Here is a 57,671-nt window from a genome sequence, read left to right as displayed (position 1 = left end):
CCAGGGCACGGTCAAGGCCACCCCCGGCTCGGTGAACGTCCCCGTCGTCGCGGCCGGAGCGCACGTACGCCCCTCGGACGTCGTCGTCGCCGACGACGACGGTGTGGTGATCGTCCCCGCCGGGGAACTGGCGGCCGTCGTGGACGCCGCCTACCGGCGCGAGGCCCTGGAGGCGGAGAAGCGGGCGACGCTCGCCGCCGGCACGTTGGGCCTGGACCTCTACGGCCTGCGGGAGCGGCTCACCGCGCTGGGGGTCACCTACGTCGACGAGGACGAGACCCCGTGATCCCCCCGATCACTCCCCCGCGCTGACAGACACCCCTAGGAGAGACACCATGGCAGAGATCGTCGCGGCGGCAGCCGCGGTGCACGCCCCGCAGTTGCTGAGCCGGCCCCCGTACGAGGAGCTCGACAAGCTCGACAGCAGTACGGACGCGCTCAAGGAGTTCGGCCAAGTCCTGGACGAGACGCGGCCGGACGCCGTCCTCGTGATCGGGATCGACCATCTGGAGACGTTCTGGCTCGAAGCGGTACCGACCTTCACCCTCGTCATCTCCGAGGAGTGCGAGGCGACGTACACGCACTTCAGCCGCCGTAAGAAGGTCCACACGGACCTGGCCGTCGACCTGCTCAAGGGGGTGATCGCCCAGGACTTCGATCTGACCTACTCCCAGGACGCGGAGCTGGGCCACGCCTTCCTCACCCCGTTCGAGTACATCCTCGGCGACCGGGACACCCCGGTCATCCCACTGCTCGTCAACAGCTATCTCCCGCCGCTCCCCAGCCCCCGCCGCTGCTACGCGCTGGGCCGGGCGATCGCCAAGTCCCTGGAGTCCAGGCCCGAGAGGATCGCGGTCATCGCGAGCGGCGGCATGTCGCACTTCCCGGGCACCGCCCGCTACACCGCGCCGAACTACGAGTTCGACCGGTGGGTCATCCAGGAGGCGGCGGCCGGACGGTACGAGGAGCTGCTCGACCTGACTCCGGTCAATCTGGACGAGGTCGGCGAGAGCGAACTGCTCACCTGGTTCGTGATGCTGGGGATCATCGGCGACGTGCCCGGGACGCTGCTCTCGTACCAGGAGCTGTCCCACCACGGCCACGGCGTGATCCAGTTCGCCCCGCCCCTCGCCCCCGAGCGGGGCGGACCGGTCGGCGACGGGGCCGTCCCGCGCCACGGCGGACACACCTTCGCCCAGGACGACTACGTCTACTACCGCTTCCCGGAGCCCAGGAGCCTGCCGCTCAACAAGTTCCTGCGCCGGGTCATCACCGACGGCGAGTTCCGCGACGCGTTCGTCGCCGACCGCGACGCCACCATCGACGCCGGCGGCCTCGGCGAGAAGGAGCGGGCCGCGCTGCGCGGCGACGGCTTCGACGATCTCGTCGGGCTCGGCGCGCACCCCCTGCTCGCGCTCTCCGCCTGGCAGGTCGTCAAGAACGAGCTCAGTCGCACCAGTTGAGCAGCGGCCCGGCCGGCACGGCCGACCGGGCACCAGGCACCCCGTACCGACAAGAAACGGAGCACTCCATGGGCCGTCTGCGAAGCCGTGTCCTCGGCGCTGTGGGTGCGGCGACGGCCGCCGTGCTGCTGAGTTCCTGCGGCACCCCGTCCTCGCTCTCCCCGATCGACAACACCGCCGCGTACACGAAGTACAACGCCATGACCGGCGACAGCCGGCACGACGCGCTCGTGGAGGAGGCGAAGAAGGAGGGCAGCCTCGTCGTCTACACGACGAGCGAGAACGTCGCGGCGCAGGTGGCGCCGGCCTTCGAGAAGAAGTACGGCATCAGCGTCTCGGTGTACCGCGCGACGACGGAGGCGCTGCGCCAGCGCATCCTCCAGGAGTCCGACGCGGGCCGTCCCCTCAACGACGTCGTGGAGACCAGCGACATCGAGATGGCGATCCTCAACCAGCGCGAGCTGCTGGGGAAGTACGTCACCGACATCCCCGTCGACGAGCGGGCCCGGCTGCCCTTCATGGTCGGCGCCTACTTCATCGCCACCCTGCCGGTGCACAACACGAGGCTGGTGAAGCCGGCCGACGCCCCGCGCGAGCTGGCCGACTTCACCGAACCCCGGTGGAAGGGGAAGCTCGCGCTGGAGAAGGAGGACGAGAACTGGTACCTGAGCGTGTACCGCTACTACCGCTCGCACGGCATGAGCAAGGCGGACTTCATCACGATGATGAAGAAGATCGCGGCCAACTCCCGCCAGGTGAGCGGCCATCTGACCTCCCACGACCTGCTCAAGTCCGGTGAGTACTCGGTGTTCGTCACCGACTTCCTGCACTACGTCACCGCCCGGGACCCGGGGGCGGTCGACTACAAGCCCGTCGTGGGCCCGGTCAATCTTCAGGTGCTCGGCGCCGTACCGATGCGGGGGGCCGCACACCCCGCCGCGGCCCTCCTCTGGTCGGACTTCTACCTCACCGAGGCGCAGCCGATGCTGCACAACGTGAGCGGCATCCCCACCAACCCCTCGGCCGTCCCCGGCTACCGTCCGCTGCTTCCCGACGATGACCAAGTCCTGGTCGAGGACTGGCGGACCCTCCTCACCAAGGGCGCCGACTGGTCGGCGGCCTACGGGAACCTGCTCGCCGGCAAGGACCCCGTGATCCCGGACGGAGTGTCATGACTCTCACCGAAACACCGCCGGACCGCCTCGCGAGCGCGCCGCCCGGGCCGCCCCGGCGCCGGTTCCCCAGGCCGCGCGTCCCCCGGCCGCGTACGCTCGCCCTCCTGCTCACCGCCGCGGTCGTCGTCTATCTCGTCGCGGCGCCCCTCGCCATCCTGCTCCGGGACGCCTTCGTCAAGGACGGCTCGCTGTCCTTCGGCGGCTTCAGCCGCGCCCTGGGCGAGAGCGGTGTCGGGTCGACCCTGTGGAACACGGTCGTCTTCGCGATCGGCTCCACCCTGCTGGGCATGGCCCTCGGTACGGTCCTGGCCTATCTGTCGACGCGCACCAACGCGCCGCTGCGCCGGCTCGTGTACGTCTCGTCGATCATTCCGCTCATCGTGCCGAGCATCCTCTACGCGCCGTCGTGGGTGTTTCTCTCCAGCCAGGACATCGGGCTCTTCAACGAGATCACCGACGGACTGCTCGGTGTACGGCCGTTCAACGTCTTCAGCATGGAAGGGATGATCTGGGTCCAGGGGCTGCACGTCGCCCCCATCGCCTTCCTCTTCATGGCCTCGGCGTTCCGCGCCATGGACCCGTCGCTGGAGGAGGCCGCGCGGACCTCCGGTGCCACGCGCTGGGAAGTGCTCGGCCGGGTCACGCTCCCGCTGGCCAAACCGGCGCTGGCCGGGGCCGGGCTGATCCTGTTCGTACAGAGCCTGGAGGTGTTCGAGATCCCGGCGCTGCTGGGGCTCCCGGCCAACATCCAGGTCGTCACCAGCCAGATCTACGAGCTGTTCCAGACCTACCCCATCGACTTCCAGGCGGTCGGCGCTCTCGGGGTGCTGCTGCTCGTGGTGGCCAGCGTCGGGGTCTTCCTGGCGGGCCGTACCGGTGGCAGCCTCAAACAGTCGGCGACCGTCTCCGGCAAGGCGTTCCAGCCGCGCCGGGCCGATCTGGGCCGTGCCCGCCCGTACGTCGGGGCGTTCCTGGTCCTGTACTTCGCCGTCGTGGTGGTGCTGCCGCTCGGTGTGCTGCTCTACGCGTCCCTGCTGCCGTACTACCAGACGCCGGGCGCCGACGCCTTCGCCTCGATGAGCTTCGACAACTACACGGAGATCCTGGGCGACCCGTCGGTCCTGATCGCGTTCAAGAACACCGTGCTGGTGACGGTCGGCGCCGCGACGGGCGTGATGATCCTGGCGACGATCACGTCCTGGTTCGTCGTACGCACCCGGATCAGGGGCCGCGGAGTGCTCGACGCCGTCGCCTTCGCTCCGATCATCGTTCCGGGCCTGGTCCTCGGTCTGGCCATCGGCTTCGTCTATCTCCATGTGCGGCTGCCCATCTACGCCACCCTGTGGATCATCCTGATCGCCTATATGACGCGGTTCCTGCCGTACGGCATGCGCTACGCGTCGGCGTCGATGCGCTCGATCTCGCCCGAGCTGGAGGAGTCGGCGTACGTCTCCGGCGCCGGGTGGCTGACGACCGTACGGCGCATCCTGCTGCCCCTCGCGGCGCCCGGCATGATCTCCGGCTTCATCTACGTACTGATCGTGGGCTTCCGGGAGTTGCAGAGCACGATCCTGCTCTACAGCCCCGGCCGGGAGACCGTGTCGGTGCTGGTGTGGGAGGAGTACCAGAACGGCGGTCTGTCGGCGGTCGCCGCGATCGGGGTGCTGCTCGTACTCGTGCTGTGCGTCTTCGTCGGGCTGGCGTTCCTCATCGGGGGCCGGAAGGGGGTGCGCGTGCAGTGAGTTCAGGCGTGACACCCCGACAGCGACCCCGCGCAGAGCGATCCCACCATCAGCGACACCAACTCAGGAGGCAGTCGTGCTGACGATTGCGGGACTCACCAAGAATTTCGGCACCGAGGGCAGCCGCAGACTGCGTGGCCGTGGAGTCACGGTCGGACCGCGGACCCTCGCGCTCAACGGCATCGACCTGGACGTCACCCAGGGGCAGTTCCACACCCTGCTCGGCCCGTCGGGCTGCGGCAAGACGACGCTGCTGAGGTCGATCGCCGGCCTGGAGCGCCCCGACCGGGGCACCATCACGCTCTCCGGCACCACGATGTACTCGTCCGAGAAGGGGATCAACGTCTCCCCGGACCGCCGGGGTCTGGGCATGGTGTTCCAGTCGTACGCGATCTGGCCGCACATGGACGTGTACAAGAACGTCGCCTTCCCGCTGACCGTGCGCCGTGCCGCCGGAGACAAGCTGTCGCGCTCCGAGCAGCGCGTCCGCGTGGAGGAGGCGCTCGCGGCCGTCGGACTCGCGGACTACGCGGGCCGGCAGGCGACCAACCTCTCCGGCGGACAGCAGCAGCGTCTCGCGGTGGCCCGCGCCCTGGTGACCCGGCCCGCGCTGGTGCTGCTGGACGAGCCGCTGTCGAATCTGGACGCGCGACTGCGCGAGTCCATGCGGTTCGAACTCAAGCGGCTGCAACGCGAGACCGGCGTGACCATGGTCTATGTGACGCACGACCAGAGCGAGGCTCTGGCCCTGTCCGACGTGGTGACGGTGATGTCGGCCGGCAACATCGAGCAGAGCGGGCACCCGGAGGACATCTACGACCAGCCGAGCTCGCTCTTCGTCGCCCGGTTCGTGGGCGCGCCCAACCTTGTGTCCGGTGTGGTCGAGCATGTGGCCGGCGGCTTCGGGCGGATCGCGTCCGACGCGGGCAGGATCACGGTCGACAACTGTGCCCTGGCCGCCGGTGGGCGGGTGCGGGTGCTGATGCGCCCGGAGGACTTCACGATCTCCCCGGCGTCGGAGGAGCCGGGCACCAGCACGGGCAACTCCTTCGAGGGCGTCGTCACGGCGACCGCGTTCGAGGGGGAGCGGGTGCGTCATCACGTGAAGGTCGGCGAGCTGACCTTCGAGTGCCACTCGGAGCGCCACCGGGCGCTGCCCGACGGGACGGCCGTCCGGCTGACGGTGCCCTCGGCCCGGGTGCGGCTCGTCCCCGACGACGAGAGGGCGGCCACCGCGGCGGCGGAGGACGAGCCCGCGCTCGCGGCGACGGCCTGAGCGGGTCCGAGGGAGGCAGGAGTACGGGATGGGAACGGGACAGGGGCGGAGCCCCGGAACGAAGGACGGGATGGCGGGGGAAGCGGCGGACGAAGGGACGGCCGGGGCCGAGGTGACGGGCGTGACGGACGCGAATGACGTCACCGACGGCGGTGATGCCGGGGCGACGGAGGCGGACGGGCTCCTGGAGGTCGTCGTACGGCGGCGGACGCCGGTCGCCGACGATGTCGTGGCGCTGGAACTGGCCCGGATCGACGGCGCGCCTCTGCCTCCCTTCACGGCGGGCAGCCATGTCGATCTGCACCTCGGGCCCGGTCTCGTACGCCAGTACTCGCTGTGCGGCGACCCGGCCGACCTGTCCACGTACCGTCTGGGAATCCTGCGCACGGTGGACTCCAAGGGCGGCTCGCTCCGGGTCCACAGCCGGGTGCGGCCGGGGCAGTTCCTGCTGATGAGCCGGCCGAAGAACAACTTCGCGGTCGACAGCTCGGCGCCGCGTTCCGTGCTGTTCGCGGGCGGGATCGGCATCACGCCTCTGCTGGCGATGGCCAGGCAACTGGCGGCGGACGGGGCGGCGTTCGAGGTCCACCACCGGGCGAGGGACCGCGGCCGGTTCGCGTTCGCCGACGAGTTGGCCGCGCTCGCGGGCGCGGACCGGGTGTCCTGGTACGCGGACGACGACCCCGAGACGTCGGCCGCCTTCGACGCCGAGGCGATCGTGCGCGCGGCCGGGGCCGGGGCCCATGTCTACGTCTGCGGGCCACGGGGCTTCATGGACCACGTGGAGGAGGCGGCCCGGCGCGCCGGCCTTCCGGAGGAGGCCGTCCACGAGGAGAACTTCACCAACGAGGTGGACCACTCGGGCACCCCCTTCACGGTGGTCGCCGCCCGCAGCGGGGTGCAGGCGCGCGTCGAGTCGGGCCGCACGATCGCCGACACGCTGCGCGAGCACGGGGTCGCGGTGCGCACGACGTGCGAAACAGGGGTGTGCGGTACATGTCTGACCCGGGTGATCGAGGGCACGCCCGACCACCGGGACGTGTTCCAGTCCCCCGCCCGGCAACGGACGAACCGCGACATCACCCTGTGCTGCAGCCGCTCCCGTACGCCGGTCCTGGTGGTGGACGTCTGAGAGGGGGTGGGCGGCCCGTTTGAGGGTTACGGGACTCCGGCCCGGGTGGTCCCGGGTGAAAGTCTCACTCGGAGGTTCACCGATAGCGTTCATGGCATGGCTACCGACATCGAGACCACCGTTCATGCCGTCGAAGCCGCGGCCGTCATGCGACTGCTCCCGGCCCGGCCCCGGCTGCTCGCTCTGGGCGAGCCCACCCACCGGGAGGAGGACCTGCTCGACCTGCGCAACGACCTCTTCCGGCGGCTCGTCGAGCAGGAGGGCTACCGGACGGTCGCGATCGAGAGCGACTGTCTGAGAGGCCTCGTCGTGGACGACTACGTCACCGAGGGCACGGGCGCCCTCGACGACGTCATGGCGAACGGGTTCAGCCACCCCGACCTCGGACTCTCCAGGTCCGCGGCCAACCGTGAACTGGTGCGCTGGATGCGCGAGTTCAACGAGGGCCGGCCCGCCCCGGACAGGGTCCGCTTCGCCGGCTTCGACGCCCCGCTGGAGATCACCCACGCCGAGAGCCCCCGGCGGTCCCTCACCGCGCTCCACCGCTGTCTCGCCTCCCAGTTGGACGCGGGCCTGCTGCCCTGCACGGAAGCGGCGCTCGACCGTCTGCTCGGCGCGGACGACGGCTGGACCGAGCCCGCCGCGATGAGGGACCCCGCCCGGTCCGTGGGGCGGTCGCCCGAGGCCAGGGAGTTGCGGCTGCTCGCCGACGATCTGGTGGCGCTGCTCGACGAGCGGGCGCCGCAGCTGATCGCGGCGACCTCGCGGGACCGGTGGGACCGGGCCCGCCTGTACGGGCGTACGGCGACGGGTCTGCTGCGGTACCACTTCTGGATGGCCGACACCTCATCGAGCCGTATGACGCGGCTGGTCGGTCTGCGGGACCGGATGATGGCCGCCAACCTCCTCGCCCTCGCCGAACGGGGCCCGGCGCTGGCGCACGCGCACAACAGCCATCTCCAGCGGGACAGGAGCTCGATGCGGATGGGGGGCGCGACGGTCGAGTGGTGGAGTGCGGGCGCGCTGGTGAGCGCCCGGCTGGGCACGGAGTACGCCTTCGTGGCCACGGCTCTGGGCACGATCCGCCACCAGGGGGTGGACACTCCACCGCCGGACACCGTCGAGGGGCTCCTGTACGCGCTGCCGGGGGACCGCCATGTCGTCGACGCCCGCCTACTGGCCACCACCCTGGCCGACGCACCGCCCGCCGCGCGCGTGTCTCCCTACTACGGCTACGCCTCGCTCGACCCGGCCCAACTGGCCGGATACGACGCGATGGTGTTCCTCAAGGACGTCGTACGGAGATGACGCGGCACCGCCCGCCCAGCTAGTCAAGTTTGACTAGTCGAGAGAAGGGACATACCCTGTCGAGCGAGGATCTAGTCAAGCTTGACCAATGAACCACGGGAGACAGTATGCCCCTTCTGCCCGACACCGGATACAGCCCCACGGCCGATGAACTGGCCTCCGTGGAGGCGTGGTTCGCCACGTACGACGCCCGCAGCGCCCGTCGCGAGATCGAGCGGATGGCGGATCTCGCGGTCTTCCCGCTCAACCTCGTCAGCGACGACGCGGCCGGGGAAGGCGCGTCGGCCCAGTGGGACAGGGAGCAGTTCATCGGCACGATGACCCAGGTGATGGGCGAGGCCCAGGACGGCGACATCGCCTTCGAGTCCGTCCGTACACCGGTCTTCCTCACGTCCGCGATGGTCGTCGTCTTCACCGACTCGACGATGACCGCGGGGGGCGAGACCCGGCAGCTGCGCTACGCCGACATCCTGATCAAGCGGGGCGGCGAGTGGGCTTTCCAGACGATGATCCAGGGCGGCTGGGGAGACAACCTCCGCTGACGCGGGGGACGTTGGGGCACGGCACGCGCACCACGTCGCGGCCGCCCGCCGGAGACCGCGTCGATACCGGCGGCCTCCTTCGCCCGCACCACCGACGGCCGCACGGGACCGAGCAGGACGCCGCTCAGCAGGCCGATCGTGCAGGTCGCGCCCGCGGCGGCAGCCAGGGCGACGGTGTCAGCCGGGCTCCGGCTCAGGCTCCGGGTCCGCCTGACGGCGGGAGTGCGTGGCCGCCTTCGTGTGGATGTAGAGCTCCTCGCGGCCCACCGGGGCCTCCCGGACGGGCGGCAGCGGCAGTTCGTACCGGACATGCCGCTGGTGGTCGGCGAGCTGGCGCTGGACGTTGTAGACACTGCCGAACTTCCAGAGCATCCGGGCGAAGTTGGTCTGGCCGTGCATGAGGTTGCGACCGAGCACGCCGAGCGCGCCGAAGGCGGTGCGCAGCCCGAGGTGCTTGCGGTTGATGACCGCCTGCGTACGTACGAGCTCGCGGTAGAACACGTCGAGCGGGAGGGTGGTGGGGACGACGGCGTGCTGGATGTCGAAGAGCCGGTAGTCGCGCGTGGTGAGCTGGCGGGCCTCCGTGTGCCAGATCTCGGTGCCCGGGTACGGCGTCATCACGGTGAGGTGCACGATCTCCGGCACGGCGAGCGCGAAATCGCGGACGACGCGGAACCGTTCCTCGTCCCACGCCGGGTCGACGATGAGGTTGATGGCCACCACGATGCCCATGCCGCGCGCCATCTCGAGCGCCCGGAAGTTGTCGTCGGGGGTGACGCGCTTGCGGTAGAGGTCCAGCCCCTCGGCGTCGATCGCCTCCATGCCCAGGAACATGTACCGCAGCCCGAGCCGCGCCCACCGCTCGAAGACCTCCTTGTTCCGCAGCAGCACGTCGCTGCGGGTCTCCAGGTAGTAGCGCTTACGGATCTTGCGCCGCTCCAGTTCGGCCGCGATGCCGTGGCCGTGTTCGGGCCGGATGAACGCCACGTCGTCGACGATGAAGACGTTCGGTTCCCGGATCGACGCCATCTCCGCCCCGGCGGCCTCCGGCGACGCCTTGCGGTAACTGCGGCCGTAGAACGTCCAGGCCGAGCAGAACGAGCAGTCCCAGGGGCATCCCCGGGTGAACTCGATCGAGGCGCACGGGTCGAGTTCACCGATGAAGTACCGGTTGCGTTTACGCATGAGGTCACGGGCGGGCAGGGGCTCGTCCAGGGTGTCCAGCAGCTTGGGGGCCGGCCCCCGGCCCTCCGCGCAGATGACACCGGGGACGGACTTGAGCCCGCCGTCGCGTGCCGCCTCCAGCAGCAGCGGGGTGGCGGGCTCGCCCTCGCCCCGTACGATCGCGTCGACCGCTCCGTCGGCCTGCGCCAGCACGTGCTCGGCGATGAACGAGATGCTGTGTCCCCCGAAGAAGACGAAGCATGTGGGGAACATCGCCTTGGCCTGGTGCGCGATCTCGATCGCCTCGGGCACATTCGCGAGGTAGTTGAGCGAGATGCCCAGCGCTTCCGGCGCGAACTCGGCCATCTCTCGGTCCAGGAGGGAGCGGGAGAGCACCTGGAGGTCCACGACCCGCACCTCGTGGCCCGCGTTGCGGACCGAGGCCGCCACCCGTTCGAGGCCCAGCGGTTCCAGCCGCAGAAAGATCTCCGAGTACATCAGCGCACTCGGGTGGACGAGCATCACGCGCATCTGACGTTCTCCAGCCCCTGGCTACGAAATGACCACATCCCTGCATTTGATCCCTGTTTGACCGTCAGGTCTCAGCGGCGCGCCGCAGGGTGGTCGCCGAGCGTCGCGGCCCGGCTGTCGCATGCCGGGGCATCGCCGCACACGGCAGCCCGGGGGTCGATGGGGACGCCGTTGGAGCGCAGTACCTCGCGGAGGTCGAGGATCAAGGGGAAGATCTCGTGGTTGAGGTCCCGGCCCTGCTCGTCCCAGGCCCGCTGCTCGGCTTCGACGGCCATGCGGTCCTCGGCGAACACCCGCTCGGTGAAGCGCCTGATGAGCGGCCAGGCCAGGTTGAGGGCGCCGGGAATCCCGGGCTTCTCGATCATGAGCAGGCCGTAGGCGTGACACCTGCGCTGCTCGGCGTCCTCGGGCACATAGGCGACCCAGAGACGGAAGGCCGGACGATCGGCGCCCTCCGGGACCAGGTCGAGGGTCTGGTACGGGTATCCGGTGCGGATGGTCATGACGTCGCTGGAGCCGCCACCGCCGATCCCCTCGTTCGCCAGCAGACCGGCACCGCGGTTGCGTTTGCCGCCGGTGTGGGTGAAGAGATACCGGGCCTTCACCGACCGTGCGTCGGTCTCGTATCCGAGCAGCTCGGGCTGGAGTCTGCCGACCACTCCCCGGTGGAGGAACTGGTGGTTCATGTCGAGCAGGTTCTCGTGCATGAAGGAGTAGTGGCAGCGCACGGTCCGGGAGAAGGTCATGGTCTTGTACTTCGGCGAGCCGAAGGCCGGCAGGTCGGGCAGCGGCGTGGTCACCGCCTTCGCCGGGTCGCCCGGGAAGACGTACACCAGGCCGTACGCCTCGCGCACGGGATATCCGCGCACACCGCGCGGCGGCCGTCCGTCGCCCTTGGACAGATACGGGATCTGCGAGATGCGGCCGTCGCCCCGGTAGGCCCAGGCGTGGTAGCAGCAGCGGAGTTTCTCGCCCTCCACGACGCCCATGCTGAGCGGCACCTGCCGGTGGGCGCACCGGTCCTCGATCGCGTAGACGGTACCGCTGTCCCCCCGGTAGAGCGCGACGCGTTCACCGGCGAACGCCGTCGCCAGGACCTTTCTCCTGCGGACCTTCCTGGACAGCGCGAGCGGGTACCAGAAATCCGGGTTGGCCCCGACGAGGCGAAGGTCGGGTACGGGGGTCGGGCCGCGGTGCACCGAGGGACGACCGTTCCCGGCCCTCTCGGATTCGGTCTCGGTCATACCTCTCCCTCGCACGGGGGCCACCGGCACGGACGGTCACGCGTACGCCGGGCTCCACCTGCCCGCCCTGGGGCGGAGGGGCCCGGCACGCCCCATCCTTGCCGCCCGGGGCCGCCGGGGCCCTGCCCAGCGCGTCCGGTCGGGTGAGCCGCCCCGCACCGGTCCGGTCGGGGCGTCGTGGCCTCCGGCCGCCGGGCGTCGGGCGTCGGGCGTCGGGCGTCGGGCGTCGGGCGTCGGGCGTCGGGCGTCGGGCGTCGGGCGTCGGGCGTCGGGCGTCGGGCGAGGGTCAGATGCCGGATCCGCTCCGGTGGGGTGTCCACCACTCCAGGAGTCCCCAGATCCCGAGCCCGAGCGCGGCCACGGCGACCAGTACGGCGACCCCTGGCCGGCCCGTCCAACGCCTGGTCAGGGCCCAGGCCAGAAGGGGTATCAGGGCGCCGCCGACCGCGATGAGCGGGAGGTCGACGTAGAGCACGCTCAGATCGCGGGCACTGCCCTCGAATCCGCCGGCGACGCTGAGTTCGGCCCGTGGTGCCCATACGAGCGGCGCGGTCGCCGCGCCGAGGGCGGCGAGGAGGCATCCGGCCCCGCCGGTGGTACGTGAAGTGCTGCTCATGTCCCGTCCCGCTGTGTATCCGCGCATGCCAGCGACAGACGCTCCCGGCACGGTGAGTGGTTCCGCCGACCGGGTCACCACCTCGCGCGGCGCGCGCGTCGTCGGAGAACCGGCACGCCGCCGGAAGACCCGGGTGCCGAGAAGAGGCGGCCCGGCCTTCCGTCAACGTACGGTCTCCCCCGTCGCCGGGGGGCTCAGTGGAGCTTGGTCCGGGAGGCGTGCACGGCGCCGTCGCCGGCGAACGTCACCCGTGAACCGTTCCAGCTGACGGCCGGCACGGTCGCGCACCCGCCGTCGCGCGTGACCAGGTCGAGCCGCTTCTTCCAGCCCTTGGTGAGACGCACGGTCTTGCCCGGGAATCCGAGCCCGTTGTCGGCGTTCACCAGGCAGACCTCGCGGGAGTGGCCCTTGCCCCGGCGGACCTGGAGCCGGGAGTCGACCGCCTCGCCGGCCGCCGCGACAATGAGTTCGGGCTGGTTGGTCTGCACCCCGTCGGCGCCCATGGAGCGGGCGAGCTCGAACTGGGCGACCTCCTGGTCCTCCCCCGCGTCGTAGGCGTGCGGCATGACGACGCCGCACGAGTCGTGCGCCGCCACGATGGACTCGGGGGTGTACTCGTCGAGGCGCGACCCGTACACCGTGGCGACCTGACCGATCTCGTACAGCAGGTGGTTCGGCTCCCAGGAGTCCCGGTTGTAGATGGTCCGGGCGCCGGGCTCGGCCCGGAAGACGCGCGGGTCGGCCGAGTTCCAGATCGACTTCTCGATGAGGCCGTATCTGCCGACGAGTTCGGCGAGCCTGCCCTCCTCGGTCACCGAACCCTTGACGTCGAGTTCGACGCCGGCGCCGACCCGCTTCGCCAGGGCGAGGATCTCTTCGAGCGAGGCGATCCGCGCCGGGTCGTACTCGCCGCCCTTCCAGGGCTCGTAGTCCGCGGCGTTGAGCGCGCGGACCTGGTCGTAGGTCAGATCCGTGACGGGGCCGGTGCCGTCGGTCGTCCGGTCGACGGTGGAGTCGTGCAGCGCGACGAAACGGCCGTCCTTCGTCTGCTGGACGTCGACCTCCACGAGGTCCACGCCGTAGGCGAAGGCGTACTCGTAGGACTTCAGGGTGTTCTCGGGCGCCAGCGTGTTGGCCCCGCGGTGGGCCGAGACGATCACGTTGGACGAGCCCTTGTCGGGTGTCCCGGCGTCCAGCCACCGTTCCGGCTCCGGCACCTGGTCGCAGGGCGGCTGTCGCACCAGCGGCTTGAGCGCGGCTATCGCCTGGCGGACCTCCTCGACACGGGGGTCGTCATCGGCGTGTGCCGCCGCCGTGTTGCCCGCGATCAGTCCCGCCGTCACCACGGCGGTGGTGACGAGCGTCCGCGCGGCGCGACGGGTGGTTCGGTACGACATGCCCGGTCCTCTCGACGATCTTGCTGCCGGAGTCGAGTATCTGGGCCGTGGCGGACTCCCGGGTGAATCACTCCTGACGAGTCGGCGGACACGTGTCGGTCATCGGTGTCCCCAAGGTCCGCCGGAGGATCGCGGCGCGCCTCGTCGAGTGCCTCCACCGGGGGCTGTCGGCGGCTCAGGCCACGGGTCGGACCCGGTAGCTCAGGGCCGGGAAGGGGAACGACGCGGTGTGCAGGCTGCCGAGCACGTAGTGGATGTCACCGGGCCCGGCGGGGGTGCCAGTCTCGCAGCCGGGACGGAAGAAGACGTCGATGTCCTGGGCGGAGAGATTGACGGCCGACCGGGCGGACAGCGGCAGTGACGTGCAGACGCCGACGGCTCCGAGGTCGACCGCCGTCTCCTCGCCGGTCTGCTGGGCTCCCGTGAAGAAGGAGGCCTCTACGGTCGGCGCGCTCGCCGCTGCGGAGGGTGTCACGCCCAGCAGGCCGAGCAGAGCACCGGCCGTCACGGCTGCGGCGGTTCCGGAGAGTCGCAGCGTACGAGGGGTCATGGGGTCCGCCTTCGTGGGGAGAGGGGAGGCCGCGCCGGTCGGCGGCCCGGGACCGGGCAATGGTTGCACCTTCAACAAGGCTGAGGGAGTCCGTAACCGGCCAAGGCATCGGCCGGTAACCACTCACCCAAGTCCGCCACACAGCCGCCCTGTTGACCGCCCCGCCGCCCTGAACGGGAGAATCGATCAAGCGGTAATTTAGGTTAGGCTAAGCTAAGGAACGCCCTTGCGGGGTCTCCCGCGGCCTTCTCCCGCACAGGGAGCGGAAGCACCGCCTGACACACGGACACCACTGGAGACGGAGACCATGACCGAACGGGCCACGACGACCATGCCGGAAGGCGTCCAGCTCGTGAACGTCGCGAGCGCGGCCCCGCGCCCGGCCGGCGCCGTGGTCGTCGTCAAGTTCGGCGGCAACGCCATGGTGGACACCGGGCTTCGGCGGTCGTTCGCGAAGGACGTCGTCGAGCTGTGGCACGCGGGGCTGCGCCCGGTCGTCGTGCACGGTGGCGGGCCGCAGATCAGCGCGATGCTCGACCGCCTCGGCCTGGAGACCCGGTTCGAGGCGGGCCTGCGGGTGACCACGCCGGAGACCATGGATGTCGTACGCATGGTGCTGGCCGGCCGGGTCCAGCGGGAGCTGGTCGGCCACATCAACACCTACGGGCCGCCCTTCGCCGTCGGCATGACCGGCGAGGACGCGCACACCATGACGGCCGTACGGCGGTCGGCCCGGGTGGACGGCCGGCCGGTCGACATCGGACTGGTCGGCGATGTCGTGGAGGTGAACCCGGGCATGGTCCACGCCCTCCTGGAGGACGGCCACATCCCGGTGGTCTCTCCGGTGGCACGCGGCGAGGGCGGAGAGGTCTACAACGTCAACGCCGATCTCGCGGCGTCCGCGCTGGCCGTGGCCCTCGGCGCCGAGCGGCTGGTGATGCTCACCGACGTGGAGGGGCTCTACGCGAACTGGCCGCACAGTTCGGAGGTGATCGAGCGCCTGACCGCCGACGCGCTGGACGGGCTGCTGCCGGGACTGGCGGGCGGGATGCTGCCGAAGATGGAGGGCTGCCTGCGGGCCGTACGGGGCGGCGTCCGCAGGGCGCAGGTGCTCGACGGCCGGATGCCGCACGCGGTACTGCGGGGTGTGCTCGACGCGACCAGCCCCGGCACGACCGTGGTCGCCGGTGACCGGCCGGAGCCGGACAGCGGCGCCCTCTGACCGAGCACCCAGGGTAAGCGCCGCCGGCCCCCTGCCCTGTCCGGCCGACGGGACGAGGAACGGGCCGGACGGGCCGGGGAGTTGACCGTCAGGGCCCACGAAGGGCCGGGAGGTCACAGGGCCTTGGTGAAGATCCGCGCGTTACGCCGGGGATCCAGGGACCCGGCCCACGCCACGGGCGCCAGAGGCGCGGTCGTGGGCGCGAAGCCGTACCGGAGGAAGAGACCTCCCCCGCCGGTCGTCGCCGTGTACAGCGCGCCGAGTGACCGTGCGCGCGCCACGGCCAGTACGGAGCGCAGGAGCGCGGCCCCCACTCCGTGCCCCTGCCGCTGTCCGGCCACGCAGAAGTTGTACAGGACGCCCACGGCTCCGCGACCGCCCTCCCCCGGACCCGCCGGGTGCGTACGCAGGCCCACACAGCCGTCGAGCGGGCCTCCGGGCCGGCCCTGCGCCACGAGGAAGTCGAGGGCGTGGGTGGCGTAGAGAGAGGCGGGCCGCTCACGCAACTCCCCCGAGAGCACGAAGGGTTGGGACAATTCCGCGAGTGCGGCGGCGTCCTCCGCGCGGGCCGGGCGTACGGACGGTGTCGGCGCGAGGGCCACGAAGGGCGCGGGCGGCAGCGGGGCGGGCGGCGTAGCCGTGATCAAGGCTTTCCTTCCTCGGTTCCACGATCGGAGGACAGCATGACTCCGTGTCACCCCGACGGACAAACGAAATTAGGTTAGCCTTACCTTACTTACCTGTCGAGTGAAGTGGGGACGGGGCCGGCGCCGTCCTCCTCGTCGCGATTCCGTCGACGTACGTCTCCACCACCTCGATGTCTCCGATACGTGAGGTGTCGACGCGCCGGGGATCGTCCCCCAGCACGACCAGATCCGCGAACTTGCCCGGCGTGAGACTTCCCACGTTCTCCTCCCAGTGGCAGGCGAACGCGCCGGCGGCCGTGTACGCGCGCAGGGCCTCGTCCACGGTGATGCCCTCGTCCGGGCCGATCACCTGGCCGGAATCGGAGGTCCGCTCGACCATGAACTGGACCGCCCGCAGCGGGGATCCGTCCGTGACGGGCCGGTCGGAGCTGCCGACGAGCGGGATGCCGTGGTCCAGGAACGCCCTGCCTCGGTAGAGCCAGGGGGCCCTCTCCGCGCCCATGAGCGCCGCGTAGTCGTCGCCGAAGTGGCGGAGGAAGGTGGGCTGGACGACCGCGCTGAGACCGAGCCGCGCGAAGCGGGGGAGCTGGTCGGGACGGATCAGTCCGGCGTGTTCGACACGGTGCCGGGCGCCGGGGCGCGGCCGTAGCCGCTGGGCCCGTTCCAGGGCGTCCAGGGCGAGTTGGGCCGCACGGTCGCCGATGGCGTGGACGGCGAGCTGCCATCCGGCGAGATGACCGGCCACGATCGTGTCGGCGAGCACGTCCGGGTCGTCCTGCAACTGGCCGCAGTGGTCGAGCCCTTCGTAGGGCCGGTCGAGTGCGGCGGTCCTGGCCATCATCCCGCCGTCGGTGTAGACCTTCAGCGCGCCCACGGAGAGCCGGCCGTCGCCGAACCCCGTGCGAAGCCCGAGGTCGAGCGCCCGGGGAATGCCGTCGGTCTCGTGCCCGGCCTCCCGGCGCAGCCGTTCCGCTGCCACCATGAGCTGCACCCGCAGCGGCAACAGGCCCTGTTCGCGCGCGAGTTGATAGGCGCCCAGCTCGACCGGGCTGTGACCGAAGAGGGCGCCGCCGATACCGGCCTCCGCGCAGGCGGTGATCCCCTCGGCGAGACAGGTCCGGCCCGCCCGCCCGATCGCCTCGGCCAGCTCCCGCTGGGAGTACGGCGGTCTGAGCGCGCGGGCGGCGCCCATGGCACCCTCGGCGAGGAAGCCGTTCTCGTGCGGGAGGCCGGCCGGAAGCCGGCGGAGGACAGCCGAGTTGACGACGCAGCCGTGCCCGGAGTCGTGCAGCAGGAAGACCTTGCGCCCCCGGCTGACGGTGTCCAGTTCGGCGGCGGTCAGATGGCGGCCCAGGGCACGCTGGTCGTAGCCGACGAGGCTCACCCAGCCCCCGGGCGATCCCTCCCTGGCGACCGTCCGGGCCACGACGTCGAGCACCTCGTCGATCCGACTGAGTCCGGCGACGCTCGGAGTGTTCTCCTTGAGCCCGGCCCACGCCAGATGGACATGTGCGTCGATGAACCCGGGGAGCACGGTGGCACCCTGAAGGTCGATCACCTCACGTGCGGGGAGAGAGGTCACGGCCTCGTCCAGGCCCACGATCCGGCCCCGCCAGATACCCAGGTCGTGGGCGACGGGGTGGTCCGGATCCATGGTCAGGAAGCGCGCGTTGGTCAGCCTGGCGCAGAGCATCGGTGGCGTACCGCCCTCCGGGAGGTCAGCCGTCCGTCGATGTCGCGAGGGACCGGGGGCGCAGATCGGTCCAGTTGGTCTCGATGAACTCCATGCAGGTGTCACGGGAGTTCTCGCCCAGGACGATCTCCCATCCTCCGGGCACGTCGGCGAAGGACGGCCAGAGCGAGTGCTGCCCCTCGTCGTTCACCAGGACCAGGAAACGGCCTTCGGGGTCGTCGAAGGGGTTGGTGCTCATGTCGCAGTGCCTCCTAGGGTCCAACAGAAGGGAAGACCAATCTTAGGTTAGGCTCCCCTAATCAAAGGGGAGCCTAACGTCTCCCCCTCCCTCTCACAAGGAGACGTCCATGCGCCTCGCGGCCGACGAGGACCACGCCTTCGCCGCCTTCGGACTGGCAGGCGAACCGGGCGGCGACGAGTTCTGGGCGGCGGCGCGGACTCCCGTGTCCGTGCGCGCGGACGACGGAGGCTGGCTGACCCTGTTCCTGTGGCGCGGATCTCCCGCGAGCGTCGTCTTCGAGAGCTGGTCGGCGCCGGTCCCCCTGCGGCGATGGCGCGAGTCGGACTGCTGGTACGCCGAGGTGCCCATGCCCGCCCGGCTCCGGGTGACCTACCAACTCCTCGTGGGAGAGGACTCGTACGCCGACCCGCTCAACCCGGTCGGCGCGGGCGGTGACCGTTCCCTGGCGGCGACTCCGGACTGCCCTCCCCAGCCGCACTGGCCGGCCGTCGGCCCCGACGCCGTACTCCCCCTCCCCCGCACCAGGTTCCGCTGGAGCGGCGAACGGCTCGGCGGACGGCGCACCGTACGCGTCCACCCGGTCGGCGGCGGTGGACCGGTGGTCCTCCTGCTCGACGGGGACGACTGGCTGTATCTGCATCCGGCGACGGACGCGTTCGACTCGGCCGTCGCCGCCGGCGGGATGCCCCCCGTCACGCTCGTCTTCCTGCCGGCCAAGGACAGGGAGGCCGAGTTCGCGTGCCGTCCCGACCTCTGGGAGGCCGTCCGGGACGAACTGCTGCCGCTGGTCGCGGAGACCGGCGTACCGGCGGACACGGACCGGCTGGTGGTGGCCGGACAGAGCCTCGGCGGGCTGAGCGCGATGTACGCGGCGCTGGAGTTCCCGGACCTGGTCTCCCGTGTCGCCTGCCAGTCGGGGTCGTTCTGGTGGACGCCCGAGGCCATGACCCTCGCGGACCCCCTGGGCGGTCGGCTCGGGGGCACCGTCGCCGAGCGCCTGCGGAAGCGCCCCGACCTGTCCGGTCTGCGCTGCGCGTTCGACGTGGGGGAACACGAGACGGCGATGCTGCCCCACTGCGAGCTGACCGAGACCCTGGCCGAGGAGGCAGGTGCGACCGTACGGGTCTCCCGCTCGCCCTCCGGCCACGACCGGGCGGGCTGGCGGCACGCCCTGGTCCGGGATGTCGCCTGGGCGCTCGGCTGAGCCGTCCCGGGCCGGCGCCCTCAACTCCCGTATTAAATACGGCGGTTCACCTCGCCACGGCCAGGCAGTACGCCTCGTCCGTGGCGAGGAGGTTGCGGTGCGTGTCCTCGGCGGTGATCGCGCCCTCGTCCAGGACGAGGACACGGTCGGCGGCGTCCAGCAGCGCCGGGCTGCTGGTGAGCACCACGGTGGTACGGCCCCTGCGCAGCTTCGCGATGTTGCGCGCGATGAGCTGTTCGGTGACCGCGTCGACCGCCGTCGTCGGGTCGTGCAGGACCAGCACCTCGCTGTCGGCGGCCAGGGCGCGGGCCAGGGACAGCCGTTGCCGCTGCCCCCCGGAGAGATTCGCGCCCCGGTCGCGGACGCCGTAGTCCAGCCCGTCGCGGTGCAGCGCCACCACGTCGGTCAGCATGGACGCCTCGACGGCCTCGGGGACCATCGGGCTCGTGCCCGACGGGTCGATGTTCGTACGGAGCGTGCCCGCGAAGATCTCCGCGTCGTAGGGGTTCACCAGCAGGTGCTCGCGGACCGCCTCGACCGACAGGTCCCCGACGGCCCGCCCGCCGACCCGTACCGTTCCCTCGTACGCGTCCGGGGGGACGGTGACCACGAGGATCGAGGCGAGGTCGGCGGCGGCGCGCGGCTGGTAGACGGCGATCGCCACGAACTCGCCCGCCGGTACCTGGAACTTGAGCTGACGCAGGGTCCCGTACCGTACGCAGTCGATCTCCAGGTCGCCGCCGGGGGCCGGGCGCCCGGCGCCCGGGGTCGCCACGGGCGGCGCGGACAGCACCAGCGCCATGCGCTCGGCCGAGGCGCGCGCCATCATCACGTACTTCGGCATCTCCGAGAAGAGTTTGAGCGGTTCGATGATGAACTGCGCGAGGCCGACGGCCATGACGAGTTCCCCGATGGTGATCCGGCCGCCGAAGGCCAGCCAGCCCGCCGTCAGGGTCACCGCGGCGGCGAGGACCGCGTTGAGGGCGAGCGCGGTGCCCGCGTAGACGCCGTTCACCTTGGCGACGGTGATCGCCTGGCGCCTGGCGTCGGAGCTGACCTTCCGGTAGGAGAGGAACGCCGCGTGGTTGCCGCCGAAGCCGTGCAGCGGGCGCAGGCCGGTGATCAGGTCGGCGACCTTCGCGCCGGCCCGTGCCACCCGGGCCTGCTGTTCCCGGGTACTGGCCCCGATCCGTCTTGACATCACGGCCAGGATCGACAGGATCGCCACGGTCCCCGCGATCACCAGCAGACCGAGCCGGAGGTCGGCCAGGCCGAGCGCGACCGCCGCTACCAGTACCGCGACCAGGGAACTGATCAGCAGCGGCACGACCTCGATGATGTCGGCGGTCTGGTCGGCGTCCTCGGTGGCGATGGTCAGCACCTCGCCGGACTTCAGGTCGACGTCCCTGGCCACCGGCTGGAGTCCGCACTCCGCCACCCGCACCCGCCAGCGGTGCGCCTCGGTCGTGTTGGCCTTCTGCAGGGTGCGCATGCCGAACCGCCACGACAGCGAGACGGTCGTGATGATCACGGCCAGCGCGGCGATCGACAGACCGAGCGCCCGGGGGCTCCGGTCCTGCATCGTGTGCTCGACGATCAGACCGAGCGCGATGGGGAAGGCGGTCTCCCCCGCCTGGTACAGGCCCATGAGGACCGTGCCGCGGGTCATCGCGCCGACGTTGCGGCGCAGGGCGGTCCGGAGGATGTCGGCCCCGGGGCGGGGCCGGGGGGTGTCAGCTGTTGTCTTCAAGGTGGCGGGCAATCGCTTCCGGGGTTCGCAGGGTCAGGAGATCACGGATCGTGACCACAGGTCCGTACTCGCGGCGGAGCAGCCCGGTCAGCCGCACCGCCAGCATGGAGTGCCCGCCGAGGGACACGAAGTCGCTCACCGCGCTCACCTCGTCGTCGTCCAGGTCCAGTGCCTCGGCGAAGAACTCGCAGACCGTGGTCTCGGTCTCGGTCTCCGGGCCGCGTTCGCCCGCCGTGGTGAGCGCGCCGAGCGGCTTGGCCTCCGGCAGCGCCTTCGTGTCAGCCTTCCCGTTCACCGTCAGCGGGATGCCGTCGACCTGGGCGTAATGCGTCGGGCGCAGGAAGTCCGGCAGCGCGGCGCCGACGTCGGCGGCGACCTCCGCGAGGCCGGAGCCGTCCAGTACGAGATACGCGGCGAGCCGGTACGCCCCGTCGACGCCCGGGTCGGGCTGGGCGACGGCGGCGGCGAACCGCACCGCCGGGTGCGCCGCGAACGCGGCCTCCACCTCGCCCGGTTCGACCCGGTGCCCCCGGATCTTGACCTGCTGGTCGGTACGGCCGAGGTAGGCCAGGTTCCCGTCGGGCCGCCGGACCACGAGGTCGCCGGTGCGGTACATGCGCTCGCCGGGGGCGCCGAACGGGCAGGCGACGAAGCGGTGCGCGGTCTGGGCGGGCTGTCCGAGATAGCCGCGCGCGATGCCGATGCCCGACACGTACAGCTCACCGGGGACTCCGTCCGGCAGCGGGCGCAGCCACGGGTCCAGCACGTACACCTCGGTGTTGTCGATCGCCACGCCCACCACCGGGTCCTGGCACTCGAAGGTGCCGACGCCGAGGGTGTTGATGGTGTACTCGGTGGGCCCGTACAGGTTGTAGCCGACCGTTCCCGGGGTCTCGGCGAGGCGCCGCCAGAGCGTCGGGGTGACGGCCTCGCCGCCCAGCAGGACCAGCGCGGGCCGGCGGTCGGGGTTGTCGAGCAGTCCCTCGGCGACCAGTTGCTGGGCGTAGGTCGGGGTCACGTTGACGACGTCGATGCCGTGGGCGCGGCAGTACTCGACGAGGCGGGGCGCGTCGCGGCGCAGCTCCTCGTCGCAGATGTGCACCTCGTGGCCGTCGGCGAGCCAGAGCAGTTCCTCCCACGACATGTCGAAGGCGAACGACACGGTGTGGGCGATCCGGAAGGTCCGGTGGCCGTGTTCGGCGAGGACCGGCTCGAAGATCCGGCGCTGATGGTTGACCAGCATGTTGGTGAGCCCGGCGTACTCGGTGACGACGCCCTTGGGCCGGCCGGTCGATCCGGAGGTGTAGATCACGTACGCGGGGTGCCTCAGCCGGTCCGGGTCGCCGGGCGCGAACGTCGTGTACGGCTCCGCCTCCGGCAGCGGCCGGTCCAGCTCGATCAGGTCGCCGGTGAGCCGGGGCGAGACGGCGCTCACGGTGAGGGTCACCTGCGGGCGGGCGTCCGCGACGATCGCGGCGATCCGCTCGTCCGGGTGGTCCAGTTCCAGTGGTACGTAGGCGGCGCCGACGCGCAGCACGGCGAACAGGGCCACGATCGAGTCGAGGGAGCGCGGGATCGCGAGGGCCACGGTCGTCTCGGGTCCGATGCCCCGCCCGGCGAGCACGCCCGCCAGCGCACGGCTGCGGTCCCGGAGCTCCGCGAAGGTCAGGGTGGTGCCCTGGGCGACGAGCGCGACCCGCCCGGGATCGCGGTCCGCCGCCCGGTCGAACCGGTCGACGACGGTGTCCGTGCCGACGTCCGTGCGCCCGGCGGGCAGGGGCCTCCGCCCGACCCCCGGCAGAGCGCCCACCGGTCCCGTCGACCGGGCCAGACCGTCCAGCAGGCGCAGATAGTCGTCCAGGAGGCGAGCGGCGTTCCCGGTGTCCCCGTCGCGGTGCTCCAGCTTGACCGTGAGGCACTCGCCGGGGGTGACGACCCAGGTGAACGGATAGTGCGTGGAGTCGTCGGCCTTCACCGACTCGATGCCGTGCCGGGCGTTCATCTCGGCGAAGGCGTCCATGTCCAGGAAGTTCTGGAGCACGAAGAGGTTGTCGAACAGGGTGTCGTGCCCGCTGGCCCGCTGGATCTCGCCGAGGCCCAGATGCTCGTGGTCCATCGCCTCGACCCTGGCCGTCTGGACGGCCGACAGATAGTCGCCGACCGTGTTCTCCGGCCGTGGCCGCGTCCACAGGGGCACGGTGTTGAGGAGCACGCCGACGATGTCGGACAGGCCCTCGCCCTCGCGGCCCGAGACGGTCACGCCGAAGACGGCGTCGCTCCGGCCGGTGTGCGCGCCGAGGAGGAGGCCGAAGGCGCCGGTGAGCACCGCGTTCAGTGTCACGCCGTGCGCCTTGGCCGCTTCCCGCAGCCGGTCGGAGAGTTCGGCGGAGAGCGTGCGCGTGAGCGCGTCGGGCAGGTCGTCCGAGAGGGTCGGCGCCACTCCGGCGAGCAGCGTCGGACCGGGCAGACCGGCCAGGTGCTCCGCCCAGAAGCGTTCCGATACGGCGGCGTCCCTGGCGTCGAGCGCCCGGGCGTACTCCTCGAAGCCGGGCGTCGCCGGGGACGCGTCCATCGGCTCGCCCGCGAGGACTGCCTCGTACGCGTCGAACAGGTCCCGCAGCAGGATCTCGCGGGACCAGCCGTCCCACAGGAGCAGGTGGTAGCTGAGCAGCAGGCCGTCCCGCCGGCCGGGCAGCCGCACGACGGTCAGCCGGATCAGCGGCGGCTCGCCGGGGTCGAATCCGGTGTCGCGGTCCTTGTCGCGCAGGGCGTCGACCTCCGCGTCCGTCGACAGCCGGACGGTGCGGACGCCGACCCGGCGGCCCGCCTTGAGGATCTGGACCGGGTTGCCGTCGTCGTCGGTGGTGAAGCCGGCGCCCACGACCGGGTGGCGCGCGATCACGTACGCCATGGCCTCGGCCAGCGCCTCGGTGTCCAGGCGCCGGTCGAAGGTGAAGTAGCTCTGCGCGACGTAGTGTCCGGCCGGGCCCGCCAGTTGGGCCTGGAAGAACAGGCCGCGCTGGAGGGGGGTGACCGGGGCGGTGCGTTCGGCCGTCGCGGCGGCTTCGGCGACGCGCTCCAGCGCGGTCCGCCAGTGCTCGGTGATCTCGTCGGGGATGCCGTCGGCGAGGGTGAAGGCCGCGTGCAGGGAGCCGGTGGCGCCGTCGGTCCAGGCGTTGACCTCGACGGCGTACGGGGTGCCCTGATCGCCACCGGTGAGGTGGAGGGCCGCCGACTCGCCGCCCCGGCCGAGGTAGTTGAAGAGCACCTGGGGGCGGGCGGTCAGCAGCGGGCCGGACTGCGGGTCGAGATAGCGGAGTTGGCCGTACGCCACGTGTCCGCGCTCGTCGGGCTGGCGCGCGGCGACCTCGTGGGCCGCGGCCACCGGATCGGTCTGTGCCGTGAGGCGTACCGGCGCGATGGAGGTGAACCAGCCGACGGTACGGCTGTAGTCGTGGTGGTCGAGGGCGGGGACCCGGCCGTGGCGTTCGAGTTCGATCGCGAGATCGGTGGGTGCCTCCTGGATACGGGTCAGTGCGGTGCGCAGGGCGCCGCACAGCAGCTCGGTCAGACCCACGCCGAGCGCGGAGGGCGCGGTACGGGTCACGAGGTCGCTCACACCGGGCGCGAGTACGACGCTCGTCTCGCGCGGGCTCGCGACCGTGGCCAGCAGGGCGGGGGCGTCGAGCGTGCCGATCCAGTGCCCGAGACGGTCGATCTCCTGGAGCGACCGTGACGCCAGCGCTTCGGCGTACTCGGCGTACGAGGTGGTCGGCGGCGGGAGTTCCCTCCCGCTCAGGGCGGTGGCCAGGTCGTCGAGGAGGACCAGCCAGGACACCGAGTCGACGGCCGTGTGGTGGACGGTGACCACCAGGGTGCGGATCGCCTCCAGCCAGGTGAACGCGATGACGTCCCCGGCCTCGGGGTCGAGCCGGCCGGCGGCCTCGTTCGCTGCGGCCGTCGCGTCGGTGGTGTCCGACCGGACGACCGTGACCTCCCGGGCGGGTTCGGTGCGCGGTGCCCACACACCGTGCTCGACACGGAGACGCAGGCGGAGTACGGGATGGGCGGCGACGACGGCGTTCGCGGCGCGCCGTACGTCGGCGAAGCCGGTGCCTTCGGCCGCGACCAGGGTCCTTGCCTGGGCGAACCGGTCGAGCGAGCCGCCCAGTTCACGCCGGCGCAGGAGGATCGGCGTCGGTGTGAACGGGCCGTCCACGTGGCGGGCGGGCGCGGGAGCGGGTGCGTCGGCCCGGGGCGCGCGTGCGGCGAGGTGGGCGGCGAGCGCGCGCGGTGTCCGGTGGAGGAACACGTCACGGGGGGCGATGGGCAGGCCGAGCGCCCTGGCCCGGTTGATCACGGTGATGGCGACGATGCTGTCGCCCCCGGCCATGAAGAAGTCGGTGTCCGCGTCGACGGCGGTGCCGGGCGGCGCGTCGGGCAGTGTGTCCTCGAAGATGCCGACCAGCGCGGCGAGCGCGGCATCGGTCGCGGCCGGGGATGTGCCGTCCGCTGCGGGGGCTTCCGTCCCCGACGGTGTCCGCGCGTGTGCGGCGCGCTCGGCGAGCGCCTTGCGGTCGAGCTTGCCGTTGACCGTCAGCGGCAGCGCGCCGACCGGGAGCACCGTGCTCGGCACCATGTGCGCGGGCAGCTTCGCCGACAGCAGCGCGGTGACCTCGTCCGGTACGCGGCCCACGACGTGCGCGACGAGATGGTCCCCGCTGTCCGCGACGGTGACGGCGGCATCCACGACGCCGTCCAACTCCCTTACGGCGGACTCCACTTCGCCCAGCTCGATACGGAAGCCCTTGAGCTGCACCTGGTCGTCGGCGCGGCCGGTGAACTCCAGCTCGCCGTCGAGCGTCCGGCGGGCGAGGTCGCCCGTGTGGTACATCCGGGAGCCGTCGTCCGCGAACGGGTCGGCCACGAACCGGCCGGCGGTGAGACCGGGCCTGCCCAGATAGCCGAGCGCGACCTGGTCGCCCGCGACGTAGATGGCGCCCACCCGGCCCGGCGGCACCGGCTGGAGCCGGTCGTCCAGGAGATGGGTCACCAGCCCCGGGATCGGACCGCCGATCGGGCTGACGTCGCCGCCGCCGGGGGCGAAGTCCTCGTCGGTCAGCACCCGGTGGGTGACGTGCACGGTGGTCTCGGTGATCCCGTACATGTTGACCAGTTCCGGCGCGGTGGTGCCGTGCCGCTCGACCCAGCCGCGCAGCCGCCCGGGATCCAGCGCCTCGCCGCCGAAGACGATCCGGCGCAGGGAGGTCACCGGTTCGCTGGCGTGCCGGTCGGCCTCGATGAACTGGTGGAAGGCCGACGGGGTCTGGTTGAGCACGGTGACCCCGCGCTCGCGCACCAGGCGGTGGAAGTCGACCGGGGAGCGGGTCAACGCGTAGTCGGGCAGCAGCAGTTCGGCGCCGTACGCCAGCGCGCCCCAGAGCTCCCAGACGGCGAAGTCGAAGGAGAAGGAGTGGAACTGGACCCATACGTCGCGCGGGCCGAAGCCCATCTCGGGCCGGGTGTTCGCGAGCAGTGACACCACGCTGGAGTGCGGGACGACGACGCCCTTGGGCCGGCCGGTCGATCCGGAGGTGTAGATCACGTACGCGGGGTCGTGCCGGCCGGCGGCGGTCCCGGCCGGTTCGGCGGCGGTGGGGGGCGTCTCCTCCCCCCGTACGAGGACGCGGGCGCTCACGCCCGCGCGGGAGAGCAGTCCGGTGAGGCGGTCCCGCTGTTCCCTCTCGACGAGCACGACCTGGGGAGCGGCGTCGGCGAGGATGTACTCCAGCCGTTCGTCCGGGTAGGCCAGGTCGAGCGGCACGTAGGCGCCGCCGGCCGTGACGACCGCGACGAGGGCGACGACCTGCTCGACGGAGCGCGGGACGGCGACGGCGACCCGCTTGCCGGGGCCGACGCCCGCCGCGCGCAGGACGGAGGCCAACTCGTCCTTGGCCTCGGCCAGTTCACCGTAGGTCAGGGAGCGGGTGCCGCCGTCGAGAGCGCACTGGGTGACGGCGGTGGCGGCCGGGTCACGCGTGGCGGCGGCGTCGAACAGCCCGCCGAGGGTCGTCGGGGTGACCGGTGCGGGGAGCCGGCCGCTTCCGGCCGCCAGTTCGGCGACGGGGGCGTCCGGCCGGGTGAGCAGGCCGGTGAGGGTTCGGACGAACGTACCCAGGATCGCCCGGGCGCCGGTCTCCCGCAGCAGGTCGCCGTCGTAGATCAGGTTGAAGCGGGGGCGCCCGTCGCCCGTGCGCTCCACGACCAGGGTCAACGGGTAGTGCGGGGCGCCCTCGTTGACGACGGCGGCGATGCGGAGTCCGCCGCCGGGGCCGCGCAGCGCGCTCACATCCGTCGCGACGTCGAAGACCACGAGGGTGTCGAACAGGGCCCCCACACCGGCCTCTCGGCCGATCCGCGCCAGCGAGACGTGCTGGTGGGGCAGGACGGCGCTCTGGTGTTCCCGGACGGCGGCGAGCAGCTCGCGGCTCGTCTCGGCGCGGGTCCAACGGGCGCGCACGGGGATGGTGTTGATGAACAGTCCGACCATGTCGCCGATGCCGGGCACGTCCGCGTCGCGTCCGGACACCGTGGAGCCGAAGACGACGTCCGCGCTCCCCAGGATGCCGCCCAGCGTCAGCGCCCAGGCGCTGTGCACCGCCACGCTCAGCGGTACGCCGGCCGACCGGACGGCCGCGTCGATGTCGGCACCGTCCGGGACCACGGCCGTGTCGGCGAACCGGTCGGAGGGGGTGTGGCCCTCGGCGACCAGGGACGGGCCGGGCAGCCCGGCGAGTTCGCCGCGCCATACGCGGTCGCTCTCGTCCTCGTCGCGTTCGGCGAGCCAGTGCAGATAGTCGGCGAAGCCGCCGAGCGGATACACGGTGCCCGGCGCCTCGTACTCGGCCAGCAGCGCCCGGAGCATCGGCGGCACCGACCAGCCGTCGGCGACGATGTGGTGCACCGTCTGCACCAGGACGGTGCGGCCGGCGCCGGCGCGGATGAGCGTGTAGCGCATCAGCGGTCCGGTGGCGAGGTCGAATCCGGCGACGCGGTCCGCCTCGGCGTGGTCGCGGATCTCGTCCTCGGTGATCCCGGGGCGGTCCAGCGTGGTGAAGGGCGCTTCCGCGCCGCTCTCCAGGACGGAGACGACGCGGCCGTCGGCGAGCGCGGTGAACCGTGCGGCGAGGTTGGGGAAGAGCGTGAGCAGCCGGGTCGCCGCCGCCGCGAGCCGGCCGGGGTCCACATCCCCTTCGAGCGTGAGGAGTTGCTGCTCGACATAGCTGCCCGTCGAGTCGTCGTCGAAGACCGAGTGGAAGTACAGGCCCTCCTGCAGCGGGGTCAGCGGCAGGATGTCCCGCAGCGCCGGGCCGTCGAGGCTCTCGACGTCGGCCTGGGTGAGCGGCACCAGCGGGAAGTCGCTGGGTGAGTGGCCTCCCTCGTCGAGCGCGGCCAGCCCGGTCAGGGCCGCCCGGAAGTACTCGCCGAGGGTCTCGACGTCCTCGTCGGTGAACATCCCCTCGGGCCAGGAGACGGTGGTGACCAGCTCGTACTCGCCCGTGGAGGCCGGTTCGGCGATCGCGTTGAACTCCAGGGCGCGCGGCAGGCGCATCCTCGGGTCCCGCTTCTCCCCCAACTGCCCGGTGGTTCGCGCGAGTTGCCAGTCACCGGAGGCTCCGGCGTCGAAGCGGCCCAGGTAGTTGAAGAGCACCTGGGGCGCGGGCGCGTCGAACTCCGACCCGGCCAGATAGCGCAGGGCGCCGTAGGAGACACCGTTGTCCGGCACCCGGGCGAGGTCTTCCTTGACCTTCTTCAGCGCGGCGGCCAGATACCCGGGCGCGGTGAAGTCGTCCGACGGGCCGGGATCGACGGTCACCGGGAAGAGGGTGGTGAACCAGCCCACGGTGCGGGAGAGTTCGGGCTCGAAGCCCGCCGAGTCCGCGACGAACCGGCCCTCGCGGCCATGGCCTTCGAGTTCGATGTGCGCGTACGTCTGGTCCTGCCCGAGATCGCGGCGCCACCGGGCGAGCGCGACGGCGAGCGCGGTCAGGAGCACGTCGTTGACGCCCGCGTGGAACTTCGCTGGGATCTCCCCGAGCAGCGCGGCGGTGGCCTCGGGGCCGGCCGTGACCGTTCTCGTACGCTCCCGGGCGACGGTGTCGTCCCCGGACAGCGCGCGCCTGCCCAGCGGTCCGTCGGCTGCCGGCAGGGGGCGCCGGAAGTAGGAGCTGTCGGCGTCGAACGCGGCACGTTCGAGCAGCTGCGTCCAGCGCCGGAACGAGGTGCCCACCGGGGGCAGCTCGACCGGGACGCCCGAGGTCAACTGGCGCCAGGCGGTGGCGAGATCGTCCATCAGGATCCGCCAGGACACGCCGTCGACCACCACATGGTGGACGGCCAGGACCAGTTGCCGTGCCTCGCGGCGCCATACCGCGCGCAGCATCACGCCGTCGTCGGGGGCGAGCCGGTCGGTGGCGAGGGCGACGCACTGGTCGAGCGGAAGGGCGCTCTCCTGCCATCCGACGGGGCCCCGGTCCCCCTCGGTGGCGGCCTGCGGAACGACGAAGCTCCAGCTGTCGCCCCGTACGAGTTCGGCGCGCAGCATGTCGTGACGTGACACGAGGGCGGCGAGGATCGTGTCGAGCGCTTCCGGGGTCAGCTCGGCGGGCGCGTTGAGCACCACGGACTGGACGAAGCCGTCGATGGCGTCGGTCGTCTCGCCGAGCCACTGCACGACGGGCGATCCCACGACGGGGCCGGTGGGCACGTCGCGGTGGTCCACGGTGGTGAGGTCCTCGCGGCTCGCCACCGCCGCGAGGGCCCGTACGTTGCTGTTGGCGAAGATCTGCCGGGCCGTGACATGGAGGCCCGCCTCGCGCAGGGCGCTGAGCAGCGAGATCGCCAGAATGCTGTCGCCGCCGAGCTGGAAGAAGTCCTGGTTGACCCCGACCTCTTCGAGCCGCAGCAGGCCCGCGACCGCCTGGCACACCACGCGTTCGTCCTCGGTGGCGGGCGGGAGGAGCGCGCCCGTGCCGATGACCGGCTCCGGCAGCGCGTTGCGGTCGAGCTTGCCGTTCGCGGTGAGCGGGAACTCCTTCAGGACGACGGTGTGGGCGGGCACCATGTACTCGACCAGGTGCTCGGTGGCCCAGGCCTTGACCTGCTCCGGCCGCAGGTCCTCGCTCCCGGCGGCCGGGATGACGTATCCGACCAGATAGGTGCCGCCGGCCGCGTTCTTCTTCGCGACGACGCAGGTGTGGCGTACGGCGGGGTGTTCCGCGAGGCCGGCCTCGACGTCCTCGATCTCCAGCCGCATGCCGCGGATCTTGATCTGGTTGTCGGCCCGGCCGAGGAAGTCCAGCGATCCGTCGGGGGCGTAGCGGGCGAGGTCGCCGGTGCGGTACAGCCGGGACCCGTCGTCGGCGAAGGGGTTGGCCACGAAGCGGGACGCCGTCAGGCCGGGCGCGTTGACGTATCCGCGTCCCAGAAGGAAGCCTCCCGCGTACAGTTCGCCGCCGACGCCGACGGGGACCGGGCGCAGTTCGTCGTCCAGGACGTACAGCTGGGTGTTGGGGTTGGCCCTGCCGATGGAGGTCGACAGGCGTTCCGCCTCGCCCCGGTAGATGACGTGCGAGACGCCGATCGTCGTCTCGGCCGGGCCGTAACCGTGGTACAGCGGGATGTCGAGCTTGGTGCGGAACCGCTCGTACAGCTCGGGGGTCAGCACCTCACCGCCGCACCAGACGTGCCGCAGGCTGTCGAGGCGGCCGGAGTCGCCGGCCATCTCCAGGAGCACGTCCAGCATGGACGAGACCAGGTAGGTGAAGGTGACGCGCTGCTCGGCGATCACTCCCAGCAGATGGTGCGGGTCGCGTTCGCCGCCGGGCCGCAGGACGACGAGCCGGCCGCCGGAGACCAGGGGCAGGAAGATCTCGTTGATGGAGATGTCGAAGGAGAGCGGGGCCTTGAAGAGCGACGCGTCGTCGTGGCCGAAGCCGAGGATCTCGTCGACCTGCCAGAGCAGGCGCTCGCTGATGGCCTCGTGGCGGATCATCGCGCCCTTGGGGCGCCCGGTCGAGCCGGAGGTGAAGATCACATACGCCAGGGCCGCGCCGGGGACGGATATGCCCGTGCCGTCGACGGGGTGGGAGCCGAACCTCCAGTCGTCGAGGTCGACGGCTTCGGCCGGGGGCTCTCCTGGACCGGGCTCGCCCGAGGAGTTGAGCTGCAGGACGACCCGGGCGTCCTCGACGACGACGGCCCGGCGGGCGGCCGGCCACTGCGGATCGAGCGGTACGAAGGCGCACCCCGCCTGGAGCACCGCGAGCAGTCCGATCACCATCTCGGCGGAACGGCCGAGCGAGATGCCGACGACCTGTTCGGCGGTGAGGCCGCGTTCGACGAGGCGGTGGGCCAACTGGCTTGAGAGCTCGGCTGTCTGACGGTAGGTCAGGGAGCGGTTGTCGTCCACGACGGCGACGGCGTCCGGCCTGCTGCGCGCCTGCTCGCGGAACATCTCCACGATCGTCGGGCGGTCCCGGTCGGCGGTGGTGTCGTTCCACTCGCTCAGGGCCTGACGTCGCTCCGCGGCGCCGGAGGGGGCGATGGTGCCGAGGGGCCGGTCGGGGAAGTCGGCGAGGTCGTCCAGGGCGAGTTGCGCGTCGGCGGGCGCGGTGCCCTCGGGGATCCCGATGGTCCAGGCGCCCGCGGCGTCGGGGCCGGTGGGCCAGTCGCCGGGCGCGCCGCCGCCGTTGTCCACCCAGCCGATGACGTCGGCGAACAGCGTGCCGGGGGTGAGGTCCAGGCCCTCGGGGCTCCGGCCCGTCGCCCAGTACGACAGGCCGACGGCGCACGCTTCCGCGACGGTCCGGTCGGAGTGGTCGCCGGTCCGCCGGCGCACGTCGGCCAGACGTGTGGCGGACAGCAGTATGTGACGAGCGCTCGGTTCGATCATCGAAGACTCAGCATCCCTTCCAGACATGAAAGTTAGCCTAACCTAACTTAGGCTCGCCTAAGCAAGGCTGCTCAACTGCCTTCTCGCCACGCCCGCCACAGTCGTGCGTACCGGCCTCCCAGGGCCACCAGCTCATCGTGCGTGCCACGCTCCACCACACGTCCCGCGTCCAGCACGGCGATCCGGTCCGCCGCCATCGCCTGGGTCAGCCGGTGCGCCACGAAGAGCGTGGTCCGGCCCGCACAGGCGGCCAGCACGGCGCGCTCCAGCTCGGCCGCGCCCTCGCTGCCGGCCTCCGCGGTGGACTCGTCGAGGACCACCACCGGCGACCGGCTCAACACCAGCCGGGCCAGGGCGATCTGGGCGACCTTGGTCACGTCCAGGCGTTCGCCGCCCTCGCCGACCAGGGTGTTCAGCCCGTCGGGCAGCCCGTCGGCCCACTCGCCGGCGCCGACCGTCCGGAGCGCGTCGGCGAGTTGGGCGTCGGTCGCCTCGGGCGCGGCGAGCCGCAGATCGTCGGCGAGCGGACCGGAGAAGACATGCGTCTCCTGGGTCAGGATGCTCACCAGGGCGCGCGCACCCGCCTCGTCCAGGCCCGAGAGATCGTGCGACCCGATCCGCACCGACCCCGACTGCGGGGTCCCGATGCCGGCGATCAGCGCGGCGAGGGTCGACTTGCCCGCGCCGGTCGCTCCCACCAGGGCCAGCGAACCGCCCGCCGGAATGGTGAGACTGACGTCCCGCAGGACCGGCTCCTCGCTGTCCGGGTAACCGAATGTCAGGCCCTCGACCGTCACCGGATACGGCGCGGCCTTCGCCGAGGCGACGGAACGGTCGCCCACGAGCCGGTCCTCCGTGTCCTCCGCCAGCACCCCGACCAGACGGGTCAGGCTCGCGCCCGACTTCTGCGCCTCGTCGAAGGTGAACATGATGGCGCCCAGCGGGGTGAAGAGCCGGTGGAACATCAGGGGCGCGGCGGACACCTCGCCGAGACTGGCGGCGTCCGCCTCCAGGAGGGCGTACCCGACGACGAGTATCAGGACCAGACCGATGAACTCGGCGCGGTTCTCCCGGCCGACGAACCGGCCGAAGAACCGGAAGACCTCGATACCGAGATTCCGCACCCGCCACGACTCACGGGTCACCGTCTCGCGGACGGAATCCTCCAGGCGGTACGCCCGTACGGTGTCGATGCCGTTCAGTCCGCTGATCAGCGCCTGTGCGCGGTCGGCCTGGGCCACCCGCTGCTTCCGGTAGAGGGGAGCGGACCGCGGGAGATACCAGCGCAGCGCGAGCGCGTACGCGGGCAGGGCGCCGGCGCCCGCCAGACCGAGCCGCCAGTCCAGTCCGAACATGCCAACGGTGGCGATGAAGACCAGCACACCCGCCGAGAAGACGGTGGGGATGGCGGTCCTGATGCCTCTGGACAGCACGGCCACGTCGTCGCCGACGCGCGACAGCACGTCGCCCCTGCCCACCTGTTCGACCCGTGCGCTGGGCATTCCGAGGACCGCCCGGACGGCGTGCTCGCGCAGCCGCGCGAGCAGGTCCGCGCCGAGGCGGCCGATCAGATAGGTCGAGGCGGCGGTGGCCGCCGCGCCGAGCAGCGCGGCGGCCCCCATCAGCACACCGACCGTGACGAGGACCGAGCGCGATTCGCCCTCGACGACTCCGTCGACCACCTGGCCCAGCAGGAGCACCGGCAGTACCTGGAGGGCCGCGCCGGCCACCGCGGTGAGCACGGTGGCCAGCGTCAGCCAGGGCGTCTCGCGGCAGTGCGCCAGGACCCACCGGGTGGCCTCGCCACCGGTCGCCGTACGCAGTGCCGCCGGGGCGGGGCGGGTGCCGGTGGCGCTCACCGGGCGACCGGACCGGAGTGGGAACGGGCAGGGGGACGCGACTGGTCGACCGCCATCGTCATCCCTACTCGACCGACTTGACGAGCTCGTCGATCGCGTACGGCAGGGAGAGCAGGGTGCCCTGGGACATGGCCGCGCCGATCGCGGGACCCTCGCTGTCCAGCAGGTACGACACCTTCTTGTTCTTCACCGCGGGCAGGTTGGCGAACAGCTCGGACTTGTTCAACGCCTCGGTGTCCGCCTTGTCGTTGACCACGAAGACGCGGTCGACGTCGATCAGGTCGATGCGCTCGGGCGAGAGCTCGGTGGAGAAGTCGCCGTCCGCGATGTCGTCGATCTTGGTCTGATACGTGAACCCGGAGCCCGTCACCAGCTGTCCACGTACGTCGGTGGAGGTGAAGGGGTAGATCGCGTTCTCGTACCAGGAGATGACGACCGCGGTCTGGTCCGCGAACTCGGGGTGCGCCTTCTTGGCCGCGTCGAGCTTCTGCTGGATGCCCGCCACCAGCTCGGTGCCCTCGTCCTCCTTGCCCAGCGCCTTGGCGATGTGGACCGCGTTGTCCTGCCAGGGAGCGCTGAAGGGCTCCTTCTCGGCCTTGGTACGGCCCACGGTCGGGGCGATCTTGGAGAGCTTGTCGTACGCGGCCTGGTCGATCTCGGAGTAGACCGCGATGATCAGGTCCGGGCGCAGGGCGGCGATCTTCTCGTAGTTGGGGCCCGAGTCGCCGTTCTTCATGATGACTTCGGGGCGGGCGTCGCCCCACTTGTCCTTCACCCAGGGCCACTGGGTGTTGATGTCGGGGGACTTGCCCGCCGGGTTCGGATACTGGTCGACCATGCCGACGGGCTTGATGCCGAACGCCAGAATGGCCTGGTCGTCCGTGTAGCCGACGGAGACGACCCGCTCCGGGGCCTTGGTGACCTCGGTGGATCCGAACGCGTGCTCCACGGTGACCGGGAACGCGCCGGAAGCGGCGGCGGGGGCGTCGTCGGCGGGCTTGTCCGCCGAGTCGTCGGAACCACATCCCGCGAGGAGGCCGACGCCGAGCGCCGCGGCGGACAGTGTGGCCGCCAGCCGTCGCCATGGCTTCACGAGCGTCGTTCTATGGAGAAGCATCCGGAATCCCTTGCATTCGCGCTACCCACTGCACCCATGTCTTAGGGCAGCCAAACCTTAACCTGCGTTGGTGAGGTTAGCCTAGCCTAACTCGCGAAATCCCTTTACCTCGCCATGGGTTGCCGGGGACCGCCGCGCGAGCGGACGCGAGCGGGTTCGGCCCGGTCCACGAACAGAGGTCCGGCCCGGCCCGAACGGGCGAGCTCAGACGTGCGTACGCCCCAGGGGCACGATGATCGGGCTGTCGCCCACCGGCGCGTCGATCACCTGGGCGCGCAGCCCGAACGCCTCGTGCAGCAGCTCGGCGGTGATCACGTCGCGCGGGTGCCCCTGCGCCAGGATCGCCCCCTCGCGCATCACGATGAGGTTGTCGCTGTAACGCGTCGCCAGATTGAGGTCGTGCAGCACCATGACCACGGTGCGCCCCGACTCGTGCAGATCGTCCACCAGATCGAGCACGTCGATCGCGTGCGCCAGGTCCAGATAGGTGGTGGGCTCGTCCAGCAGCAGCAGATCGGTGCCCTGAGCCAGTGTCATCGATATCCAGACGCGCTGGCGTTGCCCGCCCGACAGCGAGTCGACCGGACGGTCGGCGAGATCGGCCACCCCGGTCATGGCCAGCGCGCGCTCCACCACGGCGGCGTCGTCCGACGACCACTGCCGCAGCCAGCTCTGGTGCGGATGGCGGCCTCGGGCGACCAGATCGGCGACCGTCAGCCCCTCGGGCGCGACCGGCGCCTGCGGAAGCAGACCCAGCTTCTTCGCCACGTCCCTGGTCCTGAGCCCGGCGATGTCCTCGCCGTCCAGCACGACCGACCCCTCGGTCGGCCTGAGCAACCGGGTCAGGGTGCGCAACAGGGTCGACTTTCCACAGCCGTTGGGGCCGATGATCGTGGTGATCACCCCTGACGGGATCGCCACGTCGAGGGCGTCGATGACGGTCCGGCCGCCGTAGCCGACGGTGACACCTCTGGCTGCCAGCCGTACGACGTCGCCGGCGCCGGCCTCCGACAGGGCCTTCGGCCCGAACGCCGGTCCGGCCTCCGGTCCGAGCTCGGACCCGGCCTCTGTCTCGGTGATGAACTGAGCAGCCACATGCCCCCCTTATTAGGTTTGCCTAACCTTTTTATCATCTATCTGTCTGTCGCTGCCCGTCGAAGGTTGGCCCTCACGAGCAGATAGACGAGGAAGGGCCCGCCGATCCCGGCGGTGACCACACCGACGGGCAGCGTGATCGGCAGCGCCGCGCGCGCGATCAGGTCCGCGCCGATCAGCAGCAGGGCGCCCACCAGGCCGGAGGCCATCAACGGCGGTGTCGGGCACCTCATCAGACGCATCGCCACCTGTGGTGCCACGAGTGCGACGAACGCGACAGGACCCGCCGCGCTGACACCGACGGCGGCGAGCAGGACCGCGCACAGCAGCAGGACCGCCCGGACGACCGAGTAGCGCACCCCCAGACCCGCGGCGACCTCGTCGCCGAGGTGCATCGGCTTGAACTGGAAGGCGGCGGCGGCCACGACGGCCAGAAGGACGAGCGTGCACCAGAGCGCCACCCGCACGTCGTCCCACGACCGGTTGTCCAGCGAGCCGACCAGCCACACCTGGGCCCGCGCCACATCCCTGATGTCGGCCTTGACCAGCAGCCAGGTGGTGATCGCCTGCATCACCGCACTCACGGAGATGCCGATGAGGATGAGACGGAAGCCGTCGATCCCGCGCCGCCACGCGAGGAAGTAGACCAGCAGCCCCGTACCGAGGCCGCCCGCGAGCGCCGCGGCGGACATGCCCACGGAGCTGACCACGGCCTCGGTGGTGCCGCTCGACACCGTCACCAGGAACACCGCGACCGCGCCGGCGCCCCAGGTGATGCCCAGGATGTCGGGGCTGGCCAGCGGGTTGCGCGCGACGGACTGGGTGATCGCCCCGGACACGCCCAGCGCGATCCCGACGACGAGACCGGCGAGGGCACGGGGCATCCGCAGGTCCATGATCACGAACTCGTCGACCTGCTCGCCCCGGCCGAGGATCGTGGCGACGACCCGGGACAGACCGATCGGGAAGTCGCCGACGCCGATGGAGACGCAGAACAGCAGGAAGGTCGCCGCCGCCAGCAGCACCGTGACCAGCACCATCCAGGGCCGCCATACGAACGACAGTTGACCGACGCGCGCACCCGGCGCCACCGATCGCCTGCCGTCCCGCCCGTCTCTCCCGGCGTCTTCCGTCCGGGCGTCTGTTCCGCTCATGAGCTCTTGAACTTTCCACGCCAGACGAGCCCCGCGAAGAACGGGGCGCCGAGGAGGGCGACGACGACGCCCGAGTCCAACTCGCCCGGCCGCACCACCAATCGCCCCACGATGTCACTGACCAGGAGGATCAGGGCGCCGAGCACCCCCGCGTACGGCACCAGCCAGCGGTAGTCGGGCCCGGTGAGATAGCGGGCCACATGCGCGACCATCAGCCCGAGGAACGCGATCGGTCCGCACGCCGCCGTCGCGGCGCCCGCCAGCAGGGTGACGGCGACGATGCCGACGGTCCGGCTGCGCGCGATGTTCACGCCGAGCCCGCGCGCCACGTCGTCGCCGAGGTTGAGCAGGTTGAGAGCGGGCAGCGTGGTCAGGGCCAGTACGAGGCCGGCCACGACGAACGCGGTCACCGGCCAGATGACATCGAATCCGACGCCTGCCACGGAGCCCGAGTTCCAGAACCGCAGCGCGTTCAGCGACTTCTGGTCCGACAGCGAGATCGCGGTGGTCATCGCCGCGAGGAACACGGTGATCCCCTGCCCCGCCAGCGCGAGCGTCAGCGGATTGCCGGCTCCCCGGCCGATGCTGGAGAGACCGAACACGACGACACCGGCGACCGCCGCCCCCAGGAAGGCGAACCAGACGTACTGGAAGGGGTCCGTGAGCCCGAACAGGGCGATCGCCGTCACCACCGCGAACGAGGCGCCGGCGTTCACCCCGAGCAGTCCCGTGTCCGCGATCGGGTTACGCGTATACCCCTGGATCAGCGCCCCGCCGACGCCCAGGGCGATGCCCACGACGACGGCGAGCACCGTCCGGGGCACCCGCACCGTATGCACGATGAGCCTGATCTCGGTGAGCCGCTGGTCCGGTTCCGGCGCCGCGAACAGTCCGTGCCACACCTCGGCGGGACTCAGCGCGCGGACACCGACGGCCAGCGAGACCACCCCCACGACCAGGAGGACCACCACCAGCGTGCCCAGCCCCAGGGCCCGGTGCCGACGGGCCCCCGTTCTCGCTTCGGATAGCGGGCGTTCCACCGCAGTCGTGCTCATGTCGCCGTACGTTATCCCTTTGATCTACGAGGAGTGCGTGCCCGCCACGGAGGGGGACTTGGCCCCGCGGCCGAGCAGCGAGTCCAGGATCTCACCGACCCTGATCGCGGTGTTGGACAGCAGGGACGAGGTGATGCCGTGCGTGTGCTCCGTGCCGCCCTGGAGGTAGATGCCGCAGCCCAGGTCGGCGTCCGTCGCGACCCGGTAGTCGCGCTCGACGCGGACACGGCCCTCGTCGTCCCGGAGGCAGCGGTCCCCGACCTCGCCGAGGAGGCCGACGGGGTCGGCGGGGCCGTAGCCGGTGGCGAACACCACGACGTCGGCGTCCAGGAAGGTCTCCTCGCCGGTGACGAGGGACTTCACCGTGGCACGGGCCTTGTCCGGCGTCTCCTTCACATCGACCAGCCGGGAGACGTTGATGAAGCGCAGCCGCTCCGTGCCGAGGACCTTCTCCCGGTACATCTGCCGGTAGAGGTCGTCGATCAAGTCGATGTCCACCACGGAGTAGTTGGTGTTCCCGTGGTAGTCCATGAGCCGGCCCTTGACGTCCTCGGGGGCGGCGAAGTACTGGTCGACGGCCTCGGGATCGAAGATCCGGTTGGCGAACGCGCTGTCGTCGGCCGGGCTGTAGCCGTACCGCGAGAAGACGGCGCAGACCTCCGCGTCGGGGAACCGGCGGTGCAGATAGGCGACGTTCTCCGCGGCGCTCTGGCCGGCGCCGACGACGACGAACCGGGTGGGCGACGAGCCCTCCAACTCATCGACTCTCTTGAGGAGTTCCGAGTTGTGCCAGACGCGGTCGCCGCGCTCCACGCCCTCCGGCATCCGGGGACGCAGCCCGCTGCCGATGACAAGGTTGCGGGCCCGGTGGACCGCGAGCCCCTCCCCCGAGCGGACGGTGACATCCAGATACTCCGTGGTCCCGTCGTCGGCGACGACCGGCGTGACGCCGACGACCTCGTGACCGTACGAGACGGTGTCGTCGACCTTCTCGGCCGCCCACTCGAAGTAGTCGTGGAACTCGACCCGCAGCGGGAAGAGGTTCTTGTGGTTGATGAAGTCGATCAACCGCCCCTTGCTCTGGAGATAGCAGAGGAAGCTGAACTCACTGGTCGGGTTCCGGAGCGTCACCAGGTCCTTGAGGAACGACACCTGCATCGTCGCGTCGTCGATCAGCATCCCCCGGTGCCAGCCGAAGCGCGGCTGCTGCTCGAAGAAGTGAGCGGTGACCGGCTCCTGCCCGCCGACGCGTGCGTTGTGCTCGCGGACCGCGATCGACATCGCCACATTGGACGGCCCGAAGCCGATGCCTATGAGGTCGAGGACCGGTGCTGCGTCGCCAGGAAGAACCTGTGACATGTCACTCCCATTCATACGGGGGAAGCCGCCTGTCAGGCGTGGGGGTACGTGAGACACACAGAAGGTGGGCACGCCAACGAAGCGACCCCCTCTGAACTTAGGTGAGCCTAAGCTAATCTCCGACCACTGTCGAGTGGGGCCGCACGCACGGACACCCGCCGACTGGGCCACCGGGCAGGCCAGTTGCACACTAAGGTAAGCCTTGCTTAACTAGCTTCGGTCATTCCCTGCTCTGAGGAGGAACCCCCATGCGGGTCGTCATGTTCGGTTACCAGACCTGGGGACACCGCACCCTGCAAGCGCTTCTGGACTCCGAGCACGACGTGGTGCTGGTCGTCACGCACCCCAAGAGCGAGCACGCGTACGAGAAGATCTGGAGCGACTCCGTCGCCGATCTCGCCGAGGAGCACGGGGTCCCGGTGCTGATCCGCAACCGCCCGGACGACGAGGAGCTGTTCGAACGCCTCAAGCAGGCCGACCCGGACATCATCGTCGCCAACAACTGGCGGACCTGGATCCCCCCGCGGATCTTCGGCCTCCCGCGCCACGGCACCCTGAACGTCCACGACTCGCTGCTGCCGAAGTACGCCGGTTTCTCCCCGCTGATCTGGGCCCTGATCAACGGGGAGACCGAAGTCGGCGTCACCGCGCACATGATGGACGACGTGCTCGACGCGGGCGACATCGTCCGGCAGGAGTCCGTCGCGGTCGGGCCGAAGGACACCGCGACCGACCTCTTCCACAAGACGGTCGACCTCATCGCGCCGGTCACCGTCGGGGCGCTCGCCCTGATCGCCGCGGGACAGACGGAGTTCACCAAGCAGGACCGCTCGCAGGCGAGCTTCTTCCACAAGCGGTCGGCCGAGGACATCCGCATCGACTGGAACTGGCCCGCCGAAGACCTCGAACGCCTGGTCCGCGCCCAGTCGGAGCCGTACCCGAGCGCCTTCGCGTTCCACAAGGGCAGGCGGCTCGAAGTCCTCGCCGCCGTGGTGTCCGAGGGCCGCTACGGCGGTACGCCCGGCCGGGTCTTCTACCGCGAGGGCGAGGGCGTGGTGATCGTCGCCGGGGCCGACGCCCGCACGGGGCGCAACCACGGCCTGGCGATCACGCGCGTACGCACGGAGGACGGCCGCGAGCTGCCCGCGACGGAGTACTTCACCACCATGGGCGGCTATCTGACGAGCCGTCCCTGACGCGAGGGGCCGGCACCGACGGGCCGGAGGGCAGCACCCGCCGGGGACCTCAGGACAGTCCGAGTGCGAGGTCCGGGCGGCACACCTCGCAGGCCGGCAGACCGCCGTGCGTCAGGGCCTCGATCGCCTCTTCACGGCTGATCGCCCGCGCCACCGCACCGAGCGGGCTTCGAACGGCGAAGCACTTCGGGTCTTGGTGAATCGCCCGGAAGGCGGACTTCCCACCGTCGAGCGTCCACCGCGTCGCACCGGCGCCGGGGGCGCTCGCGGCGGCGGCCCCGCCCGCGGGTCCCTGGCCGCGCCCCTTCGCGCGCCCCTCGCCACGCCCCTTCGCGCGCTCCTCGGCGCGCGCTATCCAGCGCCTGGTCTGGGCGAGTTGCTGGAGCTGGACGCGTTCGAGGAAGCGAAGCATCTCGATACGCTCCCGGTCGCTCACGCGTTCGATTCTATGGGGTGATTCGGGGCGTCGGCCGCCAATCACACCGTGACCGAAAAGGCAAATAAGCCGCCGACCTCCTCTCATCGGCCGTCTACTGTACGAACGCACCGCGCCGCCCGTCGCGGTCATCTGAGGAGGAATACTGTGTCATCGCCCTGCGACCCCCAGAACGCTCCCGTCGGAGATGTGGGCGCGGCGCTCCTGATGATCGACTCCCGGCTCAAGAGCATCCATGACGGCAAGACCGAGATCGACCCCGAACAGCAGGAGCTGATCAACCAGTTCGCCCGGTCCCTGGGGCCCAGAGGGGCCAACGATGTGCTGGACGGCGCGTGCACACTCATCTACATGTTCATGACGTGGCTGCGGAAGGCTCACGAGGAGCACGACAAGGACGTCATCGAGTACGTGGTGCCCAACCTCGTGGCCACGATGCGCAGGATGCCCAAGAGCATCAGCCCCGAGGCGGTCCCCACCATGGCCGGCCTGGTCGTCGCGGCGGGCACCGGACTGAGCCCCAACCTCTGGCGCAAGCAGTACGGGGACTGGACCAAGGCGGAGATGACGCCCCTGGAAGCCACCGCCTTCCTGCTCGCGGAGCAGATCAACCGCATCACCGAGGACCCCGACTTCGCCACCCGTATGGTCAGCGAGGCTCTGACCAACTCGGACGGACGCTGACACATTGCTCGCCAGTGGCGCGTCCCTCCTGCCGGTCAACCCCACCCTGGGCGTGCTGCTCGCGGTACTTCTCATGGCCGCCGCCGGAACGGCCGCCCTCTTCCGCCTGGCACCGGACTCCGGGTCGGGGCGTTCGCGTCAGATCGTCACGGCGGGACTGCGCGCCGGCCTTCAACTGGCCGTGGTCTCCGCCCTCATCACCTGGGTGATCCACCACGCCGCGGCCACCGTGGCGTTCGTCCTGCTCATGTTCGCGGTCGCCGTCCGTACGGCCGGACGCCGTATCACCACCGACGGGACGTGGTGGAAGACGGCCGCGCCCATCGCCGCCGGTGTCGTGCCGGTGGTGGGCGCGCTCCTGCTCACCGGCCTCGTACCGGTGAAGGGCATCGTCCTGATCCCGATCACCGGCATCCTCATCGGCGGCGCCCTGACCGCAACGGTCCTGGCGGGCCGCCGGGCGCTGGACGAACTGGAGCTGCGGCACGGCGAGGTGGAGGCCGGGATGGCGCTCGGCCTCCTGGATCAGGAGGCACGCCTGGAGGTCGCCCGGCCGGCGGCCTCCGACGCGCTCCTCCCCGGTCTCGACCAGACTCGTACCGTCGGACTGGTCACCCTTCCTGGCGCGTTCGTCGGCATGCTCCTCGGCGGCGCCGACCCGCTGGAGGCCGGGGCGGTGCAGCTGTTCGTCCTGATCGCGCTGATAGCGATCCAGGCCGTCGCGGTGGCCGTCACCGTGGAACTGGTGACACGCGATCAGCTCCACCGCCCGGCCCGAGGCTCCGGAGGCACGCCCGCCTCGACGACCACCGCGACCGTACGGCGGGACCGGCTCGGCGCCTCCGTGAAGGCCGTCCTCACCCGCCGCCGGCCCCGGCCTCCCTCACCGCGCTAGCCGGAACGGGGGCTACGCGGAGGAGGACAGGATCTCGACGTACCCGTCGGTCCCGTGCACCCGGATCCGCTGCCCGTCCCTGATCAGCCGGGTGGCCCGCTCCACGCCCACGACGGCCGGCAGGCCGTACTCCCGGGCGATCACCGACCCATGGGTCATCAGACCGCCCACCTCCGTGACCAGGCCCGCGATTCCGACGAACAGCGGCGACCAGCTGGGGTCCGTGTAGGTCGTGACCAGGATGTCGCCCGCCTCCAGACCGGCGTCCCCCATGTCGAGGACGACGCGGGCCCTGCCCTCGACGGTCCCGGCGGAGACCGGCAGGCCGATCAGCGCGCCGGCCGGCACGTCGTCGCGCCGGTAGGTGCCGGAGACGGCCTCGCCGTCCGAGGTGAGCACCCGGGGCGTCGTGAGCGCGCGGTACGACCGGAACGCCTCCTTGCGCCGCCGGACGAGGCGGCCGTCCACCTGGTTCGAGCGCACGGCGTCGCGGAGTTCCTGGAAGGTGAGGTAGAAGATGTCCTCCTTCCGAGGAAGCACCTCCGCGTCCACGAGGCGCTCGGCCTCCTCAAGGAGGGCCCGCTTGTAGATGAGGTAGCGGCTGACGATGCCGTACTTGGGGTACTCCCGGTATCCGACGAAGGTCCTGACCCGGTCGATCATCCGCTGGGTCTCGTCGGCCTTCCGCGCCCCGTCCGGCAGGGCCCGCAGCCGGGACAGCACGTCGAGTTCCTTCTCCCGTGCCTTCCGCCGGCCCTGCTCGAAGCGCCGTGCGGCGGCGCCCGGCCCGAAGTTCCTGACGTTGTCGAGGATCACGGGCACGAGCGCGGTGGGGCGCTCGCGCCACCGCGGCCTGGTGATGTCGATCTCGCCGACGCAGCGCATGCCGTACCGGTCGAGGTAGGCCGCGACGGCGTCACGCGCCCCGGTGCCGCCCGGGAGCTTCGCCAGCTCGTCCAAGAAGGCTCCGTCCGGGAAGCCCTTGTCCTGGACGTCCTCCAGGAACGCCACCACCTCGGGCAGGGGCCGGATCACGTCCGCGACGTCGAGCAGCGCCAGTCCCATCTCCGACGTGACGTTGTCGGGGCCGGACAGGGTCAGTGTGTCGGCCGCGTTCTTCTCGCCCAGCCACTCGCGCAGCGTGTCGTTGAGCCACCAGGTGGCCTCCATCCCCGCCATGATCGCCTGATGGCTCAGCGGATCCCCGAGGACGCGCTTGTGCTCCTCGAAGGCCGTCAGCAGGAAGTCGAACAGCGCCGGCCCGGTCTTCGTACGGATGTCGCGTTCCAGAGCGGCGACTGACGTCTGGCTGCGCTCGATCAGTCCGGTGACGACGGCCGGATCGGTCTCGATCGGCGCGGGCGGACGGGCGGCCCTCGGCGGTCCGGCGGGAACCGTGTCCGGGAGCGAGGGGACGAAGCCGTCGCGGTCGAGGACGGTCTCCAGCGCGTCCCTGATCAGCGGATCGCCCCTCCCCATGACGTCCAGAAGACCCGCTCGGCCCCCGGGCGATGCCAGGCGAGGGGTGACATCGACGAACAGCCGCCCGCCGGCCTCGTGCATCGGCACCATGGCCGTCAGCCGCCACATGGAGAGCCCCAGGGGCTTCATGGCGTCGGTCATCATCTGGCCGTGACCGACGGAGACATAGACGTGATTGTCCTGGTCCCCCCTCTCGGGGACGGGGAACAGCGTCGTGATCGGCCGGCTCTGCACGATCGCGAAGCCGTCGTCGGCCAGGCACCACTCGATGTCCTGCGGCCGGCCGAAGTGCGCTTCGATCCGCCGCCCCAGCTCCACGAGCCGTACGGCCTGATCATCCGTCAGCGCCGGCCGCTCCTGTCGCCGCGACTCGATCGCCACCTCCTCCGTGCCGCCGGAGGGCAGGGGCCGGACTTCAAGCTGTTTCGCGGCGATCGTCCTGGCGACGACCTCGCCGTCCCGCACCGTGAAGACATCCGGGTTCACCAGGCCGGAGACCAGGGCCTCGCCGAGACCGAAGCCGGCGTCCACGGTGGCGACCTTCCGGTTGCCCGTGACGGGGTCGGCCGTGAACAGGACACCGGCCGCGTGCGGGAAGACCATGCGCTGTACGACCACGGCCATCCGGACCGTACGGTGGTCGATGCCGTTCTGCCGCCGGTAGGCCACGGCCCGCTCGGTGAACAGCGAGGCCCAGCACCGGCTGATGTGCCGGAGGATCTCCGTCGGCCCCACGACGTTCAGGTACGTGTCCTGCTGGCCGGCGAAGGAGGCCGTCGGCAGGTCCTCGGCCGTCGCGCTGGAGCGGACGGCGTACGCGCTCCTCTCGCCGAGCCCGCCGAGCGCGCGCGTGATCGCGGCCACGAGGTCGTCCGGGACGGCGATCCCCTCGATGGTCCGCCGGATCCGGGCGCTGAGCGTGCGGATCGCCTCCCGGTCGTCCGGCGCCAGAGGCGCCAGCCGATCGAGCAGATCGCCGATCGCCGGCGCCTGCTCCACGACCCACCGGAAGGCGTCCGTCGTCACGCAGAAGCCCTCCGGCACGCGGACGCCTTCGATCCGTGCCAGCCCTCCCAGGTGCGCGCCCTTACCGCCGACGAGCGCGATGTCCGTCTCGTCCACATCCTGAAGGCCCAGCAGATACCGCTCCCTCACCGAGACACCTCCGAGGCGACCGTCCCCGGTCGGCCCGCGGTGGCCGGTCCCACCAGCGGCTCGACATCACCGCGTTCCGCATACGCCGACAACAACACACGCACGTCGTGCCCCCATTTTTCCGCGAGTTCAGGCATCGGCGGACGATTCTGCGCCGTGACCCGGGTCTTGCGGCAAGCCCCCCGACGCGCTATAAGTTGAGAGTGGCAAGGAGAGAACTCTCCTTGCCCTTGGTGTTTTCCGCCCCCTGGACGGTCACCGGCCGACCTGTTTCCGCGCCGCGACCGCCCGACCGGCCCGACCCGTCGACCGGTCCGGTTTCGGGTCCGAGAGGTCAAGAAGCCTGCCGCGGCGGGATGTTGTGGTTGACGCGGAACCTGTTCTCGGGGTCGTAGATCGCCTTGGCCGCCTGAAGCCTCTCGTAGACCGCCGGATCGTAGGCCTCCTTGGTCCCCGCGACCGTGGCGTCTTCGGGCGAGAGGAAACCGGGGTGCCTCCGTGCGCTCAGCCAGGGCGCGAGGGCGTCGAGCAGATCCCGGCCCGAACCGGCGTACGAGGACACGTCCTCGCCCGGAGGCACCACGGTGAGCGCGAGGACGGAGAACCCGGCGTCGCGTCCGCCCACCGCGTCGGGCGCGGCCGGCGAGCGGCTGTACGCGCCCCCGAGCTGCCGGATGTCGACCATGTTGACCCGGCTTCCCGAGCCGGGGCCGACGGCGTCGACGATCGCGCGGACGGTTTCCGGGGTCATCTCCCGGAGGATGCCGAAGCGCTCCACGGCGGCGATGGGCTCGGTGGGATCCATGGCGATGGATCCGAAGTCCGTGTAGGGCATCGTGGACACGGTGTCCATCACGGCCGTCGCCGCCTGCCGCAGAGGCGCGATCAGCCTCTTCGCGTCTTCCTCCCGACCGACGTGGGAGAGCTGGATCGCCACCACCGGCTTGCCCCGCATGAACTCCGGAAGGTCAGGCAGCGGAGGGAAGTCGAGGAACACGAGTCCCGACGTCATGTCGTCCGGAGCCGTCGAGGTGAAGCGCCGGTACGCCTCGGCCACGACGGCGGCGTCCGAACCGGAGAAGAAGAGGGTGCCCGCGTACAGGCGCGTCACGGGGAAGAGGCCGAACTCCATCGCGGTGACGACACCGAAGTTGCTCTTGCCCCCGAGCAGCGCCGAGAACAGGTCGCCTTCCGCCATCGGCGAGACATGGCGCGGCTCACCGTCCGCCGTGACGACCTCGATGCGTGTGACCTGGTCCGACGCCCATCCGTACTTGCGTCCCATGGTGATGCTGCTCCCGCCGCCGAGGAGGTAGCCCACGACTCCGACGCCCGACGAGGAGCCGACGAGGGGGGCGAGGCCGTGTACGGCGGCTTCGGTGACGAGCTGTTGGAAACGGACTCCGGCCTGGACGCGGGCGGTGCCCGCGCCGGGGTCGACCGTGACGGCGGTCATCCGCGACGTGGTGATCATCAGCGTGTTGTCGGTCGCGGGCAGGGAGGGGCCGTGGCCCGTGTTGAGCACCGCGATGTCGAGCCCGAGCGTCCCGGCGCAGCGTACGGCCAGGGACACGTCCTCGGGGCTCGTCGCGCCGACGACCACGGCCGGGTGGTGCGTGACCGCCAGGTTGAAGACCGCGACCTCGTCGTCGTAACCCTCCGCACCGGGCGTCAGGACGGGGCCGTCCGCCTCCGCGGCGAGGACGGCCAGCTCGCGCTCCCACACCTCGCGGTCGGACACGCCGTTCCGTTCGCCTCGGGCCATGACAGTGCCTTTCCGCGCCGGCCTGCCGACGCTGTGCGCGCTCGGGCGTGAGGGGACGCCGTGAGCACCGTCGACCCGACACAGTGGAACGTTATCATCACATTTGCCCATTTTTAGGGCTACCGGTGGGCTGTTGCCCGCCGAGGGGCGAGGCCGTCCGCGCCAGGTGGGGGCCATCCGCGACCGGCGGCGGTGCACGCTCCCACTCGGCGGTCATTCACGGTGGTACACGTTGGACCGGGCCAGTTCGGGACCGGGCAGGAGTGAACCACCATGAGTGATCCGACCCCCGTCGATACCGGCTGGTCCTGGTACCGGCCGATGACGGCGCGCAGTACCGACGAACAGATCCGCACCTCGACCGAGCTGGAGCTCCTCTTCGACCTGTGCTTCGTCATCGCGGTGGCCCAGGCCGCCGCCGCTTTCGAGCACCAGGTCGCCGCCGGGCACATCGCCCACGGCGTGCGCGGCTACGCGATGGTGTTCTTCGCGATCTGGTGGGCGTGGATGAATTTCACCTGGTTCGCCTCCGCCTACGACACCGACGACGTCCTCTACCGGCTGCTGACCCTGGTGCAGATCGGCGGCGCGCTCACCTTGGCCGCCGGTGTGGCGAGAGCCCTCGACGACTCCGACTTCGTCCTCGTCGCCATGGGCTACGTGGTCATGCGCCTCGCGATGGTGGCCCAATGGCTCCGCGCCGCCTCCTCGGACCCCGAACGGAGGAGAACCAGCCTGCGCTACGCGATGGGAATCCTCACCGTCCAGATCGGCTGGGTCCTCGTCGCGTACGGCCTGATCCCGAATCTGTCGGTGTCCTTCCTCGTTCTGGTGGTGGCCGAACTCTCCGTCCCCGTATGGGCCGAGCGAACGGCGCGGACCACCTGGCACCCGTCCCACATCGCGGAACGCTTCGGCCTGTTCACCCTCATCGTTCTCGGCGAGACGGTGGCCGCTGCCGCCGCCGCGATGCGTGCCGCGCTCGACACGCACGCCTCGTACGCGGACATCGCGTCGCTGTCGATCGGCGGCCTGGTGACCGTCTTCGCCATGTGGTGGCTGTACTTCGCCGTCGACTCCCGCAGCCAGCTCGGCTCGCTGGGGGCCTCACTGCGGTGGGGATACGGCCACTACGCGGTGTTCGCCTCCGCCGCGGCGGTGGGCGCCGGTCTCAGCGTGAACATCGCGGAGGCCATCGAGCACGTGGAGATCTCACGGACCACGGTGGCGGCTTCCTACACCATTCCGGTCGCCGTCTACCTCACGGCGCTTCGGCTGATCCGCCGCCCGTCGAACCCGTCCGGAACACTGGACGGCCTGTGGATCCTGGCCCTGCTCGGCCTCCTCGGGGCCACCTTCGCGCACCGGACGGTCCTGGTCACCGGACTTGTCACCGGGGCCCTGGTAGCGGCGGCCGTGACGAACCTTCAGCGGAGGGCGGCCCACTGAGGCGTCCGGGGAGAGCGCGATCGGCGGCTCACAGGTCGATCACCACCCGCCCTCTGGCCCCGGCCCGCTCGGCGGCGTCCTGCGCGTCGGCGATCCCGTCGAGCGGGAACCGCTCGGCGATCGGGTAGCGCAGCTCTCCGGCGGCCACGGCGGCGGTCAGGTCGGCGGCGGCCGATTCGTTGGCGGACTCGGGGAAGTCGTCGTTGCTCAGGAACTGGACCGCGATGTTCTTGAACGCGAGGTTCCAGTAGGGCAGTGGCGCGTCGGCGTCGCTCGTCGCATAGGTGGCGATCTCGCCGTTGTACGTGAGCACCTCGAGGTCCGCCTCGATATTGCCGGCGAGATCCGTCTCGGCGATCCGGTCGACTCCCCCCGGAGCGATCTCCTTGACCTGCTCGATCATATTTCCCTCGTACAACCTGATGACATGGTGCGCTCCGGCGCGCAGCGCGTCGTCGACCTGCTCGGCGTGCCGCACGGTCGCGAGCACGGTGGCGCCGCCGCGTGCCGCGACCGCCACCGCGGCCCGTCCCACGCCGCCGAGCGGTGCGGTGACGATCACCGTCCGGCCGCGGACCGGGCCGCCGGAGAAGACCGCGCGGTGCCCGGTGATGCCCGCGATTCCCAGCAGGGCGCCCTGGTCGAATCCCACCCCTTCGGGCAGCTCGACCGCGTGACGACTGGGTACGACGACGTACTCCGCCGCCGTGCCGAAGGGGCGGTAGGACTGGGCGAGATACACCCAGACCCGGTGGCCGACTCTGGACGGGTCCACCTCCGTGCCCACGGCATCGACGACACCGGCCCCGTCGCCGTGCGGGACGACGCGGGGAAAGGCCATGGTGGAACCCCAGTAGCCGTGCCGCTTGCCGACGTCCCCCACATGGATGCCCGAGACGGCGACCCGGACCCTGACCTCGTACGGCCCCGGTTCGGGAACGGGCATCTCGCCGACGCGCAGGACCTTGTGGGCCGGCCCCTGCTCCTCGTAGTAGGCCGCGCGCATCACGGCGTCACCGGGATGCGGCTCGGCGGTCGGTGGAGTGGTCATCACGTGCCACCTTTCGGTGTCGGACTCCTCGGTGAAGTTCTCTTCGTCCCCGTCCCGCCGTGTCCGAGTGGTCGCCCTCGGCCGGATGTCCGCCATTCGGGTGAAAGTGCCGACGCGGCTTGTCAGGCCCGCTCATGGCCGGACGGGCGCGGCGCCGTGGCCGACGGTGGCCGGTCTCTGCGGCGGGCGCTTCCGCCCTCGGCGTCTGTCTTCTCAGCGTAGCGCCGACCCCACCCCCCGGGCGCGGCCCCGCCCGCGCTGCCGTACGCACCGGGGAGGTCCGGAACTCCCCCCTCGAGCCGGGGCGGGTGTTCACATCGGCGTCGAACTCCTTGAACGGCCCGGAGGTGATCGATAACACCGAGTTACTATCCGATTTGCGATAATCTGATAGACAGTCACCCATTATGAACGATGGGAGTATTGTGCGCGGCGATCTGACGTTCGGTGTCTCGTTGACGCCGACGACCGATGTGGCGGGCAACCGTGCCCTCGCCCTGGCGGCGGACGAGAACGGGCTGGACCTGATCGGCATCCAGGACCACCCGTACCTGGCCGACCATCTGGACACGTTCGTCCTGGCCGGCGACCTCCTGGCCGCCACCCGGAGGATCAGCGTGTTCCCGGACGTGGCGAATCTGCCGCTGCGGCCACCGGCGCTGCTGGCCAAGACCGCAGCGGCGCTGGACCTGGTGTCCGGCGGGCGGTTCGAGATGGCTCTCGGCGCGGGCGGCTACTGGGACGCCATCACCCGTCTCGGGGTGCCGAGGCGCACCCCTGGCGAGGCCAACGCCGCACTGGCGGAAGCCATCGCCGTACTGCGCGCGCTGTGGGCCGAGGGGAGCGCCCCGGTCCGGCTGGAGGGCGAGTACTACTCGGTCTCGGGGGTCCGCCCGGGACCCGTGCCGGCGCACCCGATCGAGATCTGGACCGGCTCCCAGGGCCCGAGGGCGCTGGCGCTGGCGGGGAGGGCGGCCGACGGGTGGGCCGCGCCCATCGCCCCCTATCTGCCCTACGAGAAGTGGGCCGAGGCCAACGGGATCATCGACGAGGCGGCCGTCGGTGCGGGCCGGGACCCCCGCTCCGTGCGCCGGATCGCCCAGCTGGTCGGCGCGATCACCGATGGGCCCGGGGACCTGCGCGCGGACGAGGGCAACGACCCCGTACGGGGAGACGCCCGGCAGTGGACGGAACTGCTCGTACGCCTGGGGACCGAGCAGCCGTTCACCGGTTTTGTCTTCTGGCCCGAGGAGCAGTCCGTGGCGCAGGTGACCGCGTTCGCGCGAGAGGTCGCACCGGCGGTGCGCGGACTGCTGGACCCGGCGGCCGTCTAGGGCATACCTGACGCTTCGTCAGACAACGCCGCCTGCGCCGTTTGCGCCGCCTCGGTGACCTCAATCGGCTCCGTGGCCTCCGTGGCCTCCGGCACGTCGACCGCTTCCGTCGTGACCACGACCACCTGGTCGTCTGCGCTCCACAAACGCCGCTCGGCCTTGTGGGGGTTGAGCCGGACCCCGTGGTCGGGTGCCGCCGTGCGTCGGTCGTCACGGCGGTAGCCGATGGCGCATTCGCCCCGGTCACGCGCGGCGGCCACAACGGTGGCGAACGTGGCCTCGCCGCCGGGGCGGACATAGTTCCCGGCGGGCCGCAGACAGATCGTGCTGCCCTCGGCCGAGAACAACTCGTCGAACACGGCCGCCAGATGGCGGTTCTGCGCGATCTGTGCCATGAGCAGACCGGTCAGCTCCCCGCTGACGATGACGTCGGAGCCGGGATTGACGGGGGCCAGGGGCCGGTTGCGGTCGTCGGTGAGTTCGCTGACGACCCGTAACTCCCGTCCGCCTGACCGCTCTTGGAGCAGCCGCAGGGCCAGCAGCATCACCAGCGTCCAGTCGTCGGGGTGGTCCTGGCCGTCGCCCGGGTCGGGGCCGAGGACGATCAGACCGTCGTACGGCGCGAGGTCCGGACCGAGCAGGGTCTCCGGCCAGGGCAGGAGCGCGGACCGGAACCGTACGGTCAGCCGGGCCCCGGCAGCCGGACCCGGCGCCCGCTCGTGCGCCACCTCCGGCTCCGGTTCGCGCACCGGCTCGGGCTCCGGCTCGCGTGGTCCGGGCACGGCCCCCTCCGTCACCACCTCCAGCACGGAACCCGGCCGGGCCGTACGCCGTAACTGCCCCACGACGAGAGGCGCCCGCCGGTTCCAGCCGAGCATCAGCAGACGCGCGGGGCCCTCCGCCGGCGGCCGGCCCGTGGCCGTCGCCGACGCGTCGACCAGGTGCAGACAGTCCTCCGGGAGCGCCGTGCCGTCGTCCCGGGTGAGGACGATCAGCCGGCTGCCCGCCGCGACGACGGTGTCCGCGGGCGGGTTGAGGAGCGTACGCCCCTGGGGGGTCAGCAGCCCGACCACACAGGAGTTGGCGTGGCCCAGCAGTGTCGCGCCGAAAGGCCTGCCGTGGAACGCCGTCGCGTCCGCGAGGTGGAACTCGTCCCCGGCGAAGTCGAGGAGGTCGCGCAGGACGAGGGAGAGGCCCGGACGGCCGACGCACTGCGCGATCAGCCGCGCGGTGACCGTGTCGGTCTCCAGGACCGTGCCGTGCGGCCCGGCGGCCAGCCGCGCCGCCGCCCGGTAGTGGTCGTCCCGTACAGCCGCGAGCACCGGCGGTCCGGCCGCCCCCTCGCCGATGACCGCGCGCAGTGCGAGCAGGGTCCGCAGCATCTCGGCGTCGGCCCGTGGCTCCGCCGTGGGCAGCACCAGCACGGTGCTCGCCGCCTGCGGGCTGACCAGCGCGAGTACGGCGGGATCGCTCGCGGGACCGGTACGGCAGATGAGCCGGGTCCGGGCGCCGGGACCGATCCGGGGCGCCAGCGCGCGCTCCATCTCGGTCTTGTCCTGGTCCGCGAGGACGACGACCGCGCGCGGCCGGTGGGCCGCCTGGGCGGCGACCAACTCCCCCACCACCGTGCCGACCTGGTCCGACCAGCCGAGCACGACGACATGCCCCTGCTCCAGGACGGTCGACCGTCCACGGCTCAGCTCGGCCATCCGCTCCGCGAGACTGTTCGTGATCACACCGACGAGGGTCGACACGCACAGCAGCGCGACAAGGCCGAGCAGGGCCGACAGCATCATCCGCAGCGGCGTACCCGTCATGGCTCCCAGGCGCAGCGTCTCGGCGCTGGTCCGCCAGGCCTCCGTCAGCCGGTCCGGCACCGACCGCGGCGAGCCGGGGTCCGTCCACACCAGCAGCACGCTCACCGGTACGACGACGGCCAGACAGGTGGCCACCAGCCAGCCCATCAGTGTGCCGGTGCTGCGCGCCAGCGTACGGTCGAACCGGTAGCCCGCCCGCTCCCGCAACGAGCCCGGCCGCCGACCCCTCACTCGTCCCACGCCCGCCCCTCCCCCATGCCGTGTGCGACGGCCCGTGACGGTCGGCCCGCATTGCGCACAGTGCGGGCTCCGACAATGGAACACGCCGTAATCGGCGGTCGATTCACCCTTTCGGGCGGGCGGGCCGTGCCGGGCGACCGGACCGGGCCCCACGCGGGCCACGGCGCGCACCAGGGAGCGACAGACCCTAGGTGCCGTCGGAGGGCTGCTGGGCGAAGTCCTTCGTGCGGATCGTGGCGAAGGAGATCACACCCGCGGCGAGGGCGATGATCGCGCCGACGAGGAGGATCTCGTTGAGGGCCGAGGTGAAGGCGGCCGCGGTGAGCTCTCTGACCGGTGCACGGGCCTCGGCCGGGAGGGAGCCGAGGATCTGGCCGACCGTTCCCGACTCGACGGCGGTGGCGATCCGGGGGCCGAAGTCGCTGAGGCCGGGGACGGCGTCGATATGGTCCCGCACATAGGACTTGACCTTGCTGGAGAAGAGGGTGCCGAGCAGCGCGATGCCGGTGGCGATGCCGATCTGACGGAATGTCGAGTTGATGCCCGAGGCCATCCCGGCGTGGGCCGGCTGGACCACACCGACGGCGGTGGACGCCAGCGGCGGATTGACCAGGCCGAGACCGGCGCCGGACAGGAGCATGCCGGGGATCAGATGGGTCCACTCGCTCTGCGCGTCCAGACCGCGCATCCAGAGCAGCCCGCCGCCGACCATCAGCAGTCCGGGGCCGATCAGGTACCGCACCGGCATCCTGGAGCTGAGCCGTCCCGACACCGTGGACACCACCAGGATGCCCACGGAGATCAGCAACAGCCTTACGCCCGCGCCCAGAGCGCTGAAATCGAGTACGTCCTGGAGATAGAGCACGAGGTAGAGCAGCAGCGACAGGAGGGAGGCGCTCAGGGCGAAGGCCGCCACCAGTCCGCCGGTGAAGGTGGGCTTCCGGAAGAGCGACAGGTCGAACATGGCCTGCCGGGTGCGCAGTTCGACCAGCACGAAAGCGATCAGCAGTACCACCGCCGCGGCCAGGCACGCGATGACGACGGGGTCGGAGAACGAGTCGTGGCTGGACTGGATGAGCGCGAACACCAGGCTCGACAGGCCGGCGGTGAAGAGGACGAAGCCGGGCCAGTCGGGACGGCGGGCCTCCGGGTGGCGGGAGTCGGCCACCTTGAGCAGGGTGATCGCCACGGCGATCACGCCGATCGGCAGGTTGACGAAGAAGATCCACCGCCAGGACAGCCCCGAGGTGAGCACACCGCCGAGCAGCGGTCCGATGGCCACCGCGAGGCCGGTGATCGTGCCCCAGACACCGAAGGCGATACCGCGGTCCTTGCCGCGGAACGCGTCGGCCAGCAGCGCGAGCGAGACCGAGAACATGATGGAGCCGCCGATTCCCTGAAGGCCCCGGGACAGTTGCAGCATCAGCGGATCTTCGGCGAGACCGCAGAGCAGTGAGGCCAGACCGAAGATCGTCAGACCGATCACATAGAGCCGCTTGCGGCCGTACATGTCGGCGAGACTGCCGGCGGTGAGCAGGAGAGCGGCCAGGGTGAGGGCATAGGCGTCGACGACCCACTGGAGGTCGGAGAAGCTGGCGTGCAGGGAGCGCTGGATGTCGGGCAGCGCCACGTTCACGATGGTGATGTCCAGCAGCAGCATGAACGTACCGAGGCAGACGGCGGTCAGTGTCCACCACTTGTTCAGCGTGGGCGGCGTGCGCCCCGGTCGGCGCGGGCCGTGGGGGGCGCCTCCCGGAGCACGGGACAGGTCGGAGCTGTCCGGTTCGGACGCGTCGGGCTCGCTGTCAGCCATGCGCGCTCTCTTTCTTGGCCTGTCGGGCGTATCGGTCCTCCCGACTATCTCCCTCCCACGGCCCCGGGCCGTCCCTCACTGCGCGGGCCAGTCGGGCGAAACCTGGCGGCGGCCCGTCGGGCAGTCCTGGTCGTGGCCCCGGAGAAGAACCTTGTGGTGCGCGCGGGGGATGTCGACCGGTTCGTCGACCATCTACGTGCGGCCACGGCGCTGGACGGCCGTGGCCGGACGAGACGCGACGCCCGACGCCGAGGCCAACGCCCGACGCCCGACGCCCGACGCCCGACGCCCGCGAGGACGCGCGTCCGGCCGGGCCGGGCGCGGAAACCTCGCGGGGGCGTCGGGACGGCCGCCGGGCGGGTCAGATCTGCTGCGGGTGGAGGAGCACCTTCGAGTAGCCGGGCTCCCGCTTGTCGAAGCGGGAGTACGCGTCGGGCGCCGACGACAGCGGCAGCTCCTGGGAGACCACGAAGCTCGGCTTCGCCTTGCCCGCGATGATCATGTCGCGCAGCTGGTGGGCGTAGCGCTTGGCGTCGCACTGGCCGGTGCCCATCCGCAGGCCCTTCTCGAAGAACCTTCCGATGTTGAAGAGCAGGTACCCCTTCGCGGCGTCCTGGTTGGGCGCGCCGGGGTCGGTGGGCACGTACAGCCCGACCGTGCCGATCGAGCCCGTCGGGCGGACCGTCTCCACGAGCTGGTTGAGCACGAGGGCCGGCTGCTCCTGGCCCTCGGGCACCGTGGCCTGGTAGCCGACGGCGTCGATTCCCCGGTCGACGCCGACGTCGCCGATCGCCTCCTTGATCTGCTGCGCCGGGTCGTCCGCGGTGTAGTCGATCGGGGTCGCGCCCATCTGCTTGACGAGGTCCAGGCGGTCCTTCACCCGGTCGACGACGAAGACCCGGGCCGCACCCTTGAGTATCGCCGAGTAGCCCGCCATCAGCCCGACGGGACCGGCCCCGAAGACCGCGACGGTCTCGCCCGGCATGACGCCCGCCAGCTCGGTGGCGTGGTAACCGGTGGAGAAGATGTCGGCCAGCAGCGCGAAGTCGGCTTCGTGCTCCTCGCCCTCCGGCAGGGGAACGCAGTTGAAGTCGGCGTAGGGCACGCGCAGATACTCGGCCTGGCCGCCCCGGTACGGGCCCATCGCCACGTAACCGTAGGCGCCACCGGCGAACCCGGGGTTGACGGTCTCGCAGAACGCCGTCTTGCCCGCCCGGCAGTTACGGCAGAAGCCGCACGCGACGTTGAACGGGACGACCACCCGCTGGCCGGGCTTCAGGCTGGTGACGCCCTCGCCCACCTCCTCGATGATGCCGAGGTTCTCGTGGCCGAACACCAAGCCCGACTCGGCGGCCGTACGGCCCTCGTACATATGCAGGTCGGACCCGCATATACAGGTCGTCGTCACCCGCAGCACCACGTCCTGCGGAGTCTCGATGCGCGGCTTCTCCACCTCGTCGACCGAAACCTCGTACGGGCCGTGGAAAACTACTGCCTTCATGGTGTTTTCCCCTCTTCGTCCGGGCCTCCTGCTGAGGGCCCACACCCCGAGTTCCCACCACTCGATACCCATGGCCCGGCGGAGAAATCTGCCATTTGTTCGCTTTATCAGGTTTGTCTTCAAGGGATGCCGGAATGCGATCGGCCACCGACCGGGGGTGATCACGGAAGGGGCATATGCACGGTCCTACGCGTCCCGCTTGACCTCAACCTTGGTTCATGTCTGAGGCTGCCTGTGCGGCGCCGGAAGCGACCGGGGACACGGCCCCGGACCGATCGCCCGCATCAAGGAGGTCCGGCCATGACCGAGACGGTGACCCGGTGGATCAGAGACCACGCGCATCGCCTCACCACCTTCGACCCCGAAGCCCCGTCGACCGATCTCCTGCCGATGGTCGACATGGTGCGAGGCGCCCAGGTCGTGGCCCTCGGCGCCTCGACCCGTCAGACCCACGAACTGTCCGCCCTCTCGCACAGGATCGTCCGTCTGCTGGTCGAGGAGCTGGGCTTCCGTTCCGTCTCACTGGAGGGGGACGATCCGTCGAGGGTCGGACTCGACACGTACATCAGCGGGGGAAAGGGCGATCCGCGGGAGCTGCTGGCCGGAGCCCGGCCCTTCTGGGGGACCGAGGAGATCCTCGGACTCGTCCGCTGGATGCGCTCCTACAACCGCCAACACCCCGATGATCCGGTTCGGTTCGCCGGGACCGACCTCGCTCCCCGGGGCAGGAGCCCCCGGTTCGACGATCTGGCCGACGTCGAGCGGAGACTGGCCGAGGACACGATCCGGTGGCACGAGGGCACCGCCGACAGGATCGTGTACTGGGGCGGCCTCGCGCACACGGCCAACGGCGACCCGCGGACCGTCTCCCCGTCACCGACGCCGCAGACGCACCGGAACGCCGGCGGCCGTCTCCGCGAGCACTTCGGGGCCGGCTATGTGTCCCTCGGTCTGACGTTCCACCACGGCAGGGCGCCCTACCCCGTCCCGGCCCCGCCGGCCGAATTCGCCGACGCGGTCCTGGGAGGAGCGGGGATCGACGCCTACCTTCTGGACCTGCGGGCCGACGCTCCGACCGCCGTACGGAGCTGGCTCGACAGACCGACAAGGACGCGTCTGATCGGTCCGCACTACGACCCCGAGGACAACGCCTCCTACCACCTCTCCGGTGGGTCGCTCGCGGACTGGTTCGACGCCGTCGTCCACACGCGGAAGGTCACCCCGGCGCGGTTCCTCGATCCCGCCGCCAACTGAGTCCCGGCGCGAAGAGCCCATCAGCGGCGAACACGGAAACGCGTCGGCCCGGTCGCCCCCCGCGGATTCCGCGGGGGGGCCGGGGTGTAATACCACGGCCCGACCCCCA

40 protein-coding genes (1 of these 40 running past the window's edge) are annotated in these 57,671 nt (G+C 71.1%); 16 read left to right on the top strand and 24 right to left on the bottom strand.

The window, feature by feature from the left end:
• From ACFWU9_RS26180 to ACFWU9_RS26145, 8 genes are all read left to right on the top strand, one after another.
• Window positions 1–286 carry the end of a 4-carboxy-4-hydroxy-2-oxoadipate aldolase/oxaloacetate decarboxylase gene (locus ACFWU9_RS26180; RefSeq protein WP_384322497.1) on the top strand. It extends 407 nt beyond the left edge of the window, so the window shows 286 of its 693 coding nt (coding positions 408–693); its start codon lies off the left edge, out of view; its stop codon occupies window positions 284–286.
• Window positions 287–335: 49 nt separating this feature from the next.
• A complete protein-coding gene (locus ACFWU9_RS26175) occupies window positions 336–1,463 on the top strand; it encodes a hypothetical protein (protein WP_384322495.1) in 1,128 nt (375 codons plus the stop codon).
• 68 nt (window positions 1,464–1,531) lie between these two features.
• On the top strand, window positions 1,532–2,638 hold the full coding sequence (locus tag ACFWU9_RS26170) for an ABC transporter substrate-binding protein (protein WP_384322493.1): 1,107 nt from the start codon (window positions 1,532–1,534) through the stop codon (window positions 2,636–2,638).
• Window positions 2,635–4,380 (top strand): ABC transporter permease, encoded by a 1,746-nt coding sequence (locus ACFWU9_RS26165; protein WP_384322491.1) that lies wholly within the window; start codon window positions 2,635–2,637, stop codon window positions 4,378–4,380. Before ACFWU9_RS26170 ends, ACFWU9_RS26165 begins: the two co-directional genes overlap by 4 nt.
• A 76-nt stretch (window positions 4,381–4,456) precedes the next feature.
• A complete protein-coding gene (locus ACFWU9_RS26160; protein WP_384322489.1) occupies window positions 4,457–5,656 on the top strand; it encodes an ABC transporter ATP-binding protein in 1,200 nt (399 codons plus the stop codon).
• 121 nt (window positions 5,657–5,777) lie between these two features.
• Entirely contained in the window at window positions 5,778–6,788 is a 1,011-nt protein-coding gene (locus ACFWU9_RS26155) for a PDR/VanB family oxidoreductase (protein ID WP_384322487.1), read from the top strand.
• 96 nt (window positions 6,789–6,884) lie between these two features.
• The gene (locus ACFWU9_RS26150; protein ID WP_384322484.1) at window positions 6,885–8,096 is read left to right on the top strand and encodes an erythromycin esterase family protein; all 1,212 of its coding nucleotides are present in this window, start codon (window positions 6,885–6,887) and stop codon (window positions 8,094–8,096) included.
• Between the two features lie 107 nt (window positions 8,097–8,203).
• Window positions 8,204–8,638 (top strand): nuclear transport factor 2 family protein, encoded by a 435-nt coding sequence (locus ACFWU9_RS26145; protein ID WP_384322482.1) that lies wholly within the window; start codon window positions 8,204–8,206, stop codon window positions 8,636–8,638.
• On the opposite strand, the gene ACFWU9_RS26140 is transcribed toward ACFWU9_RS26145, so the two are convergent.
• The 6 genes from ACFWU9_RS26140 to ACFWU9_RS26115 form a co-directional block, all read right to left on the bottom strand.
• Window positions 8,554–8,766 carry a hypothetical protein gene (locus ACFWU9_RS26140; RefSeq protein ID WP_384322589.1) on the bottom strand — a complete coding sequence of 71 codons (213 nt, stop codon included), beginning with the start codon at window positions 8,764–8,766 and terminating at the stop codon, window positions 8,554–8,556. The two genes, ACFWU9_RS26145 and ACFWU9_RS26140, sit on opposite strands and share 85 nt — an antisense overlap.
• 49 nt (window positions 8,767–8,815) lie before the next feature.
• Window positions 8,816–10,333 (bottom strand): hopanoid C-3 methylase HpnR, encoded by a 1,518-nt coding sequence (gene hpnR / locus ACFWU9_RS26135; protein ID WP_384322480.1) that lies wholly within the window; start codon window positions 10,331–10,333, stop codon window positions 8,816–8,818.
• A 71-nt stretch (window positions 10,334–10,404) separates the two neighbouring features.
• A complete protein-coding gene (locus tag ACFWU9_RS26130; protein ID WP_384322478.1) occupies window positions 10,405–11,577 on the bottom strand; it encodes a Rieske 2Fe-2S domain-containing protein in 1,173 nt (390 codons plus the stop codon).
• Window positions 11,578–11,863: 286 nt separating this feature from the next.
• Window positions 11,864–12,193, bottom strand: coding sequence for a hypothetical protein (locus ACFWU9_RS26125; protein WP_384322476.1), 330 nt, complete (start codon window positions 12,191–12,193; stop codon window positions 11,864–11,866).
• Between the two features lie 194 nt (window positions 12,194–12,387).
• On the bottom strand, window positions 12,388–13,590 hold the full coding sequence (locus tag ACFWU9_RS26120) for a glycerophosphodiester phosphodiesterase (protein ID WP_384322474.1): 1,203 nt from the start codon (window positions 13,588–13,590) through the stop codon (window positions 12,388–12,390).
• A 175-nt stretch (window positions 13,591–13,765) separates the two neighbouring features.
• The gene (locus ACFWU9_RS26115) at window positions 13,766–14,140 is read right to left on the bottom strand and encodes a hypothetical protein (protein WP_384322472.1); all 375 of its coding nucleotides are present in this window, start codon (window positions 14,138–14,140) and stop codon (window positions 13,766–13,768) included.
• A 331-nt stretch (window positions 14,141–14,471) separates the two neighbouring features.
• Here ACFWU9_RS26115 and argB point away from each other — a divergent pair, with 331 nt between their 5' ends.
• Window positions 14,472–15,362 (top strand): acetylglutamate kinase, encoded by an 891-nt coding sequence (gene argB, locus ACFWU9_RS26110; protein ID WP_384322587.1) that lies wholly within the window; start codon window positions 14,472–14,474, stop codon window positions 15,360–15,362.
• Window positions 15,363–15,475: 113 nt separating this feature from the next.
• Here the strand turns inward: argB and ACFWU9_RS26105 are convergent, their stop codons facing one another.
• From ACFWU9_RS26105 to ACFWU9_RS26095, 3 genes are all read right to left on the bottom strand, one after another.
• On the bottom strand, window positions 15,476–16,009 hold the full coding sequence (locus ACFWU9_RS26105) for a GNAT family N-acetyltransferase (RefSeq protein WP_384322470.1): 534 nt from the start codon (window positions 16,007–16,009) through the stop codon (window positions 15,476–15,478).
• A gap of 85 nt (window positions 16,010–16,094) precedes the next feature.
• Entirely contained in the window at window positions 16,095–17,702 is a 1,608-nt protein-coding gene (locus ACFWU9_RS26100; RefSeq protein WP_384322468.1) for an amidohydrolase, read from the bottom strand.
• A 25-nt stretch (window positions 17,703–17,727) separates the two neighbouring features.
• Window positions 17,728–17,940 carry an MbtH family protein gene (locus ACFWU9_RS26095; protein WP_384322466.1) on the bottom strand — a complete coding sequence of 71 codons (213 nt, stop codon included), beginning with the start codon at window positions 17,938–17,940 and terminating at the stop codon, window positions 17,728–17,730.
• Window positions 17,941–18,049: 109 nt separating this feature from the next.
• Here ACFWU9_RS26095 and ACFWU9_RS26090 point away from each other — a divergent pair, with 109 nt between their 5' ends.
• Window positions 18,050–19,147, top strand: coding sequence for an alpha/beta hydrolase-fold protein (locus ACFWU9_RS26090; protein ID WP_384322464.1), 1,098 nt, complete (start codon window positions 18,050–18,052; stop codon window positions 19,145–19,147).
• Window positions 19,148–19,193: 46 nt separating this feature from the next.
• On the opposite strand, the gene ACFWU9_RS26085 is transcribed toward ACFWU9_RS26090, so the two are convergent.
• The 8 genes from ACFWU9_RS26085 to ACFWU9_RS26050 form a co-directional block, all read right to left on the bottom strand.
• Entirely contained in the window at window positions 19,194–20,816 is a 1,623-nt protein-coding gene (locus ACFWU9_RS26085) for an ABC transporter ATP-binding protein (RefSeq protein WP_384322585.1), read from the bottom strand.
• Between the two features lie 64 nt (window positions 20,817–20,880).
• Complete coding sequence (locus tag ACFWU9_RS26080) at window positions 20,881–31,851, bottom strand: amino acid adenylation domain-containing protein (RefSeq protein ID WP_384322462.1); 10,971 nt, start codon at window positions 31,849–31,851, stop codon at window positions 20,881–20,883.
• Window positions 31,852–31,922: 71 nt separating this feature from the next.
• Entirely contained in the window at window positions 31,923–33,710 is a 1,788-nt protein-coding gene (locus tag ACFWU9_RS26075; RefSeq protein WP_384322460.1) for an ABC transporter ATP-binding protein, read from the bottom strand.
• A 64-nt stretch (window positions 33,711–33,774) separates the two neighbouring features.
• On the bottom strand, window positions 33,775–34,827 hold the full coding sequence (locus ACFWU9_RS26070; RefSeq protein ID WP_384322458.1) for an iron-siderophore ABC transporter substrate-binding protein: 1,053 nt from the start codon (window positions 34,825–34,827) through the stop codon (window positions 33,775–33,777).
• 204 nt (window positions 34,828–35,031) lie between these two features.
• Window positions 35,032–35,841: an ABC transporter ATP-binding protein gene (locus ACFWU9_RS26065; protein WP_384322583.1), complete on the bottom strand. Its 810-nt coding sequence runs from the start codon at window positions 35,839–35,841 to the stop codon at window positions 35,032–35,034.
• Between the two features lie 119 nt (window positions 35,842–35,960).
• On the bottom strand, window positions 35,961–37,076 hold the full coding sequence (locus ACFWU9_RS26060) for a FecCD family ABC transporter permease (protein WP_384322456.1): 1,116 nt from the start codon (window positions 37,074–37,076) through the stop codon (window positions 35,961–35,963).
• A complete protein-coding gene (locus tag ACFWU9_RS26055) occupies window positions 37,073–38,131 on the bottom strand; it encodes a FecCD family ABC transporter permease (RefSeq protein WP_384322454.1) in 1,059 nt (352 codons plus the stop codon). The genes ACFWU9_RS26060 and ACFWU9_RS26055 overlap by 4 nt, the downstream gene beginning before the upstream one ends.
• Before the next feature lie 24 nt (window positions 38,132–38,155).
• Window positions 38,156–39,490, bottom strand: a complete 1,335-nt coding sequence (locus tag ACFWU9_RS26050; protein WP_384322452.1) for a lysine N(6)-hydroxylase/L-ornithine N(5)-oxygenase family protein — start codon at window positions 39,488–39,490, stop codon at window positions 38,156–38,158.
• Between the two features lie 248 nt (window positions 39,491–39,738).
• Between ACFWU9_RS26050 and ACFWU9_RS26045 the strand changes: the two genes are divergently transcribed.
• A complete protein-coding gene (locus tag ACFWU9_RS26045) occupies window positions 39,739–40,686 on the top strand; it encodes a methionyl-tRNA formyltransferase (protein WP_384322450.1) in 948 nt (315 codons plus the stop codon).
• Window positions 40,687–40,735: 49 nt separating this feature from the next.
• On the opposite strand, the gene ACFWU9_RS26040 is transcribed toward ACFWU9_RS26045, so the two are convergent.
• Window positions 40,736–41,122: a DUF6233 domain-containing protein gene (locus ACFWU9_RS26040; protein ID WP_384322448.1), complete on the bottom strand. Its 387-nt coding sequence runs from the start codon at window positions 41,120–41,122 to the stop codon at window positions 40,736–40,738.
• Between the two features lie 147 nt (window positions 41,123–41,269).
• On the opposite strand from ACFWU9_RS26040, the gene ACFWU9_RS26035 reads away from it, so the two are divergent.
• Together ACFWU9_RS26035 and ACFWU9_RS26030 are read left to right on the top strand one after the other, a co-directional pair.
• Window positions 41,270–41,806, top strand: coding sequence for a hypothetical protein (locus tag ACFWU9_RS26035; RefSeq protein WP_384322446.1), 537 nt, complete (start codon window positions 41,270–41,272; stop codon window positions 41,804–41,806).
• Between the two features lie 4 nt (window positions 41,807–41,810).
• A complete protein-coding gene (locus ACFWU9_RS26030) occupies window positions 41,811–42,701 on the top strand; it encodes an ABC transporter permease (RefSeq protein ID WP_384322444.1) in 891 nt (296 codons plus the stop codon).
• 12 nt (window positions 42,702–42,713) lie between these two features.
• Here the strand turns inward: ACFWU9_RS26030 and rph are convergent, their stop codons facing one another.
• The gene (gene rph / locus ACFWU9_RS26025) at window positions 42,714–45,338 is read right to left on the bottom strand and encodes a rifamycin-inactivating phosphotransferase (RefSeq protein WP_384322442.1); all 2,625 of its coding nucleotides are present in this window, start codon (window positions 45,336–45,338) and stop codon (window positions 42,714–42,716) included.
• Between the two features lie 334 nt (window positions 45,339–45,672).
• Window positions 45,673–47,103, bottom strand: a complete 1,431-nt coding sequence (locus tag ACFWU9_RS26020; RefSeq protein WP_384322440.1) for an FAD-binding oxidoreductase — start codon at window positions 47,101–47,103, stop codon at window positions 45,673–45,675.
• 273 nt (window positions 47,104–47,376) lie between these two features.
• Between ACFWU9_RS26020 and ACFWU9_RS26015 the strand changes: the two genes are divergently transcribed.
• The gene (locus ACFWU9_RS26015) at window positions 47,377–48,552 is read left to right on the top strand and encodes a low temperature requirement protein A (RefSeq protein ID WP_384322437.1); all 1,176 of its coding nucleotides are present in this window, start codon (window positions 47,377–47,379) and stop codon (window positions 48,550–48,552) included.
• A gap of 28 nt (window positions 48,553–48,580) precedes the next feature.
• Here the strand turns inward: ACFWU9_RS26015 and ACFWU9_RS26010 are convergent, their stop codons facing one another.
• The gene (locus tag ACFWU9_RS26010; protein WP_384322435.1) at window positions 48,581–49,603 is read right to left on the bottom strand and encodes an NADPH:quinone reductase; all 1,023 of its coding nucleotides are present in this window, start codon (window positions 49,601–49,603) and stop codon (window positions 48,581–48,583) included.
• A gap of 407 nt (window positions 49,604–50,010) precedes the next feature.
• On the opposite strand from ACFWU9_RS26010, the gene ACFWU9_RS26005 reads away from it, so the two are divergent.
• Entirely contained in the window at window positions 50,011–50,937 is a 927-nt protein-coding gene (locus tag ACFWU9_RS26005; protein ID WP_384322433.1) for an LLM class flavin-dependent oxidoreductase, read from the top strand.
• On the opposite strand, the gene ACFWU9_RS26000 is transcribed toward ACFWU9_RS26005, so the two are convergent.
• The 3 genes from ACFWU9_RS26000 to ACFWU9_RS25990 all read right to left on the bottom strand — a co-directional run bounded on the left by ACFWU9_RS26000 (window position 50,934) and on the right by ACFWU9_RS25990 (window position 56,308).
• Window positions 50,934–52,901, bottom strand: coding sequence for an NAD-binding lipoprotein (locus ACFWU9_RS26000; protein ID WP_384322581.1), 1,968 nt, complete (start codon window positions 52,899–52,901; stop codon window positions 50,934–50,936). The genes ACFWU9_RS26005 and ACFWU9_RS26000 overlap by 4 nt on opposite strands.
• Window positions 52,902–53,181: 280 nt before the next feature.
• Window positions 53,182–54,807: an MFS transporter gene (locus ACFWU9_RS25995; protein WP_384322431.1), complete on the bottom strand. Its 1,626-nt coding sequence runs from the start codon at window positions 54,805–54,807 to the stop codon at window positions 53,182–53,184.
• Between the two features lie 361 nt (window positions 54,808–55,168).
• Window positions 55,169–56,308, bottom strand: a complete 1,140-nt coding sequence (locus ACFWU9_RS25990; protein ID WP_384322429.1) for a glutathione-independent formaldehyde dehydrogenase — start codon at window positions 56,306–56,308, stop codon at window positions 55,169–55,171.
• Between the two features lie 300 nt (window positions 56,309–56,608).
• Here ACFWU9_RS25990 and ACFWU9_RS25985 point away from each other — a divergent pair, with 300 nt between their 5' ends.
• Window positions 56,609–57,562, top strand: coding sequence for an erythromycin esterase family protein (locus ACFWU9_RS25985; RefSeq protein ID WP_384322427.1), 954 nt, complete (start codon window positions 56,609–56,611; stop codon window positions 57,560–57,562).
• Window positions 57,563–57,671: the final 109 nt, after the last annotated feature.

Source organism: Streptomyces sp. NPDC058653 (genome assembly GCF_042716895.1).
In the GTDB taxonomy this organism is placed as follows: domain Bacteria; phylum Actinomycetota; class Actinomycetes; order Streptomycetales; family Streptomycetaceae; genus Streptomyces.
This window is presented reverse-complemented; position numbering and strand designations above follow the sequence as displayed.

What these genes read in the sequence shown, in the direction of transcription:
- ACFWU9_RS26020 (WP_384322440.1), bottom strand. Translation starts at nt 47,103, where the DNA reads ATGGCCCGAGGCGAACGGAACGGCGTGTCCGACCGCGAGGTGTGGGAG.
- ACFWU9_RS26130 (WP_384322478.1), bottom strand. Translation starts at nt 11,577, where the DNA reads ATGACCGAGACCGAATCCGAGAGGGCCGGGAACGGTCGTCCCTCGGTG.
- hpnR (WP_384322480.1), bottom strand. Translation starts at nt 10,333, where the DNA reads ATGCGCGTGATGCTCGTCCACCCGAGTGCGCTGATGTACTCGGAGATC.
- ACFWU9_RS26165 (WP_384322491.1), top strand. Translation starts at nt 2,635, where the DNA reads ATGACTCTCACCGAAACACCGCCGGACCGCCTCGCGAGCGCGCCGCCC.
- argB (WP_384322587.1), top strand. Translation starts at nt 14,472, where the DNA reads ATGCCGGAAGGCGTCCAGCTCGTGAACGTCGCGAGCGCGGCCCCGCGC.
- ACFWU9_RS26070 (WP_384322458.1), bottom strand. Translation starts at nt 34,827, where the DNA reads ATGCTTCTCCATAGAACGACGCTCGTGAAGCCATGGCGACGGCTGGCG.
- ACFWU9_RS25990 (WP_384322429.1), bottom strand. Translation starts at nt 56,308, where the DNA reads ATGAAGGCAGTAGTTTTCCACGGCCCGTACGAGGTTTCGGTCGACGAG.
- ACFWU9_RS26170 (WP_384322493.1), top strand. Translation starts at nt 1,532, where the DNA reads ATGGGCCGTCTGCGAAGCCGTGTCCTCGGCGCTGTGGGTGCGGCGACG.
- ACFWU9_RS25985 (WP_384322427.1), top strand. Translation starts at nt 56,609, where the DNA reads ATGACCGAGACGGTGACCCGGTGGATCAGAGACCACGCGCATCGCCTC.
- ACFWU9_RS26090 (WP_384322464.1), top strand. Translation starts at nt 18,050, where the DNA reads ATGCGCCTCGCGGCCGACGAGGACCACGCCTTCGCCGCCTTCGGACTG.
- ACFWU9_RS26045 (WP_384322450.1), top strand. Translation starts at nt 39,739, where the DNA reads ATGCGGGTCGTCATGTTCGGTTACCAGACCTGGGGACACCGCACCCTG.
- ACFWU9_RS26080 (WP_384322462.1), bottom strand. Translation starts at nt 31,851, where the DNA reads ATGATCGAACCGAGCGCTCGTCACATACTGCTGTCCGCCACACGTCTG.
- ACFWU9_RS26175 (WP_384322495.1), top strand. Translation starts at nt 336, where the DNA reads ATGGCAGAGATCGTCGCGGCGGCAGCCGCGGTGCACGCCCCGCAGTTG.
- ACFWU9_RS25995 (WP_384322431.1), bottom strand. Translation starts at nt 54,807, where the DNA reads ATGGCTGACAGCGAGCCCGACGCGTCCGAACCGGACAGCTCCGACCTG.
- ACFWU9_RS26015 (WP_384322437.1), top strand. Translation starts at nt 47,377, where the DNA reads ATGAGTGATCCGACCCCCGTCGATACCGGCTGGTCCTGGTACCGGCCG.
- ACFWU9_RS26100 (WP_384322468.1), bottom strand. Translation starts at nt 17,702, where the DNA reads ATGCTCTGCGCCAGGCTGACCAACGCGCGCTTCCTGACCATGGATCCG.
- ACFWU9_RS26000 (WP_384322581.1), bottom strand. Translation starts at nt 52,901, where the DNA reads ATGGGCTGGCTGGTGGCCACCTGTCTGGCCGTCGTCGTACCGGTGAGC.
- ACFWU9_RS26010 (WP_384322435.1), bottom strand. Translation starts at nt 49,603, where the DNA reads ATGACCACTCCACCGACCGCCGAGCCGCATCCCGGTGACGCCGTGATG.
- ACFWU9_RS26115 (WP_384322472.1), bottom strand. Translation starts at nt 14,140, where the DNA reads ATGACCCCTCGTACGCTGCGACTCTCCGGAACCGCCGCAGCCGTGACG.
- ACFWU9_RS26095 (WP_384322466.1), bottom strand. Translation starts at nt 17,940, where the DNA reads ATGAGCACCAACCCCTTCGACGACCCCGAAGGCCGTTTCCTGGTCCTG.
- ACFWU9_RS26125 (WP_384322476.1), bottom strand. Translation starts at nt 12,193, where the DNA reads ATGAGCAGCACTTCACGTACCACCGGCGGGGCCGGATGCCTCCTCGCC.
- ACFWU9_RS26005 (WP_384322433.1), top strand. Translation starts at nt 50,011, where the DNA reads ATGAACGATGGGAGTATTGTGCGCGGCGATCTGACGTTCGGTGTCTCG.
- ACFWU9_RS26085 (WP_384322585.1), bottom strand. Translation starts at nt 20,816, where the DNA reads ATGACCCGCGGCACGGTCCTCATGGGCCTGTACCAGGCGGGGGAGACC.
- ACFWU9_RS26050 (WP_384322452.1), bottom strand. Translation starts at nt 39,490, where the DNA reads ATGTCACAGGTTCTTCCTGGCGACGCAGCACCGGTCCTCGACCTCATA.
- ACFWU9_RS26150 (WP_384322484.1), top strand. Translation starts at nt 6,885, where the DNA reads ATGGCTACCGACATCGAGACCACCGTTCATGCCGTCGAAGCCGCGGCC.
- ACFWU9_RS26060 (WP_384322456.1), bottom strand. Translation starts at nt 37,076, where the DNA reads ATGAGCGGAACAGACGCCCGGACGGAAGACGCCGGGAGAGACGGGCGG.
- ACFWU9_RS26055 (WP_384322454.1), bottom strand. Translation starts at nt 38,131, where the DNA reads ATGAGCACGACTGCGGTGGAACGCCCGCTATCCGAAGCGAGAACGGGG.
- ACFWU9_RS26120 (WP_384322474.1), bottom strand. Translation starts at nt 13,590, where the DNA reads ATGTCGTACCGAACCACCCGTCGCGCCGCGCGGACGCTCGTCACCACC.
- ACFWU9_RS26145 (WP_384322482.1), top strand. Translation starts at nt 8,204, where the DNA reads ATGCCCCTTCTGCCCGACACCGGATACAGCCCCACGGCCGATGAACTG.